The sequence below is a fragment of the Belliella pelovolcani genome, assembly GCF_900156785.1.
Classification (GTDB): Bacteria; Bacteroidota; Bacteroidia; order Cytophagales; family Cyclobacteriaceae; genus Belliella; species Belliella pelovolcani.
This window is the reverse complement of the sequence record NZ_FTOP01000010.1, coordinates 115,343-156,034: the sequence shown is the minus strand read 5'-3', so window position 1 is coordinate 156,034 and position 40,692 is coordinate 115,343. Positions and strand designations below refer to the sequence as shown.

The 40,692-nt window shown below is 39.5% G+C and carries 36 protein-coding genes (1 of these 36 running past the window's edge); 25 read left to right on the top strand and 11 right to left on the bottom strand.

Annotated features, from left to right (window positions below; translation table 11 throughout):
* Nucleotides 1-173 precede the first annotated feature (173 nt).
* Nucleotides 174-1,478: a pyridoxal phosphate-dependent aminotransferase gene (locus tag BW935_RS12370; RefSeq protein ID WP_076501899.1), complete on the top strand. Its 1,305-nt coding sequence runs from the start codon at nt 174-176 to the stop codon at nt 1,476-1,478.
* Between the two features lie 823 nt (nt 1,479-2,301).
* On the opposite strand, the gene BW935_RS12360 is transcribed toward BW935_RS12370, so the two are convergent.
* The gene (locus BW935_RS12360; protein WP_076501895.1) at nt 2,302-3,321 is read right to left on the bottom strand and encodes a zinc dependent phospholipase C family protein; all 1,020 of its coding nucleotides are present in this window, start codon (nt 3,319-3,321) and stop codon (nt 2,302-2,304) included.
* A 208-nt stretch (nt 3,322-3,529) separates the two neighbouring features.
* Here BW935_RS12360 and rpsT point away from each other — a divergent pair, with 208 nt between their 5' ends.
* The 9 genes from rpsT (at nt 3,530) to BW935_RS12315 (ending at nt 12,375) form a co-directional block, all read left to right on the top strand.
* Nucleotides 3,530-3,784, top strand: coding sequence for a 30S ribosomal protein S20 (gene rpsT, locus BW935_RS12355; protein WP_076501894.1), 255 nt, complete (start codon nt 3,530-3,532; stop codon nt 3,782-3,784).
* A 107-nt stretch (nt 3,785-3,891) separates the two neighbouring features.
* A complete protein-coding gene (gene radC / locus BW935_RS12350) occupies nt 3,892-4,587 on the top strand; it encodes a RadC family protein (RefSeq protein ID WP_076501891.1) in 696 nt (231 codons plus the stop codon).
* A gap of 4 nt (nt 4,588-4,591) precedes the next feature.
* Nucleotides 4,592-5,209 (top strand): DUF1684 domain-containing protein, encoded by a 618-nt coding sequence (locus BW935_RS12345; RefSeq protein ID WP_076501890.1) that lies wholly within the window; start codon nt 4,592-4,594, stop codon nt 5,207-5,209.
* A gap of 104 nt (nt 5,210-5,313) precedes the next feature.
* Nucleotides 5,314-7,725, top strand: coding sequence for a phenylalanine--tRNA ligase subunit beta (gene pheT / locus BW935_RS12340; RefSeq protein WP_076501888.1), 2,412 nt, complete (start codon nt 5,314-5,316; stop codon nt 7,723-7,725).
* Between the two features lie 3 nt (nt 7,726-7,728).
* The gene (locus BW935_RS12335; RefSeq protein WP_076501886.1) at nt 7,729-8,013 is read left to right on the top strand and encodes a hypothetical protein; all 285 of its coding nucleotides are present in this window, start codon (nt 7,729-7,731) and stop codon (nt 8,011-8,013) included.
* A 1-nt stretch (nt 8,014) separates the two neighbouring features.
* Nucleotides 8,015-8,299, top strand: a complete 285-nt coding sequence (locus tag BW935_RS12330; protein ID WP_076501884.1) for a cell division protein ZapA — start codon at nt 8,015-8,017, stop codon at nt 8,297-8,299.
* Nucleotides 8,300-8,362: 63 nt separating this feature from the next.
* Complete coding sequence (gene rny / locus BW935_RS12325) at nt 8,363-9,928, top strand: ribonuclease Y (RefSeq protein WP_076501882.1); 1,566 nt, start codon at nt 8,363-8,365, stop codon at nt 9,926-9,928.
* A 313-nt stretch (nt 9,929-10,241) separates the two neighbouring features.
* Complete coding sequence (locus tag BW935_RS12320) at nt 10,242-11,021, top strand: zinc-dependent peptidase (protein ID WP_076501880.1); 780 nt, start codon at nt 10,242-10,244, stop codon at nt 11,019-11,021.
* Nucleotides 11,022-11,094: 73 nt separating this feature from the next.
* A complete protein-coding gene (locus BW935_RS12315) occupies nt 11,095-12,375 on the top strand; it encodes a M20/M25/M40 family metallo-hydrolase (RefSeq protein ID WP_076501878.1) in 1,281 nt (426 codons plus the stop codon).
* 135 nt (nt 12,376-12,510) lie between these two features.
* On the opposite strand, the gene BW935_RS12310 is transcribed toward BW935_RS12315, so the two are convergent.
* A complete protein-coding gene (locus tag BW935_RS12310; RefSeq protein WP_076501876.1) occupies nt 12,511-14,145 on the bottom strand; it encodes an ABC-F family ATP-binding cassette domain-containing protein in 1,635 nt (544 codons plus the stop codon).
* A gap of 261 nt (nt 14,146-14,406) precedes the next feature.
* Here BW935_RS12310 and BW935_RS12305 point away from each other — a divergent pair, with 261 nt between their 5' ends.
* Nucleotides 14,407-14,676 carry a hypothetical protein gene (locus tag BW935_RS12305; protein ID WP_076501873.1) on the top strand — a complete coding sequence of 90 codons (270 nt, stop codon included), beginning with the start codon at nt 14,407-14,409 and terminating at the stop codon, nt 14,674-14,676.
* Nucleotides 14,677-14,749: 73 nt separating this feature from the next.
* On the opposite strand, the gene nhaA is transcribed toward BW935_RS12305, so the two are convergent.
* A complete protein-coding gene (gene nhaA, locus BW935_RS12300) occupies nt 14,750-16,114 on the bottom strand; it encodes a Na+/H+ antiporter NhaA (RefSeq protein ID WP_076501871.1) in 1,365 nt (454 codons plus the stop codon).
* A 324-nt stretch (nt 16,115-16,438) separates the two neighbouring features.
* Complete coding sequence (sucD, locus tag BW935_RS12295; RefSeq protein ID WP_076501869.1) at nt 16,439-17,320, bottom strand: succinate--CoA ligase subunit alpha; 882 nt, start codon at nt 17,318-17,320, stop codon at nt 16,439-16,441.
* Nucleotides 17,321-17,450: 130 nt separating this feature from the next.
* Here sucD and BW935_RS12290 point away from each other — a divergent pair, with 130 nt between their 5' ends.
* The 5 genes from BW935_RS12290 to BW935_RS12270 are packed head-to-tail and all read left to right on the top strand — an operon-like array spanning nt 17,451 to nt 24,451.
* Nucleotides 17,451-20,879: an ATP-binding protein gene (locus BW935_RS12290; RefSeq protein ID WP_076501867.1), complete on the top strand. Its 3,429-nt coding sequence runs from the start codon at nt 17,451-17,453 to the stop codon at nt 20,877-20,879.
* Nucleotides 20,880-20,931: 52 nt separating this feature from the next.
* Complete coding sequence (locus BW935_RS12285) at nt 20,932-22,110, top strand: hybrid sensor histidine kinase/response regulator (RefSeq protein ID WP_076501865.1); 1,179 nt, start codon at nt 20,932-20,934, stop codon at nt 22,108-22,110.
* Nucleotides 22,111-22,112: 2 nt separating this feature from the next.
* Nucleotides 22,113-22,745: an ABC transporter ATP-binding protein gene (locus BW935_RS12280; RefSeq protein ID WP_076501863.1), complete on the top strand. Its 633-nt coding sequence runs from the start codon at nt 22,113-22,115 to the stop codon at nt 22,743-22,745.
* A complete protein-coding gene (locus BW935_RS12275) occupies nt 22,742-23,965 on the top strand; it encodes an ABC transporter permease (protein ID WP_076501861.1) in 1,224 nt (407 codons plus the stop codon). The genes BW935_RS12280 and BW935_RS12275 overlap by 4 nt, the downstream gene beginning before the upstream one ends.
* 48 nt (nt 23,966-24,013) lie before the next feature.
* The gene (locus tag BW935_RS12270; protein WP_076501859.1) at nt 24,014-24,451 is read left to right on the top strand and encodes a hypothetical protein; all 438 of its coding nucleotides are present in this window, start codon (nt 24,014-24,016) and stop codon (nt 24,449-24,451) included.
* A gap of 126 nt (nt 24,452-24,577) precedes the next feature.
* On the opposite strand, the gene BW935_RS12265 is transcribed toward BW935_RS12270, so the two are convergent.
* The gene (locus tag BW935_RS12265; RefSeq protein WP_076501857.1) at nt 24,578-25,402 is read right to left on the bottom strand and encodes an aminotransferase class IV; all 825 of its coding nucleotides are present in this window, start codon (nt 25,400-25,402) and stop codon (nt 24,578-24,580) included.
* 55 nt (nt 25,403-25,457) lie between these two features.
* Between BW935_RS12265 and BW935_RS12260 the strand changes: the two genes are divergently transcribed.
* Both BW935_RS12260 and BW935_RS12255 read left to right on the top strand, forming a co-directional pair.
* The gene (locus BW935_RS12260; RefSeq protein WP_076501855.1) at nt 25,458-25,877 is read left to right on the top strand and encodes a MerC domain-containing protein; all 420 of its coding nucleotides are present in this window, start codon (nt 25,458-25,460) and stop codon (nt 25,875-25,877) included.
* Between the two features lie 54 nt (nt 25,878-25,931).
* Nucleotides 25,932-26,363, top strand: coding sequence for a hypothetical protein (locus BW935_RS12255; RefSeq protein WP_076501852.1), 432 nt, complete (start codon nt 25,932-25,934; stop codon nt 26,361-26,363).
* Nucleotide 26,364: 1 nt separating this feature from the next.
* Here the strand turns inward: BW935_RS12255 and BW935_RS12250 are convergent, their stop codons facing one another.
* From BW935_RS12250 to BW935_RS12240, 3 genes are all read right to left on the bottom strand, one after another.
* A complete protein-coding gene (locus tag BW935_RS12250) occupies nt 26,365-26,808 on the bottom strand; it encodes a c-type cytochrome (RefSeq protein WP_076501850.1) in 444 nt (147 codons plus the stop codon).
* A complete protein-coding gene (locus BW935_RS12245) occupies nt 26,809-27,408 on the bottom strand; it encodes an SCO family protein (RefSeq protein ID WP_245802698.1) in 600 nt (199 codons plus the stop codon).
* A gap of 66 nt (nt 27,409-27,474) precedes the next feature.
* Nucleotides 27,475-28,017 (bottom strand): CopD family protein, encoded by a 543-nt coding sequence (locus tag BW935_RS12240; RefSeq protein WP_076501848.1) that lies wholly within the window; start codon nt 28,015-28,017, stop codon nt 27,475-27,477.
* Nucleotides 28,018-28,069: 52 nt separating this feature from the next.
* Here BW935_RS12240 and BW935_RS12235 point away from each other — a divergent pair, with 52 nt between their 5' ends.
* Together BW935_RS12235 and meaB are read left to right on the top strand one after the other, a co-directional pair.
* Nucleotides 28,070-28,480, top strand: coding sequence for a hypothetical protein (locus BW935_RS12235; protein WP_076501846.1), 411 nt, complete (start codon nt 28,070-28,072; stop codon nt 28,478-28,480).
* Nucleotides 28,481-28,490: 10 nt separating this feature from the next.
* Entirely contained in the window at nt 28,491-29,492 is a 1,002-nt protein-coding gene (meaB, locus tag BW935_RS12230) for a methylmalonyl Co-A mutase-associated GTPase MeaB (RefSeq protein WP_076501915.1), read from the top strand.
* Nucleotides 29,493-29,511: 19 nt separating this feature from the next.
* Here the strand turns inward: meaB and dnaA are convergent, their stop codons facing one another.
* The 3 genes from dnaA to BW935_RS12215 form a co-directional block, all read right to left on the bottom strand.
* On the bottom strand, nt 29,512-30,942 hold the full coding sequence (dnaA, locus tag BW935_RS12225; RefSeq protein WP_076501844.1) for a chromosomal replication initiator protein DnaA: 1,431 nt from the start codon (nt 30,940-30,942) through the stop codon (nt 29,512-29,514).
* A 117-nt stretch (nt 30,943-31,059) separates the two neighbouring features.
* Nucleotides 31,060-31,956 carry a bifunctional metallophosphatase/5'-nucleotidase gene (locus BW935_RS12220; RefSeq protein ID WP_076501842.1) on the bottom strand — a complete coding sequence of 299 codons (897 nt, stop codon included), beginning with the start codon at nt 31,954-31,956 and terminating at the stop codon, nt 31,060-31,062.
* Nucleotide 31,957: 1 nt separating this feature from the next.
* Nucleotides 31,958-32,710 (bottom strand): 5'-nucleotidase C-terminal domain-containing protein, encoded by a 753-nt coding sequence (locus BW935_RS12215; RefSeq protein ID WP_076501840.1) that lies wholly within the window; start codon nt 32,708-32,710, stop codon nt 31,958-31,960.
* 438 nt (nt 32,711-33,148) lie between these two features.
* On the opposite strand from BW935_RS12215, the gene BW935_RS12210 reads away from it, so the two are divergent.
* The 5 genes from BW935_RS12210 to BW935_RS12190 form a co-directional block, all read left to right on the top strand.
* Nucleotides 33,149-33,427 (top strand): helix-turn-helix domain-containing protein, encoded by a 279-nt coding sequence (locus tag BW935_RS12210; RefSeq protein ID WP_076501838.1) that lies wholly within the window; start codon nt 33,149-33,151, stop codon nt 33,425-33,427.
* A complete protein-coding gene (locus tag BW935_RS12205) occupies nt 33,424-36,681 on the top strand; it encodes a helicase-related protein (RefSeq protein WP_076501836.1) in 3,258 nt (1,085 codons plus the stop codon). Before BW935_RS12210 ends, BW935_RS12205 begins: the two co-directional genes overlap by 4 nt.
* Nucleotides 36,678-38,096, top strand: a complete 1,419-nt coding sequence (locus tag BW935_RS12200; protein ID WP_076501835.1) for an ATP-binding protein — start codon at nt 36,678-36,680, stop codon at nt 38,094-38,096. The genes BW935_RS12205 and BW935_RS12200 overlap by 4 nt, the downstream gene beginning before the upstream one ends.
* A 147-nt stretch (nt 38,097-38,243) precedes the next feature.
* Entirely contained in the window at nt 38,244-39,305 is a 1,062-nt protein-coding gene (locus BW935_RS12195; RefSeq protein WP_076501833.1) for a hypothetical protein, read from the top strand.
* Between the two features lie 2 nt (nt 39,306-39,307).
* Nucleotides 39,308-40,692 carry the 5' portion of an SWIM zinc finger family protein gene (locus BW935_RS12190; RefSeq protein ID WP_076501831.1) on the top strand. Its footprint extends 301 nt past the window's final position, so the window shows 1,385 of its 1,686 coding nt (coding positions 1-1,385); the start codon lies at nt 39,308-39,310; its stop codon lies off the right edge, out of view.

The following is a 40,692-nucleotide window of genomic DNA, read 5'->3' as shown; positions in this document are numbered from 1 at the left end:
ACCTCTGGGACACCCAAATTCAAAATCAAAAAATATAAAACATTATCTATCAAAGCCTTACGATTAAATGGGACTGACGACTGTCGAAGTCAGGAGAAATCATTTGTTAGCTTTTTTAAATCACTAAGCTCTTTTTTTGTTTCTTTACTCTAGAATCCAAGCAGTAAATTATTATGAGGACGATTTTGCTAAGACCAGGAGCCGAAGAGTTGAATTATGAAATCAGAGGTATTGTCAAAAAAGCTAGACAAGTTGAAGCTTTGGGGCTAACAATCACCTGGGAAAACATTGGAGATCCTATCCAAAAGAATAATAAGATTCCAACTTGGATGAAGGAAATAATCTCTGATTTGGTAAGCCAAGACTATACTTATGGCTATGCAGATTCCAAAGGTGTATTGGAGACTAGGAAGTTTTTAGCGAATTTGAATAATCGGAAAAATGGAGTTCAAATCACTGCTGAAGATGTACTTTTTTTCAATGGTCTTGGTGATGCTATAGCAAAGCTGTATCAGTTTCTCGTTCCTACAGCAAGGATTATTGGGCCTTCACCTGCTTACAGTACACATAGTTCGGCAGAAGCAGCCCATGCCAATACCGCACCGATTACCTACAAGCTTGATCCAGATAATCAATGGCTTCCAGATATGGAAGACCTTTATAACAAAGTCAAGTACAATCCCAGTATAGTAGGGATACTCATCATCAATCCCGATAACCCCACCGGAATGGTCTACCCCAAAGAAGTTTTGGAGGGTTTTGTGAAAATTGCCAGAGAATTCAAGTTATTGTTGATAGCTGATGAGATCTATCAAAACATTACATACAATGGCATTGAAGCAGTAGCCTTGTCAGAGGTAGTAGGGGATTTGCCTGCGATTTCCTTGAAGGGGATCTCCAAAGAATTCCCTTGGCCAGGTTCACGCTGTGGATGGATGGAGTTTTACAATAGGGACGCATCCAAGGAGTTTTCCAAACTTGTGCAGACCTTAGAAAATGCCAAGATGATAGAAGTCTGCTCCACGATTTTGCCTCAAATCTCTATTCCTAAAATCATGTCGCATGCGAACTATAATTCCTATCGTGCAGCTGAAAATGAAAAAATAGGCAAGAGGAGTCAAATACTCAATGAGCTTTTGGCTGATATACCAGGAATCAAATTCAACCCTACTCAAGGAGCGTTTTACAATACGATAGTTTTTGACGAGGCGTTCTTGAAGTCAAATCAAAGCCTTCCTATCGAAAATCAACAAGTAAAAGTATTGCTTGAGTCTTGGCTTCAGGAAGAAAATATGCCATTAGACAAGCGGTTTGTGTATTATTTATTGGCTTCAACCGGTATTTGCGTAGTGCCTATCTCCTCTTTTTGCTCAGACTTGAGAGGATTTAGGGTGACTTTGTTGGAAGATGATGAAGTTACTTTTAAAAACACCTTTACTAGACTAGCAGATGCGATTAGAGATTATTTGGGTTCTTAAAAGATTAAGGATTCTTTCATAGCTTAGAAGTGAAGTAAGTTAAAAAAGATCGAATTTGTGGATTAACTTTCTTTAAATAAATATTGAAGACCACCGTATGAAACTTGAATCAATAAATTTGAAGGAATATTATTTACGGGAAATTTTCCCTTACATAATGATGTCTCTAACCATTATTTTTTATGGGTTTCCATTTAAATTCCCGCATAATACATTTAATTTGATACAGAAGTATGATCTACCAGGTTATGCTTATGCTGTTTTCACTGTATTGTTTCTCGTTTCTTTTTTTGTAATGATAATAAGCTTCTTAAGTGACGCTAAAACAACTAAGGCAGATGTTGAATTAGAAAAAGAGAGTTTGAGATAAAAAGGAAGATGTTTAAGTTTTAATAATCTAGTACATTTTAGAATTAAGGGTAAATATAAGATTACTATTAAAGATAAAATAGTTTGGAAATTTACAGCAAACTTCGGTAAAGAGGAAATAGTTGCTTATCTATTATTAAGTTTCAAAGAGAAAAAGGACATTGAGAATTTTCTTTTTAATGTTTTGGAATCTAACTCATCAAAAAAGTTGCTTAAGTGATAATTTCAATCATTATTATAAATTATCTAAACTAAAAACAGTTCGACCCCTCTGGGGTCGTTGGTTATCGAATCAAAATCTGCCTTCCCCCGGATTTACATCCGGGGTTAATTATGGTTTAACCACTCCGTGGTTATTCATTTTAAATTAATGAACCGAATTTTTTGATTTTGAATGTTTTTCTGCGCCAACTGCTCCTTAGCTTTTTTTGCGAGCATGCTTAATCTTTGCATTCTAATTCCCCGTCCGCCACATCGCCCTATAAAATGATTTCCTAAGCTCTTCTGGCGATTCATGGAGGGTGATGCCTTCATGTTCTCGAATGTTGAGCGGAGTAGCAGGGGGTGGGAACTTCTCTTCCAAATCTTCGACAGGCTTGTCCAGCAAATCATTGAGTACAGGTTGACCTGCATCGACCCATGCGCTGTACCAAAAGTCTGCAATCATTTTGATAGAGCGTTTCATCTGCCGCTCTATTTGGCCAGCAAGCATGTCATTGTAGGTTTTGGTGAATTCTCTTGAATAAACTCTAGTATTGACTCCTCCGCGCTCTTCGAAGCTGTATTTTTTGTCCTCTGGAAAGCGACTGCTCAATATTTTCTCAAAGTTCAAAACAGAGTCCAAGGCTAAATGAGCGTAAATAACTGCATCCCAAGCAGCTAGTTGGGTGTTTTGGATGTAGGCTGCTTGTCCTACGAATAGGTCAAAGTCCTCAGCGAGTAACTCAGGGACTCTACTTTCCCAAAATGCATGAATGCCATATTGATTGGTCAACTGCCCGTTATAATTTTTGGTGGTATGAAGCGGGACATTGATGTCGCCGATATAATGTCCAAGATCAGCGGCTAGCCTGAGGATTGCTTTTTTATCTTTTCGTTTGAATGCCTCTGTGAGTTGGTTCTTGGTGTTGTATGCATTCCATGGTCCAATGCCATGCTTGCGGAGTTCTTCTTCACCAAACTTTTCGACAGCTTGGTTCCAGTATCTAGGAAGCCAGTAGATCGCACTATCACCGTATGCATCTGCATCGAGAAAGTGTTTTTCGGCCTCACCCATGACAGCATAGCGTCTTCTGTCGGGATTTACTGCATTCTCTGTGATAAATTGAATATTGGCTTTGAAGAAACCAATCATCTCAGGGGGTAGGGAAAAAACGGCGTGCCGATTGATTTTTTTGTGAGCAAAGAAGCCCCAGGCCGCCGTAGCAGTGTCCAGGAAAAGAAACAACAGTGTAAGTGTGAAAAAATTGCGCATTTATAAAAATAATAAATTTTTCGCATTTTGATAAAAGAAAATAATGCTACATTTGTGGTTCTAATGCGGTATTAGAACAATTAATCGACTTGATTTCTCAGCTTTACGAGGTTTAGTTAAGAAATCCTTTTGTGTTTAAAAATTAATCTATTAAATTTGCACTCCGTTTAGGACAAGGGGATTGTAAAGAAATTAAGTAAACAAAGATATGGCAAATCACAAATCGGCACTTAAAAGAATTCGTGCAAACGAAGCCAAACGTTTGAGAAACAGATATCAGGCCAAAACTACAAGGACTTTTATCAAAAGATTGAAACTAACTACTGATAAAGTAGAAGCTCAAGAGCTTTTGAAAAAGGTGACTTCTATGATTGATAAATTGGCTAAGAAGAATATCATTCATAAGAACAATGCTTCAAATAAGAAATCAAAATTGACCAAATTGGTTAATTCTTTGGGGTAATTCACACCCGAAAACATATTAAAAGTCTTGATCTAACAGTCAAGACTTTTTTTATGCCCCGTTTTTTTTTATTTTTAGTCTAAGCTTTTTTTAAAACAAAGATTTTTATGGATCCATACCAATCTATCAAGATTTCTCTGCTAGCGGAAGAAGATCGCCCAAGAGAAAAGCTCCTACTCAAAGGAAAGTCTGCGCTATCCGATGCAGAATTGATAGCCATCCTAATTGGCTCAGGAACAAAATCTCTCAGTGCTGTAGATCTTTCAAGGCACATGCTCTCAAAAGTTAATTTTAATTTGGCGGATCTTGCTCGTATGAGTGTCAAAGACCTACAGCAGTTTAAAGGAATCGGGGAAGCTAAGGCTATCAGCATAGTTAGCGCACTTGAGTTGGGAAGAAGGCGCAAGTTGCAGGAGCCCGTCCGAAAGCCAAGAATAGATTCTTCACAGAAGGCCTATGATTTTATGAAAGAGGATCTTTTGGACGAGATTGTGGAGAATTTCTGGGTAATCTATCTCAATAGAAATAACAATGTAATCAAAAAGCAGCTCATCAGTAAAGGTGGTGCAAATGCCACCGTAGCCGATCCTAAGTTGATTTTCAAGTATGCCTTGGAGGTGATGGCCAGCTCGATGATTTTGGTTCATAATCATCCTTCGGGAAATCTACGGCCATCAGATCAAGATCGATCTTTGACCAAGAGGTTGACAAGTATTGGTAAAAATTTGGAAGTTACAGTCATGGATCACGTTATTTTCACAGATAGTGGCTATTTTAGCTTCGCAGATGAAGGATTGATGTAGAATTATGACAAAGAGAAATATTGCACTAGCCATCGTGGCTATAGGCGTGCTAGCAGCGGTGATTTATATGCTGACAAGCGCAGACGATCAAGAAGTATATGTAGAAAAGATTGAAAAGGAGCGGGAGCGACAATTTAAGTTTCTGCGCTTCAACCCCGAATCACCCCTAAGTGCTGATCAGAAAAATGAGCTCAACGCACTGAGTTTTTACCCAATTGATGTCGCATACAGAGTGAGGGCTAAAATGATTCCTGCGGAAGATAGGAAGGTGATGGAGATTCCGATGACTGATGGCACAGTAGAAAAATACATCAAGCATTCTTATGCAGAATTTGAGCTTAAAGGTCAGCCCCAGCGCTTACTCTTGCTCCAAGCTGTATCGGAATTGGATAAGCGCAATTTCTTTTTGGCTTTTGCTGATGAAACAAGCGGGGAGGATACTTATGGAGGCGGTCGCTACCTCAATCTTCGTCAAGATGGGAAGAATAGTATTCTGATTGATTTTAACTTGGCGTACAATCCATACTGTGCTTATAATCCAGACTATGCCTGTCCACTTCCTCCAAAGGAAAACCTAATGGAGATCCCTATAGAGGCGGGAGAGAAGGATTATATCAAATAATGCCACAGGATTCATCTCAATGACCAAAAAAATAGGTTCATTTACCTCGATGCCTATTTCATTTCTCTTAAATTTGTGCCTTATTCTGAAATATTAGCGCATTCATGAAAATTTCTATAAATAGACTTAAACATTTTATTGACTTAGATCAATCGGCAGAAGAGATTGCTGCTTTGCTGACAGGATCAGGTTTGGAAGTGGAGGGGATAGAGACTTTTGAGTCTATCCAAGGAGGATTAGAAGGAGTAGTTATTGGTGAAGTGTTGACTTGCAGCAAGCATCCTAATGCTGACAAGTTGAGCGTTACTACGGTGGATATTGGGACTGAGATCGTCCCGATAGTATGTGGTGCACCCAATGTGGCTGCTGGCCAAAAAGTAGTTGTAGCGACAGAAGGAGCCATGTTATACCCCGTCACTGGAGAGCCATTTCAAATCAAGAAAGCCAAAATCAGAGGAGAAGTATCTCAGGGAATGATCTGTGCAGAAGATGAGATAGGTCTTGGTGAAAGTCATGCAGGTATCATGGTCTTGAATACAGACTTGGCCAATGGCACAACAGCATCTGCCTATTTTAATGTGGAAAAAGGAGAAGTTCTCGAAATAGGACTTACGCCAAACAGGGCTGATGCAGCCTCTCACTTAGGTGTAGCAAGAGACTTGAAAGCTTTGCTCAATAAAGAAGTTTGCTTGCCGTCCATTGAAGATTTCAAAGTGGATAATCAGCAGCTCAAGATCGATGTGGAAGTGGAGGATGCTGTTGATTGTCCAAGATATGCTGGACTGACCATTTCCAATATTAAAGTTGGCCCATCTCCTGAGTGGCTTCAAAATTACCTGAAGGCGCTAGATCTAGATCCTATCAACAACATTGTAGATATTACCAATTTTATTTTACATGATCTTGGTCAGCCACTTCATGCTTTTGATGCGGCAAAGATCAAAGGAGGCAAAATCTCCGTCAAAAAATTACCCAAAGATACCAAGTTCATCACCCTTGATGAGAAGGAAAGGAAGCTTTCAGGTGATGAATTGATGATTTGTGATCAAGAAGGAGGGCTTTGTATAGCCGGCGTATTTGGAGGCAAAGGGTCGGGAGTATCTGAAGAGACAACGTCCATCTTCTTAGAGTCGGCTTATTTCTCTCCAGATGTGATTAGAAAAGGTAGTCAGTTTCACGGATTGAAGACTGATGCTTCTTTTAGGTTTGAAAGGGGTACTGATCCCAATATGCCAATCTATGCATTGAAGAGAGCTGCAATGTTGATCAAAGAGCTCGCTGGAGGTGAGGTTTCATCTGAAGTGATTGATCTATATCCAAACCCAGTTGCTGATTTTGAGATAGCGGTTTTGTATAAGCATATTGATAGGCTGATAGGTAAGCACATTCCAAAGGAGACAGTTAAGCGTATTTTGGAAGGTTTGGAAATCAATGTGACTAACGAAACTCTGGATGGATTTACAGCAGTGGTTAAGCCTTATAGAGTAGATGTGACTCGAGAAGCAGACGTGATTGAGGAGATCCTCAGGATCTATGGCTTCGAACAAGTAGCTTTATCTGAAAACTTGAATGCTGACTATCTTGCGGAGCATCCTTCCAAAGACTTGAACAAACTACAATACAGGTTGAGTGAAGTGCTATCAGGCTTGGGTTATTACGAAATCATCACCAATTCCTTGACCAAGCCGATCTATGCTGAGAAATCTGCACACCTCAATGAGACAGATAATGTGGTCATTCTGAATAAGCTGAGCGAAGATCTAGGGGTAATGCGCCAGAGCCTTCTATTCACAGGTCTTGAAGTCCTTGCTCACAATATCAATAGGAGACAAAAGGACCTCAAGCTATTTGAGTTTGGGTCTGTTTACTTCAAGGAAGAAGCTGGCTACAGAGAAGAAAAGCGACTAGCCATTTTTCTCACCGGAGATAAGGCTGCGGAGAGTTGGTTGGCTCCAGCTACTTCAGTACAGTTTCCTGACCTTTATGCAGTGGTTGAGCTGATACTGGAAAAACTTGGTGTAGACAATTTGGCGGTTGAAATCGTACATGATTCACCTTATGATTATGCCTTGCAATTGAAACTTGGTGCGAAAGTAGTGGGGACTGTGGGAATGCTAGATGCGGGAATAAGTAAGCTGGCAGAGGTGAAGCAGGAGGTGCTGTTTGCTGAGTTGAACTGGGATTTGCTTTGCAAAAAATCCAAAGGCTTGAAAAAGTACCAAGAAATTTCTAAGTTTCCTGAAGTAAGAAGAGATCTTTCCCTTGTGATTGATAAGTCGGTGACTTTTGATCAGATCAAAGCGGTTGCATTGAAAGCTGGCGGAAAATTACTTCAAAGAATCGGAGTATTTGATGTGTACCAAGGAGATAAAGTGGAAGCGGGAAAGAAGGCTTATGCTTTGAGCTTCTATTTGCAGGATACAGAGAATACTTTGACAGACAAAATTATTGATAAAACCATGAATCGACTCATTCAGTCTTTTGAAAATGAGGTCGGTGCTTTTATCCGAAAATAAAAAATGATTCACGAAGAACTCCAACGTCTCGAAAAACTAAGCTCCCAGATCTCTAAGAAGATGGAATACATAGAGGAGCAGAATCTGATGCTTAAGCATGAGGTGGATTTTTTGAGATCGAGCATCAAGGAAAAGGATGCTGCATTGGAGGATTTTAAAAATCAAATTAAAATCACTAAACTTGTAAACAGCATACCAGTGGAAAACATTGAGTCTGCCGAGTTGAGAGAGAGGATCAATAATTATATACAAGAGATCGATAATATAATTGCCTATTTGTCTGAGTGATATGGAAACACTTTCAATCAAAATCAAAATTGGGGATAGAGAATACCCAATGAAAGTAAAAGTGGAGGATGAGGCGAAAATCAGACATGCGGGTAAATTGATTAATGATAAAATAAAAAGATACAGAGAAGAATTTGGACTGGACGATAAGCAGGATCTGCTTGCAATGGCAGCGTTTGACTGCATGGTAGCGTCCATGGAGCAGGATCAGGTCAATGCTGACGATAGTGAGCTGATCAAAGATAGCCTTCATAAGATCAACCAAAGACTGACTAATCTACTATAATTATTTTCTTTTCACAGCCGGGACTTTTTGCTTTCCTATCAGGTAATTAAGCACAATAAACCTATGGGAGAATCATTATACATTATCATTGCAGGGCTAGTAGGCCTTGGTGTGGGCGCCTTGTTGGTTGGGCTTTTTATGAAAGGCAACAACAAGAAAATAGAAGAGGACGCCAAAGAAAAAGCTAAGATCATTTTGCGTGAAGCAGAAATGAATGCCGAGTCTGTCAAGAAAGATAGAATTCTTGAAGCTAAGGAGAAATACCTGAGACTGAAATCGGAGTTTGAGGAAGAGGTGAATAAGAAGAAAAACATCATCATCACCAATGAAAACAAGCTCAAGCAAAAAGAACAATCCCTCAACAAAGAGCTCGAGCAAATCAAAAGAAAAGAAGCAGAGCTTGACAGCAAAAAGGAAAACCTCAATGCGCAGCTTCATGCCGTGCAAGTCAAAAAAGACGAGCTTGATAGAGTGACCAATCAGCGGATTTCTGATCTTGAGAAAATAGCAAATCTCACCAGAGACGAGGCCAAAGACCAGCTGATAGAAATGCTCAAGGACGAGGCCAATACCAAAGCTTCTTCCCATATCAAGGACATTCTAGACCAAGCAAAACTCTCTGCAACCAAGCAAGCCAAAAAGATAGTTCTTGATACTATCCAAAGGACAGCGACTGAGCATGCGATCGAGAATTGTGTATCTGTGTTCAATATCGAAAGTGATGATATCAAAGGTAAAATTATCGGTAGAGAGGGTAGAAACATCCGCGCACTAGAAGCCGCTACAGGTGTTGAGATCGTCGTAGATGATACGCCAGAGGCCATTATTATATCGGGATTTGATCCAGTGAGAAGAGAGATCGCTAGACTTTCACTTCATAGATTGGTGCAAGATGGAAGAATCCACCCTGCAAGAATTGAGGAAGTAGTAGCCAAGACTGAGAAGAACATCGAAGAAGAGATTGTAGAGATAGGTGAAAGAACTTGTATAGAGTTGGGAATTCATGGTCTACATCCTGAATTGATCAGGATGGTGGGGAGAATGAGGTTCCGTTCATCTTATGGGCAGAACTTGCTACAGCATTCCAAAGAAGTCGCTAGACTTTGTGCTACCATGGCAGCAGAAATGGGGCTGAATGCAAAAATGGCCAAGAGAGCTGGTCTACTTCATGATATTGGTAAAGTATATCCTGAGGAGGCTGAACTGCCTCACGCAATCTTGGGTATGGAGCTTGCAAAAAAATACAAGGAACATCCAGAAGTATGTAATGCAATCGGAGCTCACCATGATGAGATCGAGATGACTTCGATGATCTCGCCTATTGTACAAGCATCTGATGCGATCTCAGGCTCTAGACCTGGTGCGAGAAGGGAAATCATGGACAGCTATATCAAGAGATTGAAAGATCTTGAAGATTTGGCCTTGAGCTTTGATGGAGTCAATAAGTGCTTTGCCATGCAGGCAGGTCGAGAATTACGAGTCTTAGTCGATGCTGATAATGTCAATGACCAAACAGCAGGTCAATTGTCCTTTGATATCTCTCAGAAAATCGAGAAAGAGATGCAGTATCCTGGACAGATCAAGATCACCGTAATCAGAGAAATGAGATCGGTGAGTTATGCGAAATAGTCAATGGTCGACTGTCAATAGTCAACTGCAATTAAATTAATCTACTGCCTGTGTATTCACAGGCTGTTTTTTTGTCCCATGGTCCGTGTCCCCACAGCCCTCTTGCATGGCCTGTGTCCCCCTAGACCATTCTCATCTTTTTAACAACATATTCTGTGTCAACCACAGAACACTTTATGTTAAATATAAGGATTATAAGATCAATGGCTTGTAGGGACCCAGGCCAAAGTTAAAAATCAATTAACAACTTTTTTAGTCAGTTTACTTTTTCTATTTTAGTAAAAATATCTAATCCACCTAATAGCTCTTTTTGATGTTTTTCTTCACTCGCCTATTCTTTTTCGTTGGGGAGCATTTATATGCTTCATATAGAAATATCAAACTACGCTTAGCCAAGGAAAAGCTAACTCAGCAGGACAAAGCGATTTTATTAAAATTGTTCTCTTATTATACAAGACTCAATGCTACACACAAAAGAGAGTTTGAAGAGAAAGTAGAATGGTTTATTGCAGAAAAGCATTTTCTTCCAAGAGGAGACTTGAAGGCCGTGACACAAGAGATGAAGTTGTTGATAGCAGCTACTGCGGTGATGGTTACTTTTGGATTTCCCCGCGTGACGCTTAAGCATTTTAGAAAAATTCTGATTTATCCTGATTCTTATTATTCTACTATCAATCAGCAATACCACCAAGGTGAGGTCAACCCAAAGCTGGGTATTATCGTGCTGTCTTGGGAGAATTTTGTCAGAGGTTTTATCAATCAGGAAGATGGTATCAATCTAGGTGTTCATGAAATCGCCCATGCGATGAAGCTCGAAAACCAAATCCATTACAACCATGAGTCCAATTTCTTCAACCCGACACTTTGGAGCCGGTTTGCTGAGCATGCAGCTGTGGAAACTGAGAAAATCCTAAATGATGAACAGACCATTTTTCGCTCTTCCGCAGCCAAGAATCAACATGAGTTTTTTGCAGTGGCCTTGGAAGTGTTTTTCGAAAGGTCAGTCGAACTCAAAAGCTACAATCAAAAGCTCTATCAGTCTTTGGTCTACTTGCTAAAGCAAGATCCATTAGTATTGGCCCGAGAGGTTTAATCCAATTTGTTTATAAGCGGTATTGCCATCTTTTTGATTTATTGTGACTTTTGGAGTTATAAATTCTTCCTTTATGAAATCATTCAAAAGCTTACTTTCACTCACTCTGTCGTTTCTGTTTGTCCAAGTTTCTGCTCAGGAAATCAAACCAATTTACAAAACAGCTGTAGAAAAACTCGCAAAGAAAATAGAAGTTCAGGATGCTTTTGCTTACATCCTTGAGATTGATGAGCAGACGATAGCTGATATGATCACTTTGACAGAGATTCCGGCACCATCTTTTGAGGAAGCAGCAAAAGGCCTGGTTTTCGCAGAAATGCTTCGGAATGCTGGAGCTGATTCAGTCTGGATCGATGAGGTGGGCAATGTTATCGCATTGAGAAAAGGTAAGAAGTCGGATAAAACGATTGTGATCGATGCACATTTGGATACTGTTTTTCCTTTAGATACAGATGTTTCTGTAAAGCAAAGAGGCGACACCTTATATGCGCCTGGAATAGCTGATGCCAACCGTTCTTTGGCAATGTCAATCGCTTTGGTTAAAACGCTGGCACATCAAAATATCAGAACAACACATGACTTATGGTTTGTTGGTTCAGTTGGAGAAGAGGGACTTGGAGATTTGAAAGGCATGAAGCATTTATTCAGAGAAGGAGGCCATAAAATAGATGCATTTATCGCTATAGATGGTGGAGGTATCACAGGGATAGTGAATGCTGGCATAGGCTCTCTTCGTTATAAAGTCACTTTCAAAGGCTCTGGAGGACATTCCTATGGCGCTTTTGGAATAGGGAATCCGCACAATGCACTTGCTAATGCAATCACTGCTTTTGTTTCTAAAGCTGACCCCTACACCAAAGAGGGAATCAGAACTACATATAGTGTATCTGTGCTAGGTGGAGGTACATCAGTAAATTCCATACCTTATGAATCATGGATGTTGGTAGACATGCGATCGGAAGATCAGGAGAGGTTACTAGGAATCAACGAACTTTTTCTCGAAGCCATGCAAGAAGGCTTGAAAAAGGAAAATAGTATTATCAGACGTGGTAATCCCCTAACTGTAGAAGTTGAAAATGTAGGCGATAGACCAACAGGAATGACAGCACCTACCCATGAATTGGTGCAGCAATCATTGGCTGTCTCTACTTACCTCACAGGAAAGCAGGCTAGACTTAGCGCTAGCTCTACAAATAGTAATGTTCCATTATCACTGGGAATTCCTGCGATAACCGTAGGTAGAGGAGGTGAAGCAGGTGGAGGACATAGCTTAGACGAATGGTTCCTCAACAAAGATGGCTATCTGGGTCTTCAGAATGCTTTATTATTGATTTTGATGCAAGGAGGATATTAAATTGGAATTTTTTAAAAATAGATAACCCAAGTTTATTTGAGCTTGGGTTATCTCATTTTGAAGGCTTGGAACAGCCAATTCCTAGTCATTTCACCAGGCATATTTCTACTTTATTTCGCTTCGCTTATTTCAATTTTATTTCCGCTCCACCTCTCTCAAATTCTCCAGTTTCTTATTCCTCAGGAATCCATTGATATCCTCGAAGTGCTCTTTGACACGTTTGTTGCCAAATTCGAAGACTTTTGTTACTAAGCCATCCAAGAAATCTCTATCATGAGACACGACAATCAAAGTGCCATCAAATGCTTTCAGTGCATCCTTGATGATGTCTTTGGTTTTCATATCCAGATGATTGGTAGGTTCATCAAGAATCAGGAGATTGACCGGTTCTAGCAGAAGCTTGATCATGGCGAGTCTGGTTTTTTCTCCTCCCGAGAGTACTTTGACTTTTTTGTTGATATCATCTCCTTTGAACATAAATGCTCCTAAGAGATCCTTGATCTTGGAGCGGATTTCTCCTACGGCGATCTGATCTATGGTCTCAAAAATTGTCAAACTCTCATCGAGAAGTGAAGCTTGATTCTGAGCGAAGTAGCCTATCATGGCATTGTGACCTAGCTCGCACTTGCCTTCGTAGTCGATCTCTCCCATGATGGCTTTGATCATGGTGGATTTACCTTCACCATTTTTCCCTACAAAAGATACTTTTTGACCTTGCTCGATGATCATGTTGGCATCTTTGAAGACAACATGCTCACCATAAGCCTTAGAAAGGTCTTGGACAATAACTGGATATTTGCCTGACCTTGGAGAAGGAGGGAATCGAAGTTTCAAAGCAGAAGAATCTACTTCATCTACTTCTACGATATCCAATTTCTCCAACATCTTCACGCGAGATTGTACTTGAAGTGTTTTGGAATAAGTCCCTTTGAATCTTTCTATAAATTGAGTGGTCTCAGCAATGAACTTTTGTTGCTCATCGTATTGCTTTTGTTGTTGCTCCCTACGCTCTTTTCTCAATTCGAGGTAGTGTGAATATTTGGCTTTGTAATCATATATTCTCCCCATCGTCACTTCGATGGTTCGGTTTGTGATGTTATCTACAAAGGCCCTATCGTGAGAGATTACGACTACTGCCTTGGCTTTTTCTGTCAAAAATTCTTCCAGCCACTGTATAGATTCAATGTCCAAGTGGTTGGTCGGCTCATCCAATAAGATCAAATCTGGTTTTTGTAGTAGAATCTTAGCCAGCTCGATCCGCATTCTCCAGCCACCCGAAAACTCAGCAGTTGACCTATCCAGATCGCCTCTTTCAAAGCCCAAACCCAATAATACCTTTTCTACTTCGGCTTCATAATTGACTTCTTCTATGGCATAGAATTTCTCACTGAGTTCGGATACTTGTTCGATGATTTTGTAATAGTCTTCAGAATCATAATCTGTCCTGACCGTAAGCTCTTCATTGAGTCTATCGATTTCAGCTTTCATATTCAGGTAGGAAGCAAATGCCTTGGCGGCCTCGTCTCTTACCGAGCAATCATCAGCTGTAAGCAAATGCTGTGGGAGGTAGGCGATCACCGCGTCTTTTGGTGCCGAGACCCCACCTTTGGTAGCTTTGGTTACACCTGCGATGATTTTGAGCATGGTGGATTTTCCTGCGCCATTTTTGCCCATCAGAGCGATTTTGTCATTTTCATTGATAGAAAAAGACACATCGCTGAACAATGCATGTCCGCCATGCAATACTGAAATATTATCTACTGAAATCATGATGATCAAAATTCAAGCTGCAAATGTAAGGAATTGGAGATTGAAAAATTGGAAGATTTGAAAATTAGTACAAACGAATGGCTTTGATGATAGCATAGAACAGCTGCTTGAGACAACACAAGTAGCTTTTGCCTGCTTTTCGAGATTTGTAATCTCGAAACCAGATAGAAGGGATTTGTAATCCCCTCATCTATAGCTTCAATAATTGATCTTCGGAATGGTCTTTGCTCCAATCCTTTCTACAAACCAAATTTTAATAAAATGGATAACAGAGAAAAATTAGAGAAAATGGACAGGGCTTTGAGAATGATGCAAGATCTCAGACATAGCCAAGTAGCCATGGTTGAAAAATCATCTAAGCTTCAAATGGATGCCATGGAGTTCAATTTTTCAGAAATGGAGAAAAATATGGGCGATCTTTTTAGCAGGTACAATGAGTCTTTGGATTTGATTGATGCAGAACTGGAGCGCTTCGAGATCAAAAGAAACCAGTTTGAGCAAAAGCATGGCCTTGACAAAATCGAAGAATAAAATTAGTACAGAAGAGTGCCTTTGATAATAACATAGAACAGCTGCTTGGGACATCCCAAGCAGCTGTTGTTCTTTATGCATCATGAGTTTTTTGATCCGAGTCCTGATTGGTTGAGATGTTGATGGTCCTTTTGAGGATGAAGTATCCCAATGTTCCTGAAATCAAAGATGCAGAGAGTATCCCCATCTTGGCTTGCTCTACATAAATAGGGTCATTGAAGGCCAGGGCATTGATGAATAGTGACAAGGTAAACCCAATAGCGGCAAGACATGAAATGCCAAGTAACATGGCCTGATTCAAGCCATGAGGCATGCCAAACCATCTCAGCTTCAAGCCAAGCATGGCAAGACCGTATATGCCTAGGATTTTCCCCAACACTAACCCAAGTCCAACTCCCAGTGCTACTGGGCTAGTGATCATCTGCATCCAATTACCGTCGATAACCACACCAGCATTTGCCAGGGCAAATATGGGCATGACAAAGAAAATCACTAAACCGTGCATATTTCTTTCTAATCTTTGCAGGGGTGAAATAGAGGCTTTTGAGATGCGCTTGATTTCCCCGATGATATTCTCCTCCTCACTGGAGAGAAGATACTTTTCTTGTTTGGCTTTATTGGCAGTTTTGAATTTGGCAGAGAGCTGATTGATGGCACTCAGGTAATTAGCTTTGTCTATCCTCCTATCAGCAGGGATGGCAAATGCAGCTAATACGGCTGCGATCGTGGCATGTACTCCAGACAAAAGCGTAGCAAGCCAAACACCTCCAATGCCTAATAAAGCAAAAATCAAAACCCTCCTAACGCCTAGCTTATTCAATGTAAACATCAAACAGAGTATAATGGCGCCAATAGTGAGGTTGACGAGTGAAATCTCAGATGTGTAAAATAGCGCCACGATCATCACGGCTCCTAGATCGTCAATGATGGCTAGTGCTGTGAGAAAAACTTTCAGTTGAATGGGTACCTTTGGGCCAAGTAAGTACAGCACTCCAAGTGCAAAGGCAATATCCGTAGCCATAGGGATTCCCCAGCCTCTCATCACTTCAGTAGATCCTCCAGCATTGATGGCTACATAGATCAAAGCTGGGAAAAGCATTCCTCCAATAGCACCGACGATGGGCATCAAGACATTTTTGGGAACGGAGAGCTCTCCAGCCATAATTTCTCTTTTGAGCTCAAGCCCAACCACAAAGAAAAAAATAGACATTAAGCCATCATTGATCCATAGTAGTAGGGATTTTTCAACTGCAAAGCTTCCAATTGAGAAACCTATGCTTTGACTCAAAAACCATTGGGTATAAGCATTAGCGGGACTGTTGGCTAGAATCAATGCTAAGGCTGCCGAAAAGAAGAGTAAAAAAGAACTGAAAGTACTTTTCTTGATAAACCGCATCATGGGGTTGAGCATGTTGTAGGTAATCGTGGCAGTTGTCATATCTTTAGGCTTTAGGTGCTACTTTTCAGGGCTTTCCTGAGCAAAATCTTACGGGCAAAAATTAAAAAAGGATTGTGGCACCTAGAGAAAGGATGGAAATTTTACCAGAAATAGGGATTTTGAACTGTCCAATAATATCCGAAGCTAATAAAGCTTAGATGCATATGTTTATTGTTTTGAAATACAAAAAAATAAACATGAAGTCTCCTTAATGAATTATAAAATCAAAGAAGGAGCAAAAAATAAAAGCCGCTCTTCGACTTAGTCGAGAGTGGCTTTTGTATAGATTTTAAGAATCTATAAAACTTTCTTATGATATTTATATTAAGCTTCTACCCCGAGCGCTTTTGCCATTACAGCGCCGATTTCAGCTGGGGAATCAGCTACATGGATGCCGTTTTCTCTCATGATTCTCATCTTCGCTTCTGCAGTATCATCTGCACCACCTACGATAGCGCCAGCATGTCCCATTCTCCTGCCTGGAGGTGCTGTCTGGCCTGCGATGAATCCTACTACTGGCTTTTTGTTACCAGTTTCTCTGATCCACTTAGCTGCTTCGGCTTCATAGTTACCACCGATCTCACCGATCATGACGATGGCATCTGTTTCAGTGTCTTCCATGAGTAATTGGACAGCTTCTTTGGTAGAAGTCCCGATGATAGGGTCACCACCGATACCAATTGCCGTAGATACACCAAGACCAGCTTTTGCAACTTGGTCAGCAGCTTCATAAGTCAAGGTACCTGACTTGGATACGATACCGATTCTTCCTGGCTTGAATACAAATCCTGGCATGATACCTACTTTGGCTTCACCTGGAGTAATAACCCCTGGACAGTTTGGACCGATCAAAGTAGCGCCTCTCTCTTTGATATAAGGCTTTGCTTTCAACATGTCAGCTACAGGAATTCCTTCAGTGATGGCGATGATTACCTTGATGCCTGCATCTGCAGCTTCCATGATCGCGTCAGCAGCAAATGCCGGTGGAACAAAAATGATAGATGTATCTGCTCCCGTTTTCTGAACAGCTTCTTCAACTGAGTTGAACACTGGTCTTTCCAAGTGGGTAGATCCGCCTTTGCCTGGAGTGACACCTCCTACTACATTGGTTCCGTACTCTATCATTTGTTGTGCGTGGAATGAACCTTCAGATCCAGTAAACCCCTGCACAATCACTTTTGAATTCTTATTAACTAAAACACTCATGTTGCGATTTTTAAAGTTTGTCACAAAAATAAAAGAATAAGCCCTTAGACAAAAAGAATTCTCAAACATTATCCATTTAATTTACACTCTGCATATCTTTTTCTATTTTAGACGGTGCTTAGCGCTTATTATGAAAAATATCTATCTCATTATTTTTATCCTATTTGTATTCCAATTCAGCTTTGGTCAGTCTTTTCAGTTCAATAGACAGATCAAAGGTGTAGAATTGCCGACATCCAATGTCAACGGGATTCTACAGGATGAAGAAGGAATGATGTGGTTCAATACTTCAGATGGGGTTTTTATATCCGATGGCTTCAGCACTTTCCCAATTCCTGATTCGATTTCCAATAAATTGACAAATAAGACCCGTATTTTCAGAGATGAAGAAGGAGTGATATGGGTATCCAATCAACTGAAAGAACAAAAGGCTTTTTATTACCAAAAAGGAAAATGGGGAGAGTTTATATTTCCTGAGGAGATAAGCAGCTTGAATCGGACTTATTTGGACTTTGCAATAGTAGGTAAAGGCGATCATAAATATTATCATGCAGTCTTTGCTGATGTATTATGGACTTATTCCGCATATTCCAAAAGTTGGCAGGAAATAAGGTATTCATTTCAGAATCATGGATGGATAATTTCGGCAAATTACCATGAAGGTAAATCCTTATTGTTTTTTGAAAATAGAACTTTTACCGTTGAAGGAGACCAGTTAGCTGAAATTAACCCAACTGGAATTTCATTACCATCAAAAATCCTGTATGTAACCTACTGCTCAACTAGAAAAGAGTATTATTATCTTGGCAAAGATTTTCTTGCTAAGGGTTCAGAGTTTTTTAAAATTGATCAAATCATTCATCAAGATTTTGTTAGAAACATATACAGTGCGGTGGACTTCAGTGGGCTGCAGGTAGAAAATGGGAAAGTATACTATTTCTATAATTCTCAGTTGCATAAGTATAATCCAGATAATGGAAATATTCAAGAGATCAGTGCAGCAGAGGCTGTGAAATCATATAATATCTATGCTGCATTTGTAGATCGAGAAGGCATTACATGGATAGGGACCCATCGTGGCTTGGTCAATATCAATTCACTTTTATTTTTGAATTATGATTCTCGGTCATTTTTGGAAGATGAGGTCACAGCAGTGATCAGACTCGCTCCCGATAGGTATCTATTGGGATTCAATAATGGATTGCAATTATTTGACCAAGGCGCATATGTCAAACTTAAGCATGAAGAAGCCCTTGTGGGTCAGCCTAGGAATAGGGTGACTAATTTCTCCTTGGACAAAAATGGTATTGTCTGGATTTCCTCAAATTTGGCAGGAATAGGTCGATATAATCCAAAATCTGGCAGTTTGATTTTCGAAGAAAGTCCGCTCAGTAAGTTTGTGACAGCGGTCAAAGCGATTGGTGACACACTGATAGTGGTCAGTAGAGATAAAGTGTACCTTTCTAATATCAATAAGCGATCGGGGCATTTTGAGCATGATATTACTGAGATGATTTTGGAGCGTCTGAGTCAGGACGAGGTATTTCTTAGAAAAGTCGGAAAGCTCAATGACGGCAGATTTATTTTTCTGCAAGGAGGAAATGTTTTTGTTCAGGAGATATTCTTTGAGACGCCTAATTTTATCAATGTGATTGGCTTTGATTATTTAGAACATGAAGGAAGGCTTTACCTAGGAACTGAGACAGGTCTCAAGGTCTTGGAAGATGGTAAGGTCAAGTTGTTTGAAAAAAATGGGCAAACTATTCAAAGGCCTGTTTATTCCTTATTATTAGATTCTAATTCTAGACTTTGGGCTGGGACAGATCGAGGTGTGTTTTTGATAGAAGAAGAAACAATAAGGAAATTTGATGAACGCAGTGGGTTGGTTGGCTCGGAAGTGAATAGAGGGGCCTTAATCGAGGCTGAGGATGGTAGAGTCCTGATAGGGACCCAGAGGGGGCTTTCTGTTTTTTTTCCTGATGAAGATGAAAAGAGAGATTTTACCCCTGCGACAGAGATTTTAAGTGTCAGCTTGCTGAATAAGAACATAAAAGATGTCGATTTGAATCGGATTCCATTTGAGAATAACTCCATAGAGGTGAGCTATAGAGCGATCAGTTTTTTGCAATTCTCCGATTTGATTATTAAGTACAAACTGGAAGGTTATCATGAAGAATGGCAGCAGATCATCAATCCGAGAGTTAATACCATAGTATTTAATAATTTACCTCCGGGTGTATATAAGTTTCAATTGCAAGCAAGCTTAGGGGGACAATATGAATCGGAGATTGTCTCCAGTAGTACTTTTAAAATTTTAAAACCTATTTACTTACAGACCTGGTTTATCATTTTGCTTTTGTTAGTTTTTGCCGGTGTAGGATTCTTACTCAATACCTTGATGAATCAATGGCATAAGCAGAATTTACTCAAGCAAACCATTGATGAAAAAACGAAAGAAGCTTTTGTCAACGAGAATCAGTTTAGAAATGTATGGAACAGTTCAGCCGATGGTTTGATGCTATCAGTAGAAGGAGGGAAAATACTGACTGTGAATCCAAGTTTGGCGACCTTGACGGGTATGGCAAAAGAGCGACTGGAACAATCGGAAATCAGGGATATGTATGCTGATCCTGCTTTTTATTTTAAGCAAAGAGAAGTTATTCTAGGTCAAATTGGCAGTTCTGAAGAGATGGGGGTTACTCTTGAAATGGAGATGCCTTTCAAGAATGGGGTGAAGTTTATAGAACTTTACGTAGCTAGATTGAAAACAAGCTTCCAAGGCAAATCTGTATTGCTATCTGTATTCAGAGATGTGACAGAGAAAAAGCAATATGAAGAAAGTCTAAAGATTGCAAAGGAAAAGGCAGAGGAGGCGAATAGACTGAAGACAAATTTCCTTTCCAACATGAGTCACGAAATTCGGACACCTCTCAATGGAATTTTGGGAGGTACTGAAAATATCATGGATAAATGGGAGCACGAAAAAGAACTCATCTCCGAACTTGAAATCATCAAAGAATCAGGTGAGCGACTTCTGGAAACCATCAATAGTATCCTTGATCTTTCTAAAATTGAAGCGAACAAATTTGAGGTGCTTTTAAAGGAAACCAATGTCAATGATTTTGTGGGTAAAATTTTATTACCGCTCAAAACCATGGCGATGAAAAAAGGACTTCTTTTGTCAGCAAAGTATGAAACCAAGCCATTTGTGGTTAATATTGATCAACGTTACCTTGAGATGATTGTCAATAATTTGGTTGGTAATGCGATCAAGTACTCGCATGAAGGCCTCATCAATATTGTAGTAAAAAGAATAGAAGATAGTCTCTATTTCGAAGTCAAGGATATGGGGATAGGAATGAGTGAGGAGTTTATGACCAAATTATTTAGACCATTTGAACAAGAAAGTGAAGGTTATGGGAGGCAATACGAGGGTACAGGACTCGGTCTGACCATCACCAAAAACTTGATAGATCTATTGGGTGGGGAAATTCAGATTGAAAGTTTCAAAGGGAAAGGCACGCTTGTCAAAGTGTTCTTGCCTTTGAGCAAAAATTGATTTTAGTAAATGATTTAATCTTGTAATTTGCAACTGCATTAACCACCAATTTATGTTTCCATTAAGGATTTTAATTACAGAAGACGATCACGTCTCTGCGCTCTTGCTTAAAAAAGCATTAGAAAAAAACAACCATCAAATTATCGGCATTTCAGATTCAGGTGAAAAAGCTTTGGAGATTCTTGAAGAGCATCCAGCTGATATCGTTATGATGGATATCAACCTTGCGGGCGAATTGGATGGGATCAAGACTACCGAAATCATCAATGAAAAATATGATATTCCAGTAGTCTACTTGAGTGCTAGTTCCGATGCGGAGACTTTGACCAAGGTAGTAGGAACCAATCCTAGTGCTTATGTGATCAAGCCTTTTAATATCAGGGAATTGAATATGGTGATAGAGTTGGCCATCTTCAAAGATCGCAAGGAAAAAGAATTGCAAAAACTCAATAATGAACTTGAAGAAAAAGTCCGTCAAAGAACTGCTGATTTGCATGAAGCAAATAAAGAGCTGACTAGAGCCTTGGAAAAAGAGCGGGAAATTGGAGAGCTTAAGTCTAGGATTGTCCTCAATGTATCGCATGGGTTTAAGACTCCGCTGACTTCTATTTTGAGCTCGGCACAATTGCTTCAAATGTACGCTGAAAAGGAACATCCCTTGAAGACTAAGATCATGAAGCATGCATCTAAAATTGAGAACTCAGTTAGGAGTTTGAATAGTTTGTTGACTTCAGTGTTGTTCTTTGGGAAAGCTGATGCCAATAAGATTGATTATAATCCCAAGAAAATGTTTACAGCTGCTTTTATCAATGAGGTAGTAGATGTAGTCAAAGCGGGTGCTGAACATGACGTGAAGATCAATCTTGAAATCGGTAAAATCCCAAAAACCATTACTTCTGATGTGGATTTGCTTTACCAGATATTCGAGAATCTTTTATCCAATGCTGTCAAGTACTCAAAAGATGGGCAAAAAGTAGATTTCAAAATTTGGGAAGAAGGTGGATTTATCAAAGCAGAAATCAAAGATCAAGGAATTGGGATTCCAAAAGCCGAACATGATCAATTGTTTGACCGTTTCTTTAGAGCAAAAAATGTAGGTATCATCGAAGGCTCAGGACTAGGACTTTCTATCGTCAAAAAATGTATTGATGTACTCAAGGGTGATATCAAATTTGAAAGTGACGCCGGAAAAGGTACTACCTTCAATGTGACCATTCCATATAAAAAATAAATATGCTATCAGTAAAGAACATCAAATTTCAATACGACGCTCAAAATAGTTTTTATATTCCAGATATCAGTCTCAAAGCAGGTGAACAACTTTTGATTCTTGGTAGATCAGGTAGTGGGAAGACTACCATCCTCAATATTTTGGGAGGATTGCTCAAGCCCAATGCCGGAGAAGTCAAGCTTGGGAATACCATGATCAACGAGCTGAGTGGAGCCAAACTCGATAAATTCAGAGGTAAACATATCGGAATTGTATTCCAAAAGCCCCACATACTAGCTCCTTTGACCGTGGAGGAGAATTTACGTCTGGCCAATTTTTTTGTAGGAGCCAAAGGTGAAAGGAATCTTGAGCTCTTGAAAGAACTTGGGATTTACGAAAAAAGAAAGTCTAAAGTGACGACCCTCAGCGAAGGAGAGGCTCAGCGCGTTTCCATTGCCAGAGCCCTTGCCAATCATCCTCAATTGATCTTAGCAGATGAACCTACGGCAAGTTTAGATGATGAAAATGCCTCAATCGTAGTCAAGCTATTGCAAGAACAAGCGCAGAAGTTCAATGCTGCTTTGATCATTGTTACCCATGACCAAAGGGTCAAAGATCATATTTCTAACCACATTATCATGGGAGGTCTATCATGAATATGCTCAAACTAAGCTGGAAATATCTTGTCGCGAAGCCTTTGAATACTGGGCTGAATATCTTATTGTTGGCATTGGGTCTAGCCATTATCACTGTTTTGATTTTGATCCAAGATCAGTTTGAAAATAAGATGACCAAAGATGCAGAAGGAATTGATTTGGTCGTCGGAGCCAAGGGGAGTCCACTTCAATTGATCTTGTCAAGTGTGTACCACATTGATTACCCTACAGGAAACATCGATATGGAAGAAGCACAATCTCTTTCTAGAAATAGGCTTGTGAAAAATATCATTCCTTTGGGAATGGGTGATAACTACCAAGGATATAGAATTGTAGGGACCAATCACGATTACCTTGAGCTATACAAAGCTGAAATCGAAAATGGGGAGGTATGGAGAAAGCCATTCGATGTAGTCCTAGGAGCAGTAGTAGCCGAGAAACTCAACCTCAAGGTAGGTGATTCCTTTATTGGTTCACATGGTATTGGGAGCAGTAGTCACGAGCATGATGAGCATCCTTACAAAATCACCGGTATCTTAGCAAAGAGTAGCAATGTGCTAGATAACTTGATCTTGACGAGTATAGAATCTGTATGGTATTCCCATGATGAAGGACATGATCATGATAAGTTTGAAGCGGATGTGACCACTTCAGGATTTCCTCCAGCCGATGAAGATAGGGAGGTGACTTCGCTATTACTTCAGTACCGCAATCCTATGGCGGCAGTTCAGTTGCCAAGGTTTATCAATAGCAGGACATCCATGCAGGCAGCCTCACCATCATTCGAGATTTCTAGGCTATTTGAGTTGCTTGGCGTGGGAGTAAAATTGATCCAAGGGCTTGCCTTCGCAATCATCGTAATCGCTGGCTTGGGGATTTTCATTGCACTTTTCAATTCACTCAAAGAAAGGAAGTACGATCTCGCAGTGATGAGAACTTTAGGAGCGTCCAGCTTTCAGCTATTTGTTCACATTGTATTGGAGGGGATCATTCTTACTTTCCTTGGAGCGCTGATTGGAATAGCTATCGGGCACCTTTTCTTAGCAGTTCTCGTTATGCAAAACGAACAAGGAGCGATCAGTGGATTGTCTGCAGCAGTATTCTTGCGAGAAGAGTTGTATATCATCGGCTATGCGATAGCAGTAGGTTTTATGGCCTCACTGATACCTGCTTGGACCGCATATCAAACAGATATTGCAAAACAACTCACAAAGTCTTAAATCGCTTAAGTTTCAAATTGTCAACCCAATAAGAGATTAATAATTAATATGAAATTGAAGAGAACACTATTTATAATCGCAATGGTATTTGTGTCCACACTTACCGTGGCTCAAACTTCTAACAATGTATGGAGAGACTTGTCAGAAGTAACTTACAAAATCGGAGAAGATGATTTTGGTGAATTGTACATCCCTGTGTTCAGTGATAAAATCAAAAAATTAGAAGGCAAAGTGGTGGAAGCAGATGGTTATATCATTCCATTCGAGGGAATGTTCAAACCTGAGCATATCATCCTTTCTTCTCTTCCATTGGCAGAATGCTTCTTTTGTGGGTCTGGTGGACCTGAGACAGTCATGGAAGTAATGATGAAGAATCCTATCAAATACACTTCAAAGAGGGTTCGTGTAAGGGGCAAGCTCACACTCAATGATAAGGATCCAGAAAAACTTATGTATATCGTGGTCGATGCTGAGATTTTGAATTGATCAAAGAGTCAAGAATCAGGCAACGAACCACAGTGAGGGTACTACAGCAGTGTATATGATTATCCATCTAAAAGTGGGAAATCATGAAGTATAAAAAAACCTGCTGATCTGAGATCAGCAAGTTTTTTATTTGAAGACGATTTGCTTCTCCATGGCTTCAAAGTCAGTCATCAATTGTTTGGTGATGGGACCAACTAGACCTGAGCCAATTTTTTGATTATCAATGGATGTAATAGGTAGGATTTTTTTAGTTGTACTGGTGATGAATGCCTCGTCAGCTTTCAGTAATTCCTCAAATGACACTTGTCTGATGCTTGTCTCAGGAGCAAGTTCAAGTACGCGCATTCTAGTGATTCCATGGAGGATATGTTCATCAGGCGTATTGATAGCCCCATCTTTGATGACAAAGATATTGCTGCGAGAGCTCTCAGAGATGATGCCATTCTGATGGTAGATTACGTCTTCAGCACCCTTTGCTTTCCAGTCTGCGCTCAACCATACAGGGAAGGCATAATTGGTGGTTTTGATATCGGCTATCGCCCTTACATGCTCCGCACTGAGAAGTTTTACACCATTTTCGTATTTTTCCAAAGATGGGAATATCAAGTCTTCGCAGAAAATAAATAAATCCCCTGCTCCAGGCGAAAAATGATTCTCCGATACCCCTCCGGTCAAGAGCATTCTAATGCCTCCATTTTTAAGATCGTTTTTTTCAATCAATTGGTGGATGATATCAGAAAGTGCAGATTTATCATAATTGAGCTGTAGATGGGTTTTGGATGCAGACCTGATAAATCTATCCAAGTAGTCAGATAAAAATAAAGGCGTATAATTAGAAGTCCGAAAGAAATCAAAAATCCCATAGCCTCTGATTAGACCTATATCCATAGGATGCACTTTGGCTGATTGAGCATCTATTATTTGGTTTTTGGCAAAACAAAACGGTTTCATGAAATATCTATTAAGTTTTTGTATGTCTAGCGAATAAATATCTATATTTGCAATTATGTTGCAATTTTTAAAAAGAATCTCCTCTCAATCTGCTGACCTCTTAGGAATATCAGCTTCAGTCCTCTGTTTGATCCATTGCCTTGCTTTTCCAGTCTTAATTTCGGCAGGTTTTATTTTCGGACATGATGACCATGCCGGTCATGACCATGATCATGCGCATGTACACTGGCATTGGATGGATTTTCTTTTTGTCGCTTTGGCAATTTGGGCCGTGATAAGCGCTGTTAAAAGTACACAATCTAGAAATATAAAAATAGCACTTTGGGTTGCAGTGACGATTTTTTCTGTAGGAGTTTTACTGCATGATGTGTTTAGCTGGATGATTTTTGTATCATTGATTGCTTCTGTTGCTTTGGTTATTATACATATTGTAAACTGGAAATTTCATAGAAAATGTAATGTTATTGTGAAATAATTTCTTTTTTAAGTTAAATTAAATTTTCTTTGTGTTGTTGATCAACCAAAGAAAATGAAGACAGTTTTTAAGAGTTTTTCGGTATTCGCATTATTTCTATTTCTTTTCTCTTGTGGTGAAAGCAAAGAGGAAGCTAATCAGCGACTTAGAGCTGAGGTCATTGAGATTCATGATGAGGTGATGCCTTTTATGGGAGATTTGAAGACGCTCAGAAAGAAAATAGCTGCAAAGGCAGATGAATTAGAAAGTTCTTCGGGATCAGACAACGCAGATGAAGTACAAGAATTGAGGCTATTGGCCAAGCAACTGGACGAAGCTTTTGACGGCATGTTTGTGTGGATGCGCCAATTCAAGCAAAATACAGATGAAATGAGTGCAGAGGAGGTTGAGGCCTATCTTTTAGAACAGAAGTCAATGATCCAAAAAGTTCATGAAGACATCACTTCATCAATGCAGCGGGCTAAATCAGAATTGGGAGAGGGCTGATCTATTCAGATAAATAGTTCTCTATTTTTTTACTGTCGATTACCCCTTCGTTGCTTCCCCAGATATTGTATAGATAAGTCACGATCTGTGCAATTTCCATATTGGTCAGTTGTGGATTGGCAGGCATGGGTTGATTGTATTTTTCACCATTCACTATGATTTCTCCCTTTAGACCGTATTTGATGATATGTACGGTTCTGCCAATGTCTTCCAGCATGTAGTCAGAACCACGTAGTGGAGGGATCAATTTTCCAAGCCCGGTTCCATCTGCCTGATGACAATTGGAACAGTAATTTTCATATAGTATCTTTCCTTCGATAGCATATTGCATGACTTTGGAGTCTCGAATATCTGCAAGTCCTTTGTCAAGTGGGTCTTTTTCTGCACCGCAAGTCGCTATCGTCAGTATCAAAAAAGATATAATTATCCCTAAATTCAGTTTCATTTACTTCAGTAGTTTAGGAATATCTCTCATCAATCTATTGACTTGATCTTCTTTAGTGCCATCGTATACTCCTCTGATTCTACCTTTTTGATCTATCAGTACAAATGCTCCCGAGTGGAGAATTCCTCCAGGTTCATTTTTGTCTTCCATGGCAGTTGTCAAATAGCTCGTCTGACCGATTTCAAAGATTTTCTCTTGGTCTCCTGTGAGAAACTGCCAAGTTTGATCATCATTTACTCCAATTTTCTCTGCAAACTCTTTTAGCAATTCCTCAGTATCATGCTCAGGGTCTAATGTGTGACTCAAGATCATAAATTGCTCCTCGTCTTTGAATGCTTCATATACACGAAGCATCTGTGTTTTCATAATCGGACAAATGGTCGGGCAGGTGGTGAAGAAAAAGTCAGCCACGTAGACTTTGCCAGCTGTGGTGTAATTGCTGATTTCCCTTCCCTCTTGATTGGTAAATGAAAAGTCTGCTATCTTATGGTAGATGGTGTCCTGAATCAATTTTCCTTCTAATTCGATCTCGTTTACATGCCAATTTCCTAAAATCGGCAGGCTTGAGTTTTGATCTTCTACTTTTTGTGAACAGCTCATCCATGTGAATCCCAAAACAGCGATGATAGCAATGGACTTGAGTGTTTTGATCATTGTAAGCATAATTTATGATTTCTTATTTTCTCTGACTTTTTTGTAAAACTTGATGCCAAGCATCATGATGATACTGAGCGCAAATAAACCAACGATTCCCCATACTACGCTGATCAAGCTTTTTAAGACGATCAGGAAGACGATGGCAAAAAGCAACACAGTCGCAACTTCGTTCCATATTCTTAACTGTGTAGAGGTCCATTTAGATTTGCCATTTTGCAAATCTTTGTAAATCTTTTGACAATAAAAGTGATATAAGTACAATAAGAATACAAAAGCCAACTTCGCATGCATAAACCCCAGCTGCATATATCCCCACCTGTATGAAAGTACCCAAAAGCCAAAAATTAAAGTTAAAATAGCTGATGGCCAAGTGATGATGTACCACAGACGGTTGGCCATGAGGTTCAGTTGAGGAACCAGTATTTTCCGTTCTTCTTCGGGTTTTTCCCAAGCCTCAGCCTGATAAATAAAAAGCCTAACGATATAAAATAGGCCTGCAAACCAGGTGACAATAAAAATGATATGAAGAGCTTTGATATATTCGAAGGCCATTGTACTTTTTTTCTGCTAAATTAAGGCTTTAAATGTAAAAGTCTCTAAGAACATGCGCTCTTCCTATCTATTTTATGTTTTGATCCTTGGGGTAGCCTTGGTGATGATTTGGATTGTCAAAGAATCATTTACCCAGCCAGGCATCAAGGATTTGGAGATCGATTTTGAAGAGATGGCATTTTACCGAAATGAAAACAATACTGGACCGGTAATCAGGGTGTATGTAGTATATGCCGCTGATACGCTCTGGAACACACTGGAGCAATATGGAGACTATATGCCCCATACCAAATATGGCAATACGAAGGTTTTTTTCTTTATGGATAAAGCAAAGACGCCAAATGAAACTTTCCCAGAGGCACCATATTTCTCGGAGGAGTATCAGTCCTATTGTGTGGCCAGTTATGAGAAATCAGCCATGGGAGGAGTGAAGTTTGCGCGATTCCCCTTTGTCAATTATTAATTTATCAAGATTGAGAAAAAGAAATAGACTTTCGGCACAGGCTTACATCGACGGTGTATTAAATGGTGATCGGGTGATATTAAGTCAGGCGATCACCCTTGTGGAGAGTGCTCTGCCCACAGACCAGGTTTTGGCAGAAGAGGTCATGGATGCAGTGCTGCCACATGCAGGCAAGTCAATCAGAATTGGAATCACAGGAGTTCCTGGGGTTGGCAAGAGTACTTTTATCGAGAAGTTTGGTTGGCTGGTCATTGAGCAAGGTTATAAGTTGGCGGTGCTTGCTGTAGACCCTAGTAGTCAATCGAGCCGAGGGAGCATTCTAGGCGATAAAACCAGAATGGAGAAACTATCAATGGACAAGCGCGCTTATATCAGGCCAAGCCCCTCTGGTACCACGCTGGGTGGTGTAAGTGCCAGGACTCGAGAAGCCATGTTGCTATGTGAAGCAGCAGGTTTTGATGTGGTATTTATCGAAACAGTTGGGGTGGGGCAGTCTGAGATAGCTGTCAAGGGCATGGTTGATTTTTTTCTGCTCTTGATGCTGGCAGGTGCAGGAGATGAATTGCAGGGAATCAAAAAAGGGATCATTGAAATGTGTGATGCTCTGGTGATTAACAAAGCCGACGGAGATAATAAGGAGGCTGCTCAGCGTGCCAAAAGAGAGTATGCCAATGCCTTGCACCTATTTCCCGCCAAAGAAAATTCATGGAATCCCAAAGTGAAAACCTGCTCAGGTTTAAGTGGAGAAGGCTTGCCCGAAATATGGCAGATGATACAGGAATATCGTGATTTGGTTTATAGCAATGGATTTTTTGAGTTTAACCGTGCTGAACAACGGGCCAACTGGATGCACGAGCATGTCAAGTACCTGCTGGAAACCAACTTTTATAATGATATGGCCATTAAAAAGGATTTGGATGAATCATTGGCTGATATCAAGTCAGGAAAAGTTTCTGCAATCAAAAAAGCAAGAGCACTGGTACAGCTATTTATGAATCAAATTTTAAGATAAAATGAAAAAATGCGACCTTTTAATAAGATCGCATTTTGAATTTTTTCTTCAACTCATTCACCGAGTTTCTGAAGGCAGTATCTGTTTCCATTAAGTCATTGACTGTTTGTATGGCGTGAATCACAGTACTGTGATCTCTACCCCCAAAATGATAGCCAATAGACTTTAAGGAATGGTTTGTAAACTCTTTGGAGAAGTACATCGCTACCTGCCTTGCAGTTACGATTTCCTTTTTTCTAGTTTTGGCTTTGAGGTCGTCTAGCTTGATCTCAAAATAGTCAGAGACAGTTTTTTGTATGAAATCAATGCCAACTTCAGTTTCTATATCCTTGACGATGTTTTTCATGATCGTCTTTGCCAATGTCAGGTCAATCTCTACCCTATTGAGTGAAGCATGTGCGATCAAGGAGATCATGACTCCTTCTAGTTCTCTCACATTGGTGTCTACTGTGTAGGCCAAATATTCGATCACATCATCAGGAATGTAAATCCCTTCTGACTGCATTTTCCTTTTGATGATAGCTACCCTCGTTTCAAAATCAGGCATCTGCAAATCAGCAGTCAAGCCCCACTTGAACCTGGAGAGCAACCTTTCTTCAAGTCCTTTGAGGTCCCTAGGTGGACAGTCAGAGGTCATGATAATTTGTTTCTTATTCTGGTGCAGGTGATTGAAGATATGGAAAAACATCTCTTGCGTCCTATCCTTGCCCGCCAAGAACTGAATATCATCGATTATCAGCACATCAACTTGCATGTAGAAATTGGTAAAACTCTTCACGTTGCCATCTTTGATGGAATCCATGAATTGGTTGACAAATTTCTCAGAGGAAACATAAAGTACAAACTTATCTTCGGGGCCATTTTTGATTTCGTTCCCTATGGCCTGTACCAGGTGTGTTTTGCCTAATCCTACACCTCCATAGACCATCAGTGGGTTGAAAGAAGTGATGCCGGGCTTGGTAGCTACTGCAAAACCAGCCGATCGGGCTAGTCTATTGCAGTCTCCTTCTATATAAGTATTGAAAGAATAATTCGGGTTGAGATTGGATTGTAAGAGCATGTCGCTGTCTAGAGACTGCATCTCAAATGGGCTGCGACTTTCTTGTGGTGTCCCATTCATGTTTGCTTTCTTGGCAGTCGCAGAAGCATTTCCCTGAGGATAGCTGACCATATAAGGTTGGTTCTGCGAATTACCTCGGTCCACTACTACTGCATATTCTAATCTGCCGCCGGCACCTAGGGTTGTTTTGATGGCTAGCTTGAGTACTTCTACATAGTTGTCCTCTAGCCACTCGTAAAAAAACTGACTCGGCACCTGTATCGTCAGGCTACTTCCATCTAATCTAACAGGATTGATAGGTTTGAACCAAGTTGAGAAACTTTGTTCATTTACGTGTTGCTCGATGACACGCAAACATTCCTTCCATACTGCATTAGCCTCTGAACTCATTTATACCGATAAAATAACATTAGTTTTAAAAGATAGAAAACCCTCCTTGCTCAATTCGAGGGGCATCAAATTTGGGGAAAATATATTTAAATAAAAAATCATTTTCCGCTTGACTTTCTAATAAACCTTTAGATTTCTCGCTGAGGCAAAGGAAGTTTGCTGATTCTTCGAAAACTCAAAATCTATTTTCCCTAATCTCAAGGCCGCAGTGCCAACTTGATTGATGATTGTTTGGTGTCCCTCGGCATTTTTGAGCAAATTTGGTTCATCCAAAAATGTATGGCTATGCCCACCAAGGATCAAGTCAATTCCTGATATTTGCTCCGCTAGTCTGACATCACTTGAATAGCCCAAGTGTGAAAGGCAAATGATTAAATCACATTTCTTTTTTTGAAGTTCTTGAATCATCTCTTGTGCCGTACTTGCAGGATCTAGGTACTTTGTATTGCCGTAATTTTTAGCACCTACCAGTCCTTCTAGCTTGATACCAAGTGCAAATACGCCAATTTTCAAGCCTGACTTATGGAATACCTTGTAGGGCTTGAAAGCGCCTTTCAGAATCGTTTCGCTGAAATCATAATTGGAAGATAAAATATCGAATTTGGCATGTTCCAGTTGATTGGCGATGCCTTCCAGCCCATTGTCAAATTCATGATTGCCCAGCGTACTGGCATCATAGCCCATCTCAGACATCAGCTTGAGCTCCAGTTCTCCTCCATAGACATTGAAGTAAGGAGTGCCTTGGAAGAAATCTCCAGAATCCAATAGCAGGATGTTGTCCTCTTCAATTCTGATCTTTTTGATCAAAGAGGCCAGCTTGGTCATTCCCCCTTGACCAGCATTTCTGCTGCCATCATTGGGAAATGCCTCGATTCGAGAATGCATGTCATTGGTGTGCAAAATGCACAATCGAGAAGCTTTGGCAGGAAAGCTGTCCAATGCCAAAATCGGATGGGCCAGGCTGAGCCCTAGGCCTGTCAGTAAACTATGCTTTATAAAATCTCTTCTTTGCATCTCAGTTGTATTTTTGTCTTCCTTCGATTTGAGCGTCAAGTTTTTCCCCTCGAGCAGTCTTCGCTTTGATCATCTGTATCAACATGTCTCTCAGAAGCAGGTCTGTATTTTCCATGACGGGTAAGTCAGTTAGAAAGTCCATGTTGTCCCCTCCGTTAGCGAGGTAGTCATTGATGGCTAGGAGATATACTTTGTTGCTGTCCAATGCTTGTCCATTGACCTTGAAGGATTGGACTTGGTTGCCTTCGCCGATGATTTCCATGCCACTGACGGCCATGTTTTTCCTTGCAGCCATGAATTCCGCTAGCTTTTGTACATCATGTGCAGTCAGTTCCAATATTACCAAGTAATTGTCAAAAGGTGATAGCTCGTAGATATTGCCCAGCGTAATGTTTCCTTCTGGGAGGTCATTGCGCATGCCTCCATTGTTGATGATGGAAATATCAATGCTGATTCCAAACTCCTGCTCCGCATACGCTCTCTGTAGGTCAGCCACAAAATTCCCAAGTAATGACTCACCACGGTTTCTTGTGAGTGCTTTTGTGGACTGACCGATGATGGTACTCATTTCCGCTTCCATCTTTGCCTTGTAGGGGCTGACCATCTCGGTCAATGCTGGGTCAGCCATGATTTCCAGGTCATTGGCGATAAAGCCACCGGTAAATTGATGCCCCAGCTGAGGGCTACAAGCGACAAAAAATACTAAAGCCAGTGAAAAGGAGCTGCTGATGATTTTCTGAAGGATATTGCGCATTGGATTGAGTCAATAGTGAAAATATACAGCTCAAAGATATGCTAAACCCAAAAATGATCCCATATTTAAGTTAGAAAACTATCAGCAAGCCTATCTTACCCAAATCAGTCCTGCCCAAAAATACCCTGTTGGTGGTATATTTTAAGTGTAAAGAAAGGGGTAGTTTTGGAGGTGGGAAAAATGTTATTTCCACTATATTGTGGAAAGTGTCCGAAATAAGAATGCTTTCCTCTCTAAAAGAAAGCAAAACGTAGGACACATGCAAAATGAACCAACGCGCATTCCAGCACAACTTGTCCTGATTATTTGGGATTTGGTTTTTGCCCACACGCAAAGCCCACAATAAACCAAAAGAGCTGGTTTTTTGCCAACGCTCGGACGATAGAATTAAATAATAAACTGTACTTTTGACGAATATGTCCAAACAAATATGACAAGATGAATTCTTTTGGAGAATATTTACGAAACAGACGAGAACAACTGGGACTTCCTCTTAGAAAGGTTGCAGCCGAACTTGACATAGACACTTCTATTTTGAGCAAGATTGAGAGAAGCGAAAGAGTGGCAACGAAAGAAATGCTCCCAACCTTGGCAAAGACACTAGAAGTTCAAGACAAAGAAATACAAATAGAATTTATTCAATCGACAGTTTTAAGTGAACTCGGTGACTTGGAATTTTTGGCTGATGGACTTAAAAACGTTTTGAAGAAATTATGAGTACAAAATTTTTCACAAACGAAGAGCAAAATACGCTTCTAAAAAAAATAGAAGGTATTTTCAAACATAAAAATATTCATTTCCTAGATGCCTTGGTTGGTTACTTTCGAGCATCAGGATATTTCCAAATCCGTGAATTTGTTGAAAGTGCTCAAGAAATAAGAATTCTTGTAGGTATCAACATTGACTCTTTGGTTTATCAAGCCAACCAACAAGGAGTTTTGTTTGATGGTGATGCTGAAAAGGCACAAGAGGAATTTTTTCAAGAAGTTAAAAAGAATATACAAGAAGCAGAATACGATAAAACTGTAGAAGGTGGGATGATCCAATTGATAAAGGACATCACCATAGGTAAAGTAAAAATCAAGATTCACCCCAAGCAAAATATACACGCTAAGATTTATATTTTTCGAGAGAAAGAAAAGCACGACCACGGTTATGGCTCTGTAATTACTGGTTCTAGTAACCTTACAGATGCGGGTCTTTCAAAAAATTTCGAATTTAATGTTGAGCTAAGGGACAATTCAGACATTGACTTTGCTACACAAACGTTCGATAAACTTTGGGAAGAAGCTGTTCCTGTTGATATGGACAGCATTGAGAAACTTCAAAAGGAAACCTATCTAAACGACAACTATACGCCTTATGAAGTTTATTTAAAATTTTTGATTGAGTACTTCGGGAAAAGCATCGAGTTTGACCCCAACTCTATTTCTGACTTGCCAAAAGGCTTCAAACGGTTATCGTATCAAGTGGATGCCGTAAATGACGGCTTTTCCAAAATGATGAAGCACAATGGCTTTTTCTTGTCGGATGTTGTAGGACTTGGGAAAACCATTGTATCAACCCTAATTGCTAAAAAATATTTTTACACCAATGGGTTTCCAGAACATCGTTCTAGAACGCTAATCATTGTACCACCAGCCTTAAAGGACAATTGGATTGAAACCATTGAAAAGTTTAATCTGGATAATGTTAAAATCCTAACAAATGGAAGTTTACACAAAATCAATGATGCGACCATTTTTGATTTAATCATTGTTGATGAAGCCCATAAATTCCGTTCCGATACAGCTGGAATGTACAATGAATTGCAGAAGATTTGTAAAACACCGACAAGACGAGTTTTGCCTGACGGCAAAACCGTTCCTAAGCGTGTAATTCTAGTTTCTGCTACACCTTTGAACAACAGACCAGAAGACATTGCTAACCAAGTTTATCTTTTTCAAGATAGCAAAGAATCAACACTTGAAACGGGAAACTTACAGCACTTTTTCAGACAACAGATTGATGCTTACAAGAAACTGAAAGACGAACCAGATATTGCCAAAGTCCAAGCAGGTGTCAAGAAAATTTATGAAAAGATAAGAACAAAGGTAATTGAACCGCTTATTGTTCGTAGAACGAGAACTGACTTGATGGCGCACGACTTGTACTCACAAGACTTGGAAAAGCAAGGAATCAAATTTCCAATCGTAAAGCAGCCTAAGAAAATTTTATATGTGTTGGAACCACACTTAGAAGATTTGTATGATAAAACCATTCACGTTTTAAGTCACGAAACACAAGGCTTAAAATACAATCGTTACCGTGCCATCGGTTTTTTGAAACCACACAAAAAGAACAAATACAAACAAGCGGATATGATTTCGGCTCAATTAGCTAAGATTATGAAAACGCTTTTGGTAAAAAGAATTGACAGTAGTTTCTATGCTTTCAAACAGTCGCTTTTCCGTTTTATGAAAGCTACTGAAGCTATGGTAACAATGTTTGAAAATGGTCGAATTTTCATAGCTCCAAATTTGCCAGTTTCTGATATGATAAACGAAGGCAAGGAGGAAGAATTAATGGATTTAGTTTTGGAAAAGTCTATTGAAGACCCAACCATTGACATCTGCGAACCAGATGATTTTGACTTCTTACCTGGACTACAGCACGATTTAAAATTGCTTAAAGAATTATCTGATGAATGGGAAAAAGTAAAAGAAGACCCAAAATTAGACGTATTTATCAAATACCTGAAAAACACCCTTTTAAGTAAATCCATTAATCCTGAATCCAAATTAGTAGTATTCTCTGAGAGCAAAGAAACAACCGAATATTTGGAGAAGGAACTGCCTAAACACATTTCATCAAGCATTTTATCAGTGGATAGTAAATCCAGAAAAGACAGAATGCCAACAGTTCGCAAAAACTTTGATGCCAACTTACCCAAAGCGGACCAAGAAAATAATTACAGCATCATACTTACAACAGAAGTATTGGCAGAAGGTATCAACTTGCACCGTTCTAATGTGATTGTAAATTATGACACGCCTTGGAACTCTACCCGCTTGATGCAAAGAATTGGACGTGTGAACAGAATAGGTTCAACGGCTGATGAAGTTCACGTTTATAATTTCTACCCAACTGCAAAAGTTAACAATGACATTGAATTGGAGAAAAAAGCAATTATGAAATTGCAATCCTTTCACGCAGCACTAGGGGAAGACAGTCAGATTTACTCACCTGATGAAGAAACCGAGACTTTCGGACTTTTCGACAAGGAATTGGAAGAAGAAAAGGACGAAAAACTAGCCTACTTGATGATGATTCGAGATATTAAGGAAAAGACGCCTAGTGTGTTCAAGCAAATCAAAAATATGCCTTTCCGTGCAAGGGTTGGTAGAAAAAACAAAGACTTTAACCAAAGTACCATTTGCTACATCAAAGACAGCAAGCGAGATGCATTCATTTTGGTAAAAGACAATGAGGAAACAGAGGAACTTACCTTTTTGGAAACAGTAAAAATATTTGAAGCAGAAGTATTGGAAAAAGCCATTACACTACATTCAAAACACCACGAACAAGTTCAGGCAGGTATTTTCTTGTTTTCTGATTTGTTGGAAAAAGAAAAAGCAAAGGACAAAAAAATAGATACCACACAAGGTCCTAATGAGAAAAAAGCAAATGCTTATTTAGACGCTATGCTGAATCTTCCTTTGGTGAATGAAGAAGAAAGAGCCTTAATCATTAAAGCTAAAGAAGCTTTGCGTCAAGGTCGTTTTCAAAACTTGCAAAGAGACATCAACAAGTTTCAACGCACGTTGAAAAAATCCCCCTTGAAGCCTGCAATCATTTTGGAAAAAGTCATTGAGATTTTAAAAGGCTATCCTTTGATGAATGAAGAAACCGAACAGGAATTCGAGAAGAAAATTGTAAGGGTTAAGACCTTGAATCCTGAAATTATTATCACTGAAAGTTTTAGCGAATGAGTCAATACAGCAAGGAACATCAAAATATAGAATGGAAAGAGTCTTGGCACAATGACTACTTTAAGTGGATTTGTGGTTTTGCGAATGCTCAAGGTGGTATTTTGTTTATCGGTATTGATGACAAGGGCAACACTAAACATTTGGATAATGCCAAAAAACTTTTGGAAGACTTGCCCAATCAGGTTAGGGATCTTTTGGGTTTGATGGCAGATGTGAACTTGCACACTAAAAATGGAGACGATTTTTTGGAAATTGTGGTGGAGCCCTACCCTTTCCCTATCAGCTTAAGAGGTAAATATTATTACAGAAGCGGAAGTACTTTGCAGGAACTGAAAGGTGCTGCTTTGGCAAAGTTTTTATTGCAACGACAAGGCAAAAAATGGGATGGTGTGCCTATTCCCTATGTTACTGCTGATGATTTAAAGAACGACACTTTTGATTTTTTCCGGAAAAAAGCCACTAAAAGCAAACGACTAGAAGCTGAAGATTTAGACGGAACCAACCAAGAGCTTTTGGAAAGTTTACAACTGTATCTGGAAGAAGAAAAAATGATCAAAAGAGCCGCTGTTTTACTTTTCCATCCCAAACCTGAAAAGTATGTAACGGGAGCGTTCATCAAAATTGGCTACTTTGAAAACGAAGCGGATTTGATGTATCAAGATGAAGCACACGGTAATTTGTTTGAGCAGATTGAGAAAACAATGGATTTGCTCTTTACCAAATACATCAAAGCCTTGATAAGCTATGAGGGTATTTCGAGGGTAGAGACTTACGAATATCCAAGAGAAGCAATCAGAGAGGCTTTATTGAATGCAGTGGCTCACAAAGATTATTCGGGTGGTGCGCCTATCCAAATCAAAGTTTTCAAAGACCGAATAATGATTTGGAACGATGGACAATTACCCGATAACTGGACTGTAAGCAATCTTTTAAACAAACACGCTTCAAAACCATACAATCCTGATATTGCCAATACTCTTTTTAGAAGTGGCTACATCGAATCTTGGGGTAGAGGCATTGAAAAAATGATAAATTATTGTTTGGAAGCTGGCATACCTGTACCCAACTACTCCTTTGAAGGCTCTGATTTTCTTGTTGAGTTCAGGAAGAATATTTACCACGAAGAATATTTAATTGATTTAGGTTTGAATGAAAGGCAAATCAAAGCAGTACTTTTTGCTAAAGAAAAAGGGAAAATCACAAACAGTGATTACCAAGAGTTAAACGAAGTTTCAAAACGAACAGCTACAAGAGAACTGACTTCACTTGTAAATACTTATAAGATTTTGATTAAAGAAGGTACATCAGGTTCAAGTATAAGTTACAATACAGTGGGGCCAGAGTGGGGCCAAATGCAGAATAGTGGGGCCAAAGTTGGGCCAAATGAACCAAAAATGAAACGAAAAAAAGATTAGACAATGGAATCACTAAGGGCTCAAATAAAATCAATAACGCTTGCTGAACAGGAAGTAAGTCTTGTTTATCAACGATTTACAACTTTTCAAAAGGGCTCAATATGGGCTCATTGCACGGATAGTAAAGGGCTCAAAGAATTTTAGACAATGAAAGAAAAAGACTTAAAACATAGATTACAGCAAAAATTCGACTTCAACATCTGGAGGGAGATTTTGCCTTTGTTTTTTAAAAAGATTGACTATTTCAGTTCGCCTGACAATCCATTTGAAGAAGTGGACAAAGTCATAGACGGAAAACAAATCGGTACGGTAAAACTGGATGACGGAAAGCAATTAGCCTTATTCACCGTGGAAGTTGCCGACAATATCAGTATTGTTCGCAACCGACAAGGCTTGCGAGAAATTGCTGCCAAACACATTGACCAAAACATCATTCACGGTGCGTTAGCATTTTTCTACAACAAAAACCAAGTGGATTACCGCTTTTCTTTCATTGCCAAAGAAGCGAGTTTGGATTTGGAAACGGGTGAACTCATCAAAGGCGAAACCAAACCCAAACGCTATACTTACCTATTGGGTAGCAATGAAGCCTGTACCACACCTGCCAAGCGAATGTTGGTGTTGGCAGACAAGCGAGAAAAAGGCGAAGTAAACATCAAGGAACTGAAAGAAGTGTTTTCTGTGGAAGCCCTGAACAAAGACTTCTTTAAAACATACAAAGCACACTACGAGAAATTTGCCAAGCATTTGGCGGATGAAAGCAATCCGTCCAGAACGAAATTGATTGATACTGAAAAAGATACCAAAGACAAGGAAGAAAAACCCATTCGTGATTTTGTAAAAAAACTCTTGGGTCGTATTGTTTTCCTCCAATTTTTGGAGAAAAAAGGCTGGATGGGGTGTGATGCCAACACCCAAGACTGGACGGGTGGTCACCCCCGCTTTATGTATCAACTGTTTGAAGATTTGGTCAATATGATGGTGTACGAACTCTATTTTGAGGAAGAAATGAAAGCCAAGGAAATAGATGTGTTGCAATTTGTAACAGAAAAAGCATTTCCGGACATTACCCAAGCAGAAGATAAAAAAGCCATCATCCAAAAAGTGTATTACGAATTGCAACAAAAAGACAACCCCATCCGCAATCGTATTTTGGTGGCCAGCAGCCGAAGTGAAACCATTGCAAGAATTAATGCAGCAACGAGTTAGAGATGAAAATACCCTTGAACCAGTTTGAGCAATTAATAGATGAAACTATCCTTAAAAGAGGCTTGGCTTACTTTAAAGGAGGTGCAATAACCGATTTTTCAGAAATTTCAAATGGAGAATATGAAGCCATTGTTTCAGGAACAGAAGATTACACCGTTCAATTGGAAGTTAAAAACAACGTAATAATAGAACACAATTGTGATTGCCCTTATGATATGGGGTCGGTCTGTAAACACGTAGTTGCGGTTATCTTCCATTTGCAACAAGACGAATTGGAGTTAAACCAATACTCTCCCAATAGTACGAAAGGGAAGAAAAAAACAAAGTCTGTTAATCAACAAGTAAAAGAGTTACTAAAAACCATTTCACACAATGAATTGATTGATTTTGTAGAAGAAAACTGCAAAAAGGACAAGAAATTCAGAAACTATTTTTTGGCATCATTCGGGCATTTAAGTCAAAATCAATCCAAAGAATTTTATCAAAAACAAATCCAATCTTTACTGCAAACAGCAGCAGGGAGAGACGGTTGGATTGGTTGGTCTGATATGAAATATGTGGTGAAATCTACCGAGCCATTTTTAGAAAATGCCGAGCAATATTTGCAAAAGAAAAATTTTGAAAATGTATTTTTCATCAGTACTGCTTTATTGGAAGAAATGACTAAAGCTTTCCAATATGGAGACGACAGCAATGGCGATTTAGGTTATTTTGTTGAATCGGCAATGGAGTTACTTTCAAAACTATCAAAAGAGGAAATTTCAACATCATTAAAACAAGAGATTTTTGAATACTGCATTTCAGCTTTTAAACAAAGACTTTTTGAAGGTTGGGATTGGCATTTAGGAATACTCCATATTGCAGGCGATTTAATTGACAATGAAAAAGAAGCCGATATTATTTTGAATTGTTTGGAATCTGTTACTGGAGAATATGAACGAGAATACGCTCAATCATATAAATTGGAATTGTTAAGACAGTTTAAAAACCCAAAAGATGTAGAGGAATTCATCAACAAACACATTTCAAATTCAAAAATCAGAAAGCAGGAAATCGAAAAAGCCTTTGAAAGCCAAAATTTTGAAAGAGCAATAGCATTAGCTAAAGACGGGATTACTTGTGATGAACAAAGTAAACCAGGATTAGCAAAAGATTGGTATGATTGGCTGTTGAAAATTGCATTAGTTCAGAATGACACCCCCAATGTTATTAAATATGCTCGTTACAGACTGATTGAAAATTTTGGGGCAACACAAGATTATTACCAGATACTGAAAAACACTATTGAACCTGAAAAATGGCATTCATTTTTAGAAGAAATAATCAAGGAAGTTACGCCCAAAAATAGATGGACTTATACAGAGCTAATACGCAAAATTTATATAAA

Bases quoted from the DNA above. Each gene is read 5' to 3' on its own strand.
- BW935_RS12370 (WP_076501899.1), top strand. From the start codon at position 174: ATGAGGACGATTTTGCTAAGACCAGGAGCCGAAGAGTTGAATTATGAA.
- BW935_RS12360 (WP_076501895.1), bottom strand. From the start codon at position 3,321: ATGCGCAATTTTTTCACACTTACACTGTTGTTTCTTTTCCTGGACACT.
- rpsT (WP_076501894.1), top strand. From the start codon at position 3,530: ATGGCAAATCACAAATCGGCACTTAAAAGAATTCGTGCAAACGAAGCC.
- radC (WP_076501891.1), top strand. From the start codon at position 3,892: ATGGATCCATACCAATCTATCAAGATTTCTCTGCTAGCGGAAGAAGAT.
- BW935_RS12345 (WP_076501890.1), top strand. From the start codon at position 4,592: ATGACAAAGAGAAATATTGCACTAGCCATCGTGGCTATAGGCGTGCTA.
- pheT (WP_076501888.1), top strand. From the start codon at position 5,314: ATGAAAATTTCTATAAATAGACTTAAACATTTTATTGACTTAGATCAA.
- BW935_RS12335 (WP_076501886.1), top strand. From the start codon at position 7,729: ATGATTCACGAAGAACTCCAACGTCTCGAAAAACTAAGCTCCCAGATC.
- BW935_RS12330 (WP_076501884.1), top strand. From the start codon at position 8,015: ATGGAAACACTTTCAATCAAAATCAAAATTGGGGATAGAGAATACCCA.
- rny (WP_076501882.1), top strand. From the start codon at position 8,363: ATGGGAGAATCATTATACATTATCATTGCAGGGCTAGTAGGCCTTGGT.
- BW935_RS12320 (WP_076501880.1), top strand. From the start codon at position 10,242: ATGTTTTTCTTCACTCGCCTATTCTTTTTCGTTGGGGAGCATTTATAT.
- BW935_RS12315 (WP_076501878.1), top strand. From the start codon at position 11,095: ATGAAATCATTCAAAAGCTTACTTTCACTCACTCTGTCGTTTCTGTTT.
- BW935_RS12310 (WP_076501876.1), bottom strand. From the start codon at position 14,145: ATGATTTCAGTAGATAATATTTCAGTATTGCATGGCGGACATGCATTG.
- BW935_RS12305 (WP_076501873.1), top strand. From the start codon at position 14,407: ATGGATAACAGAGAAAAATTAGAGAAAATGGACAGGGCTTTGAGAATG.
- nhaA (WP_076501871.1), bottom strand. From the start codon at position 16,114: ATGACAACTGCCACGATTACCTACAACATGCTCAACCCCATGATGCGG.
- sucD (WP_076501869.1), bottom strand. From the start codon at position 17,320: ATGAGTGTTTTAGTTAATAAGAATTCAAAAGTGATTGTGCAGGGGTTT.
- BW935_RS12290 (WP_076501867.1), top strand. From the start codon at position 17,451: ATGAAAAATATCTATCTCATTATTTTTATCCTATTTGTATTCCAATTC.
- BW935_RS12285 (WP_076501865.1), top strand. From the start codon at position 20,932: ATGTTTCCATTAAGGATTTTAATTACAGAAGACGATCACGTCTCTGCG.
- BW935_RS12280 (WP_076501863.1), top strand. From the start codon at position 22,113: ATGCTATCAGTAAAGAACATCAAATTTCAATACGACGCTCAAAATAGT.
- BW935_RS12275 (WP_076501861.1), top strand. From the start codon at position 22,742: ATGAATATGCTCAAACTAAGCTGGAAATATCTTGTCGCGAAGCCTTTG.
- BW935_RS12270 (WP_076501859.1), top strand. From the start codon at position 24,014: ATGAAATTGAAGAGAACACTATTTATAATCGCAATGGTATTTGTGTCC.
- BW935_RS12265 (WP_076501857.1), bottom strand. From the start codon at position 25,402: ATGAAACCGTTTTGTTTTGCCAAAAACCAAATAATAGATGCTCAATCA.
- BW935_RS12260 (WP_076501855.1), top strand. From the start codon at position 25,458: ATGTTGCAATTTTTAAAAAGAATCTCCTCTCAATCTGCTGACCTCTTA.
- BW935_RS12255 (WP_076501852.1), top strand. From the start codon at position 25,932: ATGAAGACAGTTTTTAAGAGTTTTTCGGTATTCGCATTATTTCTATTT.
- BW935_RS12250 (WP_076501850.1), bottom strand. From the start codon at position 26,808: ATGAAACTGAATTTAGGGATAATTATATCTTTTTTGATACTGACGATA.
- BW935_RS12245 (WP_245802698.1), bottom strand. From the start codon at position 27,408: ATGAGCTGTTCACAAAAAGTAGAAGATCAAAACTCAAGCCTGCCGATT.
- BW935_RS12240 (WP_076501848.1), bottom strand. From the start codon at position 28,017: ATGGCCTTCGAATATATCAAAGCTCTTCATATCATTTTTATTGTCACC.
- BW935_RS12235 (WP_076501846.1), top strand. From the start codon at position 28,070: ATGCGCTCTTCCTATCTATTTTATGTTTTGATCCTTGGGGTAGCCTTG.
- dnaA (WP_076501844.1), bottom strand. From the start codon at position 30,942: ATGAGTTCAGAGGCTAATGCAGTATGGAAGGAATGTTTGCGTGTCATC.
- BW935_RS12220 (WP_076501842.1), bottom strand. From the start codon at position 31,956: ATGCAAAGAAGAGATTTTATAAAGCATAGTTTACTGACAGGCCTAGGG.
- BW935_RS12215 (WP_076501840.1), bottom strand. From the start codon at position 32,710: ATGCGCAATATCCTTCAGAAAATCATCAGCAGCTCCTTTTCACTGGCT.
- BW935_RS12210 (WP_076501838.1), top strand. From the start codon at position 33,149: ATGAATTCTTTTGGAGAATATTTACGAAACAGACGAGAACAACTGGGA.
- BW935_RS12205 (WP_076501836.1), top strand. From the start codon at position 33,424: ATGAGTACAAAATTTTTCACAAACGAAGAGCAAAATACGCTTCTAAAA.
- BW935_RS12200 (WP_076501835.1), top strand. From the start codon at position 36,678: ATGAGTCAATACAGCAAGGAACATCAAAATATAGAATGGAAAGAGTCT.
- BW935_RS12195 (WP_076501833.1), top strand. From the start codon at position 38,244: ATGAAAGAAAAAGACTTAAAACATAGATTACAGCAAAAATTCGACTTC.